57 protein-coding genes, 2 tRNA genes and 1 pseudogene (1 of these 60 cut by a window edge) are annotated in these 55921 nt (G+C 60.4%); 38 read left to right on the top strand and 22 right to left on the bottom strand.

Translation table 11 applies throughout. The features are described 5' to 3' along the window. The 11 genes from FHS89_RS15485 to FHS89_RS15435 all read left to right on the top strand — a co-directional run. Nucleotides 1–1106: the 3' portion of a replication-associated recombination protein A gene (locus tag FHS89_RS15485; RefSeq protein WP_184013034.1), read on the top strand. It extends 199 nt beyond the left edge of the window; the window shows 1106 of its 1305 coding nt (coding positions 200–1305); its start codon lies off the left edge, out of view; its stop codon occupies nt 1104–1106. A 106-nt stretch (nt 1107–1212) separates the two neighbouring features. Then, nucleotides 1213–1683, top strand: coding sequence for a BLUF domain-containing protein (locus FHS89_RS15480; RefSeq protein WP_184013033.1), 471 nt, complete (start codon nt 1213–1215; stop codon nt 1681–1683). Nucleotides 1684–1735: 52 nt separating this feature from the next. Continuing rightward, a complete protein-coding gene (gene crcB, locus FHS89_RS15475; RefSeq protein WP_184013032.1) occupies nt 1736–2125 on the top strand; it encodes a fluoride efflux transporter CrcB in 390 nt (129 codons plus the stop codon). Then, nucleotides 2122–3162, top strand: a complete 1041-nt coding sequence (locus FHS89_RS15470) for an RluA family pseudouridine synthase (protein WP_184013031.1) — start codon at nt 2122–2124, stop codon at nt 3160–3162. The genes crcB and FHS89_RS15470 overlap by 4 nt, the downstream gene beginning before the upstream one ends. Further along, on the top strand, nt 3159–3848 hold the full coding sequence (locus FHS89_RS15465) for an HAD-IA family hydrolase (protein WP_184013030.1): 690 nt from the start codon (nt 3159–3161) through the stop codon (nt 3846–3848). Before FHS89_RS15470 ends, FHS89_RS15465 begins: the two co-directional genes overlap by 4 nt. Then, nucleotides 3845–4555, top strand: a complete 711-nt coding sequence (locus FHS89_RS15460) for an ATP12 family chaperone protein (RefSeq protein ID WP_184013029.1) — start codon at nt 3845–3847, stop codon at nt 4553–4555. Before FHS89_RS15465 ends, FHS89_RS15460 begins: the two co-directional genes overlap by 4 nt. Before the next feature lie 4 nt (nt 4556–4559). Beyond that, a complete protein-coding gene (locus FHS89_RS15455) occupies nt 4560–5048 on the top strand; it encodes a PaaI family thioesterase (RefSeq protein WP_184013028.1) in 489 nt (162 codons plus the stop codon). Between the two features lie 486 nt (nt 5049–5534). Beyond that, nucleotides 5535–6551, top strand: a complete 1017-nt coding sequence (locus FHS89_RS15450; RefSeq protein ID WP_184013027.1) for an amino acid ABC transporter substrate-binding protein — start codon at nt 5535–5537, stop codon at nt 6549–6551. Between the two features lie 164 nt (nt 6552–6715). Next, nucleotides 6716–7933 (top strand): amino acid ABC transporter permease, encoded by a 1218-nt coding sequence (locus FHS89_RS15445; RefSeq protein ID WP_184013026.1) that lies wholly within the window; start codon nt 6716–6718, stop codon nt 7931–7933. Nucleotide 7934: 1 nt separating this feature from the next. Next, nucleotides 7935–9236, top strand: coding sequence for an amino acid ABC transporter permease (locus FHS89_RS15440; RefSeq protein ID WP_184013025.1), 1302 nt, complete (start codon nt 7935–7937; stop codon nt 9234–9236). 12 nt (nt 9237–9248) lie between these two features. Next, nucleotides 9249–10028, top strand: a complete 780-nt coding sequence (locus FHS89_RS15435) for an amino acid ABC transporter ATP-binding protein (protein WP_281376711.1) — start codon at nt 9249–9251, stop codon at nt 10026–10028. 73 nt (nt 10029–10101) lie between these two features. Here the strand turns inward: FHS89_RS15435 and FHS89_RS15430 are convergent, their stop codons facing one another. The 10 genes from FHS89_RS15430 to rpmH form a co-directional block, all read right to left on the bottom strand. Further along, nucleotides 10102–10617 (bottom strand): SixA phosphatase family protein, encoded by a 516-nt coding sequence (locus FHS89_RS15430; RefSeq protein ID WP_184013024.1) that lies wholly within the window; start codon nt 10615–10617, stop codon nt 10102–10104. A 38-nt stretch (nt 10618–10655) separates the two neighbouring features. Then, nucleotides 10656–11282: a ferredoxin gene (locus FHS89_RS15425; RefSeq protein WP_184013023.1), complete on the bottom strand. Its 627-nt coding sequence runs from the start codon at nt 11280–11282 to the stop codon at nt 10656–10658. Then, nucleotides 11279–12163, bottom strand: coding sequence for an acetylglutamate kinase (gene argB, locus FHS89_RS15420; RefSeq protein ID WP_184013022.1), 885 nt, complete (start codon nt 12161–12163; stop codon nt 11279–11281). The genes FHS89_RS15425 and argB overlap by 4 nt, the downstream gene beginning before the upstream one ends. A 21-nt stretch (nt 12164–12184) precedes the next feature. Further along, nucleotides 12185–12838 carry a ribosome biogenesis GTP-binding protein YihA/YsxC gene (gene yihA / locus FHS89_RS15415; protein ID WP_184013021.1) on the bottom strand — a complete coding sequence of 218 codons (654 nt, stop codon included), beginning with the start codon at nt 12836–12838 and terminating at the stop codon, nt 12185–12187. Between the two features lie 66 nt (nt 12839–12904). After that, the gene (locus FHS89_RS15410; protein WP_184013020.1) at nt 12905–13645 is read right to left on the bottom strand and encodes an MOSC domain-containing protein; all 741 of its coding nucleotides are present in this window, start codon (nt 13643–13645) and stop codon (nt 12905–12907) included. Beyond that, nucleotides 13642–15459, bottom strand: a complete 1818-nt coding sequence (gene yidC, locus FHS89_RS15405; RefSeq protein WP_184013019.1) for a membrane protein insertase YidC — start codon at nt 15457–15459, stop codon at nt 13642–13644. Before yidC ends, FHS89_RS15410 begins: the two co-directional genes overlap by 4 nt. 170 nt (nt 15460–15629) lie before the next feature. Then, nucleotides 15630–17660, bottom strand: a complete 2031-nt coding sequence (locus tag FHS89_RS15400) for a putative bifunctional diguanylate cyclase/phosphodiesterase (RefSeq protein ID WP_184013018.1) — start codon at nt 17658–17660, stop codon at nt 15630–15632. Between the two features lie 83 nt (nt 17661–17743). Continuing rightward, nucleotides 17744–17965 (bottom strand): membrane protein insertion efficiency factor YidD, encoded by a 222-nt coding sequence (gene yidD, locus FHS89_RS15395; RefSeq protein WP_184013017.1) that lies wholly within the window; start codon nt 17963–17965, stop codon nt 17744–17746. Continuing rightward, nucleotides 17962–18387: a ribonuclease P protein component gene (gene rnpA / locus FHS89_RS15390; RefSeq protein WP_184013016.1), complete on the bottom strand. Its 426-nt coding sequence runs from the start codon at nt 18385–18387 to the stop codon at nt 17962–17964. The genes yidD and rnpA overlap by 4 nt, the downstream gene beginning before the upstream one ends. Before the next feature lie 20 nt (nt 18388–18407). Continuing rightward, nucleotides 18408–18542, bottom strand: a complete 135-nt coding sequence (gene rpmH / locus FHS89_RS15385; RefSeq protein WP_184013015.1) for a 50S ribosomal protein L34 — start codon at nt 18540–18542, stop codon at nt 18408–18410. A gap of 342 nt (nt 18543–18884) precedes the next feature. Between rpmH and FHS89_RS15380 the strand changes: the two genes are divergently transcribed. From FHS89_RS15380 to FHS89_RS15365, 4 genes are all read left to right on the top strand, one after another. Continuing rightward, nucleotides 18885–19628 (top strand): TVP38/TMEM64 family protein, encoded by a 744-nt coding sequence (locus FHS89_RS15380; protein WP_184013065.1) that lies wholly within the window; start codon nt 18885–18887, stop codon nt 19626–19628. Nucleotides 19629–19631: 3 nt separating this feature from the next. Further along, nucleotides 19632–21053 (top strand): dihydrolipoyl dehydrogenase family protein, encoded by a 1422-nt coding sequence (locus FHS89_RS15375; RefSeq protein ID WP_184013014.1) that lies wholly within the window; start codon nt 19632–19634, stop codon nt 21051–21053. Between the two features lie 307 nt (nt 21054–21360). Next, the gene (locus FHS89_RS15370; protein ID WP_184013013.1) at nt 21361–22788 is read left to right on the top strand and encodes a sensor histidine kinase; all 1428 of its coding nucleotides are present in this window, start codon (nt 21361–21363) and stop codon (nt 22786–22788) included. A 24-nt stretch (nt 22789–22812) separates the two neighbouring features. Next, a tRNA-Arg gene (locus tag FHS89_RS15365) sits at nt 22813–22889 on the top strand. Between the two features lie 54 nt (nt 22890–22943). Here the strand turns inward: FHS89_RS15365 and FHS89_RS15360 are convergent. The 4 genes and pseudogenes from FHS89_RS15360 to FHS89_RS15345 all read right to left on the bottom strand — a co-directional run. Continuing rightward, nucleotides 22944–23318, bottom strand: a pseudogene (locus tag FHS89_RS15360) (DUF2269 family protein); the annotation flags it as partial. Between the two features lie 147 nt (nt 23319–23465). Further along, on the bottom strand, nt 23466–25985 hold the full coding sequence (locus tag FHS89_RS15355) for a hybrid sensor histidine kinase/response regulator (protein ID WP_184013011.1): 2520 nt from the start codon (nt 25983–25985) through the stop codon (nt 23466–23468). 22 nt (nt 25986–26007) lie between these two features. Next, nucleotides 26008–26523, bottom strand: coding sequence for a putative pterin-binding protein (locus tag FHS89_RS15350; protein ID WP_184013010.1), 516 nt, complete (start codon nt 26521–26523; stop codon nt 26008–26010). Nucleotides 26524–26627: 104 nt separating this feature from the next. After that, entirely contained in the window at nt 26628–27518 is an 891-nt protein-coding gene (locus tag FHS89_RS15345) for a UTP--glucose-1-phosphate uridylyltransferase (protein ID WP_184013009.1), read from the bottom strand. Nucleotides 27519–27701: 183 nt separating this feature from the next. Between FHS89_RS15345 and FHS89_RS15340 the strand changes: the two genes are divergently transcribed. The 8 genes from FHS89_RS15340 to FHS89_RS15305 all read left to right on the top strand — a co-directional run bounded on the left by FHS89_RS15340 (nt 27702) and on the right by FHS89_RS15305 (nt 36570). Further along, a complete protein-coding gene (locus FHS89_RS15340) occupies nt 27702–28316 on the top strand; it encodes a response regulator transcription factor (RefSeq protein WP_184013008.1) in 615 nt (204 codons plus the stop codon). 157 nt (nt 28317–28473) lie between these two features. Beyond that, entirely contained in the window at nt 28474–29706 is a 1233-nt protein-coding gene (locus FHS89_RS15335; protein ID WP_343051522.1) for a PP2C family protein-serine/threonine phosphatase, read from the top strand. Next, nucleotides 29703–30047 (top strand): STAS domain-containing protein, encoded by a 345-nt coding sequence (locus FHS89_RS15330; RefSeq protein ID WP_184013007.1) that lies wholly within the window; start codon nt 29703–29705, stop codon nt 30045–30047. The genes FHS89_RS15335 and FHS89_RS15330 overlap by 4 nt, the downstream gene beginning before the upstream one ends. Beyond that, nucleotides 30044–30463: an ATP-binding protein gene (locus FHS89_RS15325; RefSeq protein ID WP_184013006.1), complete on the top strand. Its 420-nt coding sequence runs from the start codon at nt 30044–30046 to the stop codon at nt 30461–30463. The genes FHS89_RS15330 and FHS89_RS15325 overlap by 4 nt, the downstream gene beginning before the upstream one ends. Nucleotides 30464–30509: 46 nt before the next feature. Continuing rightward, entirely contained in the window at nt 30510–32240 is a 1731-nt protein-coding gene (locus FHS89_RS15320; RefSeq protein WP_246413972.1) for a DUF3131 domain-containing protein, read from the top strand. After that, the gene (locus FHS89_RS15315) at nt 32240–33394 is read left to right on the top strand and encodes an acyltransferase (protein WP_184013005.1); all 1155 of its coding nucleotides are present in this window, start codon (nt 32240–32242) and stop codon (nt 33392–33394) included. Before FHS89_RS15320 ends, FHS89_RS15315 begins: the two co-directional genes overlap by 1 nt. Nucleotides 33395–33397: 3 nt before the next feature. Next, nucleotides 33398–35224, top strand: coding sequence for a glycosyltransferase (locus FHS89_RS15310; RefSeq protein ID WP_184013004.1), 1827 nt, complete (start codon nt 33398–33400; stop codon nt 35222–35224). After that, entirely contained in the window at nt 35221–36570 is a 1350-nt protein-coding gene (locus FHS89_RS15305) for a DUF3131 domain-containing protein (RefSeq protein ID WP_184013003.1), read from the top strand. The genes FHS89_RS15310 and FHS89_RS15305 overlap by 4 nt, the downstream gene beginning before the upstream one ends. Before the next feature lie 198 nt (nt 36571–36768). Here FHS89_RS15305 and FHS89_RS15300 read toward each other — a convergent pair whose 3' ends face one another. From FHS89_RS15300 to FHS89_RS15285, 4 genes are read right to left on the bottom strand one after another with little or no spacing between them, the layout of a single operon-like run. After that, nucleotides 36769–37803, bottom strand: coding sequence for a MaoC family dehydratase (locus tag FHS89_RS15300; RefSeq protein WP_184013002.1), 1035 nt, complete (start codon nt 37801–37803; stop codon nt 36769–36771). A gap of 1 nt (nt 37804) precedes the next feature. Next, a complete protein-coding gene (locus FHS89_RS15295; RefSeq protein ID WP_184013001.1) occupies nt 37805–38008 on the bottom strand; it encodes a DUF1737 domain-containing protein in 204 nt (67 codons plus the stop codon). Between the two features lie 4 nt (nt 38009–38012). Then, nucleotides 38013–38558, bottom strand: coding sequence for an NnrU family protein (locus tag FHS89_RS15290; RefSeq protein ID WP_184013000.1), 546 nt, complete (start codon nt 38556–38558; stop codon nt 38013–38015). 45 nt (nt 38559–38603) lie between these two features. Beyond that, nucleotides 38604–39470, bottom strand: coding sequence for an HpcH/HpaI aldolase/citrate lyase family protein (locus FHS89_RS15285; RefSeq protein WP_184012999.1), 867 nt, complete (start codon nt 39468–39470; stop codon nt 38604–38606). A gap of 231 nt (nt 39471–39701) precedes the next feature. On the opposite strand from FHS89_RS15285, the gene FHS89_RS15280 reads away from it, so the two are divergent. Further along, entirely contained in the window at nt 39702–40019 is a 318-nt protein-coding gene (locus tag FHS89_RS15280) for a hypothetical protein (protein WP_184012998.1), read from the top strand. A gap of 50 nt (nt 40020–40069) precedes the next feature. On the opposite strand, the gene mntR is transcribed toward FHS89_RS15280, so the two are convergent. After that, nucleotides 40070–40501, bottom strand: coding sequence for a manganese-binding transcriptional regulator MntR (mntR, locus tag FHS89_RS15275; RefSeq protein WP_184012997.1), 432 nt, complete (start codon nt 40499–40501; stop codon nt 40070–40072). A gap of 141 nt (nt 40502–40642) precedes the next feature. Between mntR and FHS89_RS15270 the strand changes: the two genes are divergently transcribed. The 4 genes from FHS89_RS15270 to FHS89_RS15255 are packed head-to-tail and all read left to right on the top strand — an operon-like array spanning nt 40643 to nt 44471. Next, nucleotides 40643–41590: a metal ABC transporter solute-binding protein, Zn/Mn family gene (locus FHS89_RS15270; protein WP_184012996.1), complete on the top strand. Its 948-nt coding sequence runs from the start codon at nt 40643–40645 to the stop codon at nt 41588–41590. After that, on the top strand, nt 41587–42342 hold the full coding sequence (locus FHS89_RS15265; protein ID WP_184012995.1) for a metal ABC transporter ATP-binding protein: 756 nt from the start codon (nt 41587–41589) through the stop codon (nt 42340–42342). The genes FHS89_RS15270 and FHS89_RS15265 overlap by 4 nt, the downstream gene beginning before the upstream one ends. A 3-nt stretch (nt 42343–42345) precedes the next feature. Next, complete coding sequence (locus FHS89_RS15260; RefSeq protein ID WP_184012994.1) at nt 42346–43545, top strand: metal ABC transporter permease; 1200 nt, start codon at nt 42346–42348, stop codon at nt 43543–43545. Continuing rightward, the gene (locus FHS89_RS15255; RefSeq protein ID WP_184012993.1) at nt 43545–44471 is read left to right on the top strand and encodes a metal ABC transporter permease; all 927 of its coding nucleotides are present in this window, start codon (nt 43545–43547) and stop codon (nt 44469–44471) included. Before FHS89_RS15260 ends, FHS89_RS15255 begins: the two co-directional genes overlap by 1 nt. On the opposite strand, the gene FHS89_RS15250 is transcribed toward FHS89_RS15255, so the two are convergent. The 3 genes from FHS89_RS15250 to FHS89_RS15240 all read right to left on the bottom strand — a co-directional run bounded on the left by FHS89_RS15250 (nt 44472) and on the right by FHS89_RS15240 (nt 47705). Further along, entirely contained in the window at nt 44472–44777 is a 306-nt protein-coding gene (locus FHS89_RS15250; RefSeq protein WP_184012992.1) for an ArsR/SmtB family transcription factor, read from the bottom strand. A gap of 166 nt (nt 44778–44943) precedes the next feature. Further along, the gene (gene cueR, locus FHS89_RS15245; RefSeq protein ID WP_184012991.1) at nt 44944–45345 is read right to left on the bottom strand and encodes a Cu(I)-responsive transcriptional regulator; all 402 of its coding nucleotides are present in this window, start codon (nt 45343–45345) and stop codon (nt 44944–44946) included. After that, nucleotides 45342–47705 (bottom strand): heavy metal translocating P-type ATPase, encoded by a 2364-nt coding sequence (locus FHS89_RS15240; protein ID WP_184012990.1) that lies wholly within the window; start codon nt 47703–47705, stop codon nt 45342–45344. The genes cueR and FHS89_RS15240 overlap by 4 nt, the downstream gene beginning before the upstream one ends. A 154-nt stretch (nt 47706–47859) precedes the next feature. Here FHS89_RS15240 and FHS89_RS15235 point away from each other — a divergent pair, with 154 nt between their 5' ends. The 10 genes from FHS89_RS15235 to FHS89_RS15190 all read left to right on the top strand — a co-directional run. After that, complete coding sequence (locus FHS89_RS15235; protein WP_184012989.1) at nt 47860–48987, top strand: ABC transporter substrate-binding protein; 1128 nt, start codon at nt 47860–47862, stop codon at nt 48985–48987. Nucleotides 48988–49026: 39 nt separating this feature from the next. Next, entirely contained in the window at nt 49027–49953 is a 927-nt protein-coding gene (locus FHS89_RS15230; protein WP_184012988.1) for a branched-chain amino acid ABC transporter permease, read from the top strand. After that, nucleotides 49940–50911, top strand: coding sequence for a branched-chain amino acid ABC transporter permease (locus FHS89_RS15225; protein ID WP_184012987.1), 972 nt, complete (start codon nt 49940–49942; stop codon nt 50909–50911). The genes FHS89_RS15230 and FHS89_RS15225 overlap by 14 nt, the downstream gene beginning before the upstream one ends. Continuing rightward, nucleotides 50904–51647 (top strand): ABC transporter ATP-binding protein, encoded by a 744-nt coding sequence (locus FHS89_RS15220; RefSeq protein WP_184012986.1) that lies wholly within the window; start codon nt 50904–50906, stop codon nt 51645–51647. The genes FHS89_RS15225 and FHS89_RS15220 overlap by 8 nt, the downstream gene beginning before the upstream one ends. Then, complete coding sequence (locus FHS89_RS15215; protein WP_184012985.1) at nt 51647–52327, top strand: ABC transporter ATP-binding protein; 681 nt, start codon at nt 51647–51649, stop codon at nt 52325–52327. Before FHS89_RS15220 ends, FHS89_RS15215 begins: the two co-directional genes overlap by 1 nt. A gap of 3 nt (nt 52328–52330) precedes the next feature. Then, entirely contained in the window at nt 52331–53521 is a 1191-nt protein-coding gene (gene kynU, locus FHS89_RS15210) for a kynureninase (RefSeq protein WP_184012984.1), read from the top strand. Between the two features lie 58 nt (nt 53522–53579). Then, nucleotides 53580–53816 (top strand): Lrp/AsnC ligand binding domain-containing protein, encoded by a 237-nt coding sequence (locus FHS89_RS15205; protein ID WP_184012983.1) that lies wholly within the window; start codon nt 53580–53582, stop codon nt 53814–53816. A 75-nt stretch (nt 53817–53891) separates the two neighbouring features. Further along, entirely contained in the window at nt 53892–55589 is a 1698-nt protein-coding gene (locus tag FHS89_RS15200; RefSeq protein ID WP_184012982.1) for a methyl-accepting chemotaxis protein, read from the top strand. Between the two features lie 45 nt (nt 55590–55634). Continuing rightward, nucleotides 55635–55708 (top strand) — tRNA-Gly (locus tag FHS89_RS15195). A gap of 125 nt (nt 55709–55833) precedes the next feature. After that, nucleotides 55834–55921, top strand: an 88-nt coding sequence (locus FHS89_RS15190; RefSeq protein ID WP_199260480.1) for a GTP-binding protein, incomplete at its 3' end; no start/stop codon positions are given.

Raw genomic sequence — 55921 nt, 5'->3', positions numbered from 1 at the left:
CCATCGCGCGGCTGCTGGCACAGGAAACCGATCTTGTGTTTGTCCAGATCAGCGCGATTTTCACCGGTGTCCCTGACCTGCGCAAAGTGTTTGACGCGGCGAAGATCCGGCGCGCGAACGGGCGCGGCACGCTTCTGTTCGTGGATGAAATCCATCGCTTCAACAAGGCGCAGCAGGACGGATTTTTGCCCCATATGGAGGATGGCACGATCATCCTTGTGGGCGCGACCACCGAGAACCCGTCATTTGAGCTAAACGCGGCGGTCCTGTCGCGCGCGCAAGTCTGCGTGCTCAAGCGGCTTGATGCGGATGCGATGGAGCAGATGTTGAAGCGGGTGGAGCAATCGGAAGCGGACCTGCCGCTGACCCCAGACGCCCGGCGACAGATCATCGACATGGCCGATGGCGACGGGCGGGCGCTCCTCAATCTGGCGGAGCAGGTCTTGTCATGGGGCGCGAAGGAGCCGATTGATCCCGTGACCCTGTCAAAGCGGCTCTCGCAGCGGGCGGCGAAATACGACAAGACGGGGGAGGAGCATTACAACCTCATCTCTGCTTTGCACAAATCGGTGCGCGGGTCGGACCCGGATGCGGCCCTCTACTGGTTTGCGCGGATGCTGACCGGGGGTGAGGATCCGCGTTACCTCGCCCGCCGGATCACCCGCATGGCGGTGGAGGATATCGGGTTGGCGGACCCGCAGGCGCACCGCATCTGCCTTGACGCGTGGGAAACCTATGAGCGCCTTGGCAGCCCGGAGGGCGAATTGGCGCTGGCCGAGGCGCTGCTTTACCTCGCGCTCGCCCCGAAATCGAACGCGGCCTATGTCGCCTATAAAGCTGCGATGAAGGCCGCGAAACAGCACGGGTCAGAGCCGCCCCCGGCCCATATCCTCAACGCGCCTACGCGAATGATGAAGGATTTGGGATACGGCGCGGGCTATGAATATGACCATGATGCCGAGGACGGGTTTTCCGGCCAGAACTATTTTCCCGACACGATGGACCGCAGCGTTTACTACGTTCCGGTCGAGCGCGGCCATGAGCGAGATCTGAAAAAGCGGGTTGAGTATTTCGCCAAACTGCGCGCGCAAAAAGGGCGCGGCTGAGCTTCCTTGCGTAGTAATACAAAACTTACTATAGTGAATTGGAAAGCGGGCCTGACACGACGGGCGACGCTTTGAGCTTTATGCGCTTAACTTCAGGAATCATCTGGTGGCAGGTTCGCTCTACAGTCTGATCTACCGCAGTTATGCGCGGCCGCCATGGATTGGCGACAAAAGCCTGCGCGATATCGTGCAAGAGGCGCACGCCTTTAACTCTCAGAATGACGTGACCGGGGTTCTGATTTTCAGCGATGGCGTGTTCGTTCAGGTTTTGGAGGGTGGCACGGCGACGATCCTGCAATTGACGGCCCGGATCGCGGCGGACCGCCGGAATGAGCGGTTGCGTGTGTTGTGGCACGGGCTGGTCCCCGAGCGGCAGTTTCCTGACTGGACCATGGGCTGTTTTGACATGACTGATGTGCAGCCAAGCGACAATCCCGTCCCGCAAGCCGTGATGCGCCGTGGCGGCGAAGGGCCGGTCTGGACCGATCAGATGACCCAGAAACTGATCGCGTTCTACAGTGAAAACCGCGTCTCGGGGCTGGAGCCGATGTTCCAGCAGATGCGCCGCTTGAGCTGACGCGGCGGCGCGGCGGGTTGACAAGCTGCGCCTAAGGGCAGATTTCACGCCCATGACCACAGGATTATTCTCCGCAACAGCCTTTATGCAGGTCGCCCTCGGTGGGGCGATCGGTGCCGTGCTGCGTTATGCCAGCGTTGTGTTTGCCATGCGTTTAATCGGCACCGGATTTCCATTTGGCACGCTGTTTGTGAATGTCGTCGGCTCTTTCCTCATGGGGATCGCGGCGGTGTGGGTTTTGTCGCGCCCCGGAATGGCACCATTTGTCATGGCGGGCGTGCTGGGGGGATTCACCACGTTTTCGGCCTTTTCGCTCGACGCGCTGCGCCTGATCGAGGCAGAGCGGATCGGGGCGGCCCTGCTTTATGTATCGGGCAGTGTGGGCCTGTGCCTTATCGCGGTTTTCGCAGGCATTATGATTGGACGGGGGGCCATGGCATGAGTGGCGTGCAAACACTCATTCTGGATGCGGAGGCCGAGGGCCAACGGCTCGACCGCTGGTTTCGCAAGGCGTTCCCGCATATCACCCAAGGCCGCATCGAAAAAATGTGCCGCAAGGGGGAAATCCGCGTCGACGGCGGGCGGGTGAAATCCGCAACCCGGCTTGCCGAAGGGCAGGAAATCCGCATTCCACCCCTGCCGGAGCCAGAAGAAGTGACCAGCGCGCCGGTTGTGCGCGCGATCTCTGACGCGGATGCGCAGATGATCCAATCGGCGGTGCTCTACCGCGATGTGGATATGATCGTGCTGAACAAGCCCGCTGGCCTTCCGGTGCAGGGCGGGTCGGGGCAGGGCAATCGTCATGTGGACGGATTGGCCCCCGCGCTTGCCTTTGATGGGGAGCCGCCAAAGCTGATCCATCGGTTGGATAAGGACACGTCGGGCCTGCTTGTTCTGGCGCGCACCGGGCGCGCGGCGGCGGCCCTTTCTGCGGCGTTCCGCTCCCGTGTCACGCGCAAGATTTACTGGGCCGCAGTCGCGGGTGTGCCCAGCCCGCGCATGGGCACGATCCGGTATGGATTGGTGAAACAGGGCGGTTTTGGCGTCGAAAAGATGTCTTGCATCCACCCTGATGCCGTGAACCGGACAGATGGCGCAAAGCGGGCCGTCAGCGACTATGCGGTGATCGAGACGGCAGCGACCCGCACCGCATGGGTCGGGCTGATCCCGGTCACGGGCCGCACCCACCAATTGCGCGCCCATATGGCCGAGATCGGGCATCCCATCATCGGGGACGGCAAATACGGCACCAATTCGCAGGTCAATGACGGCGACGGCTGGGGTGCGCAGCTTGGCGGCGATGTGAGCCGGAAGCTGCATCTTCATGCGCGCAGCCTCGTCATTCCGCACCCGACCACGGATCGGGAGATGACCTTCACCGCGCCGCTGCCTGACCACATGATCCGAACATGGGGCCTGTTTGGCTGGTCGGAAAAGGACGCGCCCTTTGATCCCTTCGTCGAGGAAGATCAGTTTTGAGCACGGCGCTGAAACTCGTCGTATTTGATATGGACGGCACGCTGATCGACAGTCAGGCGCTGATCCTGTTTGCGATGCGCGCGGCTTTCGTCTCCCATGACCTTGAGCCACCGAGCGATGCCGAAACCCTGTCGATTGTTGGCCTGTCCTTGCCCCGCGCGATTGAGGAATTGCGCCCGGGTCTCAGCCAAGCGGCCAATGCCGCCCTCGTGGACGGGTACAAAACCGCCTTTGTCGCCCAGCGTGCGGCCAGCGGCGGAGAGGCCAGCGTGCCGCTTTACCCCGGCATCCGCGCGCTGCTGGATCGTTTGGCGCAGGATGAGACGATGCTTTTGGGTGTCGCAACCGGCAAGGCGCGGCGCGGGCTCGATCACGTTTACGCAGCTCATGACCTTGAGCGGTATTTCGTGACCTCGCAAACGGCGGATTTTCACCCGTCGAAACCGCATCCCGCCATGCTGGAGCACTGCCTTGCCGAGACCGGCGTTGACCCGCGTGATGCGGTCATGATCGGGGACACAAGTTTTGATATGGAGATGGGGCGCGCGGCGGGCTTTGGCACGGTTGGGGTGTCATGGGGCTATCATCCGGTTCGCCGGTTGGAGGACGCGGGCGCGCATCACGTCGTCCACCGGGCGGAGGAGATTGACGCGGCCATTTCAAAACTGCTGGAGGGCGTGACATGAGCGCATGGAAAGCGAAACGTTTCTGGAAACAGGCGAGCGTGGCAGAGGCTGAGGCGGGCTACACCATCACCCTTGATGGGCGCCCGGTTCATACCCCGATGAAAACCGTGCTCGTGGTGCCAACGCGGGCGCTCGCCCTTGCCATCGCGGAGGAATGGGAGGCGCAGGAGGATGCGATCAATCCCGAGACGATGCCGCTGACCCGTGCCGCGAACTCCGCGCAGGAAAAGGTCGCGCCGCACCTGGATGCGGTGCGTGATATGCTGGCGGAATATGGCGATACGGACCTGATCTGCTATCGCGCCGAGGGGCCGGAGGCGCTGATCGCGCGCCAGTCTGAGGCATGGGATCCGCTGCTGGCTTGGGCGGCGGAGGCTTACGGCGCGCGGCTTATTCCGGTGACCGGGGTGATGTATCATGCGCAACTGCCCGAAGCGCGCGCGAAACTGCGTGCGGCGCTGGACGGTATGGACCCGTTCCGCCTGACCGGGGTGCATGACCTGATCACGATTTCCGGCTCACTGATTCTGGGTCTGGCCGTGGCGGATCGGCATCTGCGCGCAGCAGACGCGTGGTCGCTCGCCCGGATCGACGAGGCTTGGCAGGAGGAGCAGTGGGGCGAAGACAGCGAAGCGCAAGACGCCGCCACCCGCAAACGCGCCGATTTCCTGCGGGCCGAGCGCCTGCTTGACCTCCTGGAAGGGTAGGCCGATGACGTCCCCCCGATATGCGCAAAGCATGGCCGAGCTTCTGACGCCTGCGGAGTTGAGGGAACTCGACGGACTTGAATTCATTCAAGGCATCCGCGACGGGCGCCTGCCCGCGCCGCCCATTGGCCAAACCCTGAACTACCGTATGGTGGAGGCCGAGCATGGCCGCGTGGTGTTTCGCGGCACTCCCAATTTTGCGGTGATGAACCCAATCGGAACGGTCCATGGCGGCTGGTTCGGGACGCTTTTGGATAGCTGCATGGCCTGTGCCGTGCAGACCACGCTGCCAAAGGGGCAGGGCTACACAACGCTGGAATACAAGATCAACATCATCCGCCCGCTGTTTGCAGACAGTCAGGATGTGCTGGCGATTGGCGATGTGCAGCATGGCGGGCGGCGGACCGGCATTGCCGAGGGCAAGGTCATTGGGGCGGATGACGGAAAACTCTACGCCACAGGCTCGACCACCTGCCTCATTTTTGGGCTTTGACTGAAAATTCCGACCGCGGGTCAATTTTTTTGCAGGGAAACTGTGCAGGTTCCGCATACCAGTGCGTACCGAATCTCTTTCTGATCTGCATCGGCGCCCCAAGTAGGTAAGCGCCCGCGACCTATTTCATTTTTTCCATTGCTTAGAAACGCCGCGTACACAACTTAAGCGTGTGATCCGCTCATCCAACAGGCGACAGCCCGCAATTTTGAAGCACGAAACGGGCGTCAAACCCCTGTATTGGTTCAAGAATGTTTCGCACCTGCGAAATACCGGACAAATTCTGGAAAATTCAGCATTCATAGCGGTTTGGGGCGGAAAAAATTGCGTCAGCGGTGCTGTCTTACCGCTTTGCCGCAAAGATGGTCTTGACGATCCAAAAGCGACATGCCCAAACTCCATCACGGCCCTTGAACGGGCTGATAACGCTGGCCGATGGGTTATCCCCCACCAGGCTGGTATTCGTACATCAGGGAAGAGGACAACATGAAAAAATCAGTCTTTATCGGCGCACTGGCATTTGCCGGCCTCGCAGCCGGCGCAGCGGCGGCACAGTCCACGCTGGAAGAAGTGACCAATCGCGGCGAACTGCGTTGCGGTGTTTCCACCGGTCTCGTGGGTTTCGCAGCGCCGAACTCCGCAGGTGAGTGGGAAGGCTTTGACGTCGCCGTATGTCGCGCAGTTGCAGCAGCCGTTCTCGGCGACCCGTCTGCAGTTGAGTTCATCCCGACCACCGGTAAGACGCGCTTCACCTCGCTCAACTCCGGCGAAATCGACATGCTCGCGCGGAACACCACGTGGACCTTCTCCCGTGACGTGGACCTGAACTTCGAGTTCACCGGCGTGAACTACTACGATGGTCAGGGCTTCATGGTTCCGGCGAGCCTTGGCGTTTCCTCCGCAACCGAGCTTGACGGCGCGACCGTCTGCATCCAGACCGGCACCACGACCGAGCTGAACCTCGCAGACTTCTTCCGCTCCAACGGCATGTCCTACGAGCCGGTTCCGATCGAAACCAATGCTGAAGCGCAGCAGCAGTTCCTTGCAGGCACTTGCGACGTCTACACCACGGACGCATCCGGCCTTGCAGCGACCCGCGCAGCGTTCCCGAACCCGGGCGATTACGTGCTGCTGCCGGAAATCGTATCGAAAGAGCCGCTTGGCCCGCTCGTACGTCACGGCGACAACCAGTGGGGCGACATCGTGCGCTGGACGCTCAACGCACTCATCACTGCTGAAGAGCTCGGCGTGACCGGTGCAGACGCGGCCAACCCGGTCGAGTCCAACAACCCGGAAGTCAACCGTCTGCTCGGCACCGCCGGTACGCTCGGTGAAATGCTGGGTCTCGACAACGCATGGGCAGCACGCGCCATCGCGGCAAGCGGCAACTACGGTGAGATCTTTGAGGCGAACATCGGTGAATCCACCGCAATCGGCCTTGCACGCGGTCTCAACGCACAGTGGACCGATGGCGGCCTGCTGTACTCCCCGCCGTTCCGTTAATCGGATCTGAAGATTGGACGCGCCCCTCACAGGGCGCGTCCTTTTGCTTTGAGTTACGTTTTCTTTGAAAACTTAAGCCGTAAGTGCGACCGTGGTGGTGCAGGGACTGCGCCTGTTTTCGAGATCGACACAGCGGGTAAACCAACAGACGAGGGGTGCGGGACATGACCGCCATACCGGACAGGGGCAATGAGTCTTTCCGGCTCAGTCAGCTCATTTACGATACAAGATACCGGGCGCTGACATTTCAGTTTATTGCCCTTGTGGCACTGATTACCTTCATCGCATGGCTGATGAGCAACTTGTTCAGCAACCTTGCCGATCAGGGTCAAGATATCTCTTTTGCGTTCCTTGCTTCACCCGCAGGGTACGACATCAACCAGCAGCTTATTCCCTATGACAGCCAAGACACGCATTTGCGTGCTGCCATGCTCGGGATTTTGAATACGCTTTTGGTTGCTTTCCTAGCCTGTGCGACGGCGACGGTGATCGGCGTGATCGCGGGTGTTTTGCGCCTGTCGAAAAACTGGCTGATCTCGCGGCTCATGGCCGTTTATGTCGAAGCGTTCCGCAACGTGCCGGTTCTGATCTGGATCCTGATCATTTTCGGGGTGAACAACATTATCTTCCCCCAGCCGCGTGCATTCCGGGGTGCTGATCCTGATGCTTCAATGGTGCTGTGGGACTCGATCGCGTTCACCAACCGTGGCGTTTATATCCCGAAACCGATCTGGGAAAGCGGCTCTGCGATTGTGGTGGCAGTGTTCCTGCTCTCCATCATCGGGATTTTCGTGTTCCGCCGCTATGCGCGTAACCTGCTTTATAGCACGGGTAAGCTGCTGCCGACCGGGCGGATCTCCCTCGCGATCTTTTTCGTACCGACGCTGCTGGCCTATTTCGTTCTGGGCATGCCCATCGGATTGGAAAAGCCGGAGCTTGCCGGGTTTAACTTCCAGGGTGGCATTCAGCTGCGCGGGTCGTTGATCGCGCTGTGGTTCGCGCTTGCGATCTATACGGGTGCCTTCATTGCGGAAAACGTGCGGGCCGGTATTCAGGCTGTCTCCAAAGGACAGACCGAAGCCGCTGGCGCGCTGGGCTTGCGCCCGAACCGGATCATGAACCTCGTGGTTCTGCCGCAGGCGCTGCGTATCATCATTCCGCCGCTGATTTCCCAGTATCTCAACATCACCAAGAACTCGTCATTGGCCATCGCTGTGGGCTACATGGATGTCACGGGCACGCTGGGGGGCATCACGCTCAACCAGACCGGGCGCGCGATGGAATGTATCCTGCTTTTGATGCTGTTCTATCTGACGATTTCCTTGAGCATCTCGGCGATCATGAACGTCTACAACAACTCCGTTAAGCTGAAGGAACGCTAAGATGAGTGACACACATTCTCATTCCGCCGCGTTCGTGCGGCATGACCAAATCCCGCCATCGCCCCCACCTGCGGGCGAAACGGGGCCGGTCAAGTGGATCCGGGAGAACCTCGCGTCTTCTGTCTCCAATGCCATCATGACGGTGATTGGCCTTGTCGCGATCTTCTATCTCGCGATTTGGGCACTGCCTTGGTTCACCAATTCTGTCTGGAACGCGGCAGACATTCGTGAATGCCGGGAGATCATGGGCGATGCGCGCGGTGCGTGTTTCGCGGTGATCGAGGAGCGGTGGCTTCAGCTGCTGTTCGGGTTCTATCCGCCCGAATCCTACTGGCGCCTGATCATCAGCTTCTTTGGGCTGTTCCTTGCCCTTGCTCCGATCCTGTTCAGCAATCTGCCGCGGGTGCTGATGGTGTGGACGGGTCTGTTCCCGTTCGTGTCTGTCTGGCTCATCTGGGGTGGCTCGTTCTGGGGTCCGGCGATGGTGCTGGCGGGGTTTGTCGTCGGTTATTTCATCTTCCGCTTCGCTTCGACGATCAATTTTGTCGCCGGACTTGCGGCTGGCATTGTCGGCGCGATCATCTGGTGGTCTTTCCTGCTGGGGCCGATTGCAGGTGTGCTGTCGTCGATCATTCCGATTGAGTTGGCGAAGGTCGAAAGCCGGGAAATCGGTGGCTTCACGATCAACTTCATCCTCGGGATTTCGTCGATTTCGCTGTCCTTGCCGTTGGGCATTCTGCTGGCGCTTGGCCGTCAGTCGAACCTGTTCTTCATCAAGGGCGTCTGTGTCGTATTTATCGAGTTCATCCGCGGTGTGCCGCTGATCACGCTGCTGTTCGTGGCGAACGTGATCCTCGCGTTCTTCCTGCCGCCGGGCTCCAATTTCGACCTGATGTTGCGGGTGATTATCATGATCACGCTGTTCGCGTCGGCCTATATCGCCGAGGTGATCCGTGGGGGGCTTGCTGCCCTGCCGACCGGTCAGTACGAGGCGGCCGATGCGCTTGGCCTCGATTACTGGCAGGCGATCCGCTTCATCATTCTGCCGCAGGCGTTGAAAATCTCCATTCCGGGGATCGTCAATATCTTCATCGGGTTGTTCAAAGACACGACACTCGTGTCCGTGATTTCGATGTTCGACCTTGTTGGGATGATCCGTGGTCCGATCCTGTCCTCCACGGACTGGAGCGGGATTTACTGGGAACTGTGGTTCTTTGCATCCGCGCTGTTCTTCGTTTTCTGCTACGGCATCTCGAAATACTCAATGTATCTGGAGGATAAACTCCGGACTGATCACCGATAAGGAGGGGCTATCATGCAAGATGCAGCTCAAAACACATCCAAGATGGCCGTTTCTGACGAGGTGGCAATCACGATCAACGGCATGAACAAGTGGTATGGTGACTTCCACGTTCTGCGCGACATCGACCTGACCGTTCAGCGCGGGGAGCGGATCGTGATCTGCGGCCCGTCCGGTTCGGGCAAGTCCACGCTCATCCGGTGCATCAACGCACTGGAGGAGCACCAGAAAGGCTCCATCACGGTGGACGGCACGGTGCTGTCCAACGATCTCAAGAATATCGACAAGATCCGGTCCGAGGTTGGGATGGTGTTCCAGCACTTCAACCTCTTCCCGCATCTGACAATTCTTGAGAACTGCACGCTGGCGCCGATCTGGGTCCGCAAGATGCCCAAGAAAGAGGCTGAGGATATTGCGATGCACTTCCTCACCAAGGTGAAGATCCCCGAGCAGGCCAACAAGTATCCCGGCCAGCTTTCCGGTGGTCAGCAGCAGCGTGTGGCGATTGCCCGCTCGCTGTGCATGCGGCCCAAGATCATGCTGTTCGATGAGCCGACCTCGGCGCTCGATCCGGAAATGATCAAGGAAGTGCTCGATACCATGATCGACCTCGCGGAAGAGGGCATGACCATGCTCTGCGTCACGCACGAGATGGGCTTTGCCCGTCAGGTGGCGAACCGCGTGATTTTCATGGATGCGGGGCAGATCGTGGAGCAGAACGAGCCAGAGGAATTCTTCCTCAATCCGAAATCGGACCGGACCAAACTGTTCCTCAGCCAGATCCTCGGCCACTAACGGCCCATGTGAGACAAACAGAAACGGCGCCGGATCATCCGGCGCCGTTTTGTGTTTCTCGTGTCAGATCGTGTTAAACGAGGTCTTTGGGTGCTGCGAAATGCTTGAAATGGTTTTTGCCGAACTCGACCTCGGCCCATTCCCCAGCGTCGCACTCAAAAATCGCCGTGCCCGCAGTTGGGTATTTGGTGAACGCGCGGCGCTGGCTTTCCCCGACCTTTGACGTCGAAAGTTTGCGCGCGAGGCTGCCGATCCCCGGTTGATGCCCGATCAGGAACAGCGTTTCCGCCGCCGTGGGCGTGGTGCCAATCACCGCCAGCGCGGTTTTCGGATCGGCCATATAGAGCGCCTTTTCCGTTTGCGGCTCTGGCACTTCGGCAAAAAGCGGCTTCATCGCGGCCCATGTTTCCATGCTGCGTTTCGCAGGCGAAATCCAGATGTGATCGGGGATGAGGTTATGTTCCCTGAGCCAAGCGGCCATCAACGGAGCACAAAGCCGACCGCGCTGGTTCAGGGGGCGATCCACGTCTGCAATGTCCGGGTCGGACCATGAAGACTTGGCATGGCGGATGAGAACGATTCTTTTCATAGGGGGATTCCGCTAGAAACTGCTGTCACAATCAAGTGTTAAGCATCCTTGAACGCTGTCATATGCAGCGCGACCTGAGGACGCGGCGGGGCGAAGGCCTGCCCGACGGGGCAGGCGCGGCGCGCGCGACAGCCCTGATCCATACAATCGGCCCCTTCGGGTTGGCGCAAATGCGCGCGGCAGGCGGCCACATCATACTGCCCCCCGGCAAAGGCATCGACGGGGCAGGCAGTGGCGCAGGGTTGCGCGCAGCTGTCACAGGGGCGCGCGGCGTCCCTTTGTGGCGCGAGTGGCTCGGGCAGCAAGAGCGCGCCGCGAAAGGAGACCCAAAGCCCCGTTTGCGTCCCCACAAACGGCCCGATTGGGGAGGGCCAGATCACCCCGCTGGCCTCGGCCCAACGCAGGAATGGTGGCCATGGCGGCCCGTCAAACGGAAAGACGGGCACGGCGCCGACCGCGCCTGCCACGCCTTGCAGCACCCGCCGCGACCACCGGTCAAGCGGATGGGATGCGCCATCGCGGTATTCGGGTGACGTGCTGAAAAGGGGCCAAAACACCCGATTGTCCGGCCCGATCAAAACAGCGGAGCCGCCGTCATGCGGGGCCACGCCCATGACCCGAAGGCCATGGGGTGCCAGATGCGTCGTCAGGTCGTCCCAAGTCATCGCTTGATGATCGACCCTGCACCCTGCTCGGTAAACAGTTCCAGAAGGCAGGCATGGGGTGCCCGCCCGTCAAGGATCACGACAGCGCCCACGCCGCCCTCAATCGCGGCAAGGGCGGTTTCCGTCTTTGGGATCATCCCGCCGGAAATGATGCCCTTCTCTGTCAGATCGCGGACATTCTCTGCCGTCAGATCAGTGATGACATCGCCATCGGCGTCCTTCACCCCGGCGACATCGGTGAGCAAAAGCAGGCGGTCGGCCTTCATCGCGGCGGCAATGGCCCCGGCGGCTGTGTCACCGTTCACGTTGAACGTCTCTCCCTTGGTGCCCATCCCGACGGGGGCGACGACGGGGATGAAATCGCTGGCGACAAAGGTGTTCAGGATGCCGGGGTTCACCTTGACCGGGTGCCCCACAAATCCAAGGTCGAGCACTTTTTCGATGGCGCTGTCCGGGTCTTTCACCGTTTTGGTCGCCTTTTCGCAGATCATCAGGCTTGCATCCTTGCCCGACAGGCCGACAGCGCGGCCGCCCTGCGCATTGATCGCCTGCACGATCCCTTTGTTGATCCGGCCTGACAGAACCATCTCCACCACTTCGACGGTGGCCGCATCGGTGACGCGCTTACCATCAACAAATTCGGAGGTGATCGACAGGCGCTTGAGCATCTCGTTGATCTGCGGCCCGCCGCCATGGATCACGACAGGGTGCACGTTGCACTGTTTCATCAGCACGATGTCGCGGGCGAAACGCTCCATCGCTTCATCATCGCTCATGGCGTGGCCGCCGAATTTAACGACGACCGTGGCCCCGTCATAGCGTTGCAGGAAGGGCAGCGCCTCAGACAGGGTGCGGGCGGTGGCGATCCAATCTCGTTTCATGGCGGTCGATTTCTCCATGTCTCACTCCATTCCGGCGATGACGGCGCGCAGCGTTTCGATCCCGGTTTTCTTTTCCGATGAGGTCACGATCAATTCGGGGAAGGCGGCGGGGTGCTGGCGCAGCACGGTGCGGGTCCGCTCAATCGCCTTTTCAAGATCATCGCCGCGCGGCTTGTCCGCCTTGGTCAGGACAACCTGAAAGGTCACGGCGGAGGCATCGAGCAGGCTCATGATCTCCTCATCCACCTTTTTCGCGCCATGTCGCCCGTCGATCAACAGGAACACGCGGCGTAGCGTGGCGCGGCCCGCGAGATAGGCTTTCAACAGTTGTTGCCATTGATCCACCTTGGCCTTGGGCGCCTCGGCAAAGCCGTAACCGGGCAGATCGACGAGGTAGCGGTCCTCCCCCAGCGTGAAAAAGTTGATTTCTTGCGTGCGGCCGGGGGTGTTGGACGCGCGGGCGAGCGCCTTGCGCCCTGTCACCGCGTTGATCAGGGAGGATTTGCCGACATTGGAGCGCCCGGCAAAGCACACCTCGATCCGGTCATCCGGGGGCATCCCATCCATCGCGACGACCCCCTTGAGGAAATCGCAGGCGCCAGCGAACAGTTTGCGCCCGCGTTCGGCGCTGATCGCGTCCGGCTCTTCGGCGATGGGAAAGGGGATTTGGGTCATGTCTGGATCAGTCCGGCAGGTTTCGGGGTCAGGTGTACCCCGCATCGGCGCGCAAGGGTAGGGGCGTTAAGCGATCACGTCACCGCATCGGATATCGCCGCCTGTCACGACCTCGGCATAGACGCCGAAATCCTGATGGCCCCAGCCATCCTCCAAGAGCGACAGCACATCGGTATCCGCGCGGCCGGTATCGGGGTTGCCATGGGTGGCGCGGCAGCGGGTGATCCGCTCGCGCACGATCAGTTCGGCATCCCCAATGCGCAGGGTGCGGCCCACAAGGTCAAACTCCTCCCATGGCGCAGTGCCTTCGAGCCAGAGATTGCCGCGAAACCGGCGCGGATCAAGCGCGCGACCCGCCTTTTGCGACAGCGCGCGCAGCGACGATAGGCCAAGGATCGCGACGGACGGAAAATCGCTATCCGTCATGCCGCGCCCCAGTGCGGCCACGACCCGCGCCGGGGCTGGGCGGTTTTCGGGATAGAGCGGGCGCAGCCAGTCGATCAACGCGGCGGCGTCCCTTTCCGGATGCACCACGATCTCTGTCAGGTCGGGGTGGTTCAGTGTGACGATCTCGCCATTCATCCGCGCGGTGATTGCCATTAGCGTCTGCGCCTTGGCCCCCCGCACGAAATTCATGCAAGGCACCCAAACCGGCGCATCCGGATCCATCCGTGCCCCGTCCTGCGCAATCGCCCAGTGCCGGTCATATGGCAGGCATTTGCCTTGGCTAAGGGTGACATGCTCCAGCGGTTCTGCGCCGACACCCTTGATCGGGTGCCGCCAGATTTGCGCCAGAGTCGCCGTCATTTCGCGGGTTTCTTCCGCTTGATGCTCGACTTGATGTTGCCCAACAGGTCCACATCGACACCCTGCGCGCGCATGATGAAATACTGCTGTGCGAACGTGATGAGGTTGTTCGCCACCCAGTAGATCACAAGCCCGGAGGCAAAGCTGCCAAGCATGAACATGAACACCCATGGCATCCATGCGAAGATCATCGCCTGTGTCTGATCCTGGGGGGCTGGGTTCAGCTTCTGCTGGAGCCACATGGAGATACCCAGCAGGATCGGCCAGACACCGATGGAAATGATCACCGGCATCCAAGACACGTCATAGGGCAGAAGGCCAAACGCGTTCCAAACGCTCGTCGGATCGGGTGCGGCAAGATCCTGAATCCAGCCAAAGAAGGGCGCGTGCCGGATTTCAATCGCGACAAACAGCACCTTATAGAGCGAGAAAAAGATCGGGATCTGCACAAGGATCGGCAAACAGCCAGAGGCCGGGTTTACCTTTTCCTTCTTGTAGAGCGCCATCATCTCCTGCTGGAGTTTCTGGCGATCATCGCCCGCGCGTTCCTTGATCTTTTCCATCTCGGGCTGGAGCGCCTTCATCTTGCCCATGGAGGAGTAGGATTTCCACGCGAGCGGCAGCAAGAGCGCCTTGATGATCAGCGTCAGCATGATGATCGCGACGCCCATATTGCCCACAAGATCGTTGATCTCAACCAGCGCCCAGTGCATCGGCTTGGTGAAGAAATAGAACCAGCCCCAGTCAATCGAATCGACGAACCGCTCGATATTGCGGGTGTCCTCGTAATACTGGATCGTCCGCTCTTCTTTGGCGCCGGCAAAAAGGCTCGTGGTCGTCTCTGCAGTGGTGCCTGCGGGGACGGACAGGACCGGCATCCGAATATCGGTCTGATAGGTGTCGCGCCCGGCGGTGTATTTCACGACTGACTGGAACGGCTGGCCCGGCGTCGGGATCAGCGTCGTCATCCAGTATTTGTCGGTGAAGCCGATCCAGCCGTTTTCCGCGACATCAATGATTTCGACGGCGGCCCCTTCGCGGGCGCTGAACTCAAGGTCGGGAATGTCAGAATAGTCGATCTCGTTGATTTCACCGTCCTGCGCGCGGACGACGCCCTCATGCAGGATGTAGAAGCCGATTGTGTCCGGCTCCCCATGGCGGGCAATGATGCCGTAAGGGGCCAGCCGCAGATCGTCGCCGGTGGTGTTCTCGATCGATTGGGTGATGTCGAACATGTAGTTGTCATCAATCGAGATTGTCTTGCGGAAGATCAGGCCCGCACCATTGTCCCAGCGCAGCGTCACGGGGGTGGTTTCGGTCAGCGTATCGCCACTTTCCAGCGCCCACGGGGTGCTTGCATTCGGCAGCAGGTCATAGGAGAGGCCGCCCGCGGGGATCCAGCCATGCACGGCGTAATAGGCATTCGGCGCGCCTGCGGGGGAGAGCAGGGTGACCGTCTCCTCCTGCGCGAGCGTCTCAAAATAATCGGTCAGGTGCAGATCGTCGATCCGCCCGCCGGTGAGGGAGATGGAGCCATCCAGACGGTCGGTGCGGATCGCGATCCGGTCGGAGCGGCTGAGTGCATCGGCGCGCGACTCGGCAAGCGAGAAATCGACAGAGGCCGTGCCGCTCGAGCCATCTGTGGCAGCAGGCGGGGCAGTGACGACGCCATCCGTCGAGGCGGCCTCAAAATTGCTTTGTGGCGTGTCCAACTCGCCAACCGGCTCCGCCGGCGGGAAAAGCAAAAACCAAACCAAAATCACAAGGAAACTCAGCGCGGTCGCGAGAATGAGATTCTTGCTTTCGTCCTTCATCGGGTCCGTCCCCACAGCCATTTTTTGCGTGTGGAAGGGTTCAACAGGGGCACCGGGCAAAGGTCAAGCAGTTTTGCCCCTGACGTGGCACTATCACGCTGCTTTTTGCCCGGTTTGGGCGAAAACCATAGGCAATGGTCGGCGCGGGACGTGCGGCGTCAGAAAAGCGGTCACGCGCGCGCCTTTTGCTGGCTGCGGAGGAACAGGCGATATTGATTCAGCCATGTGAAGGTATCATGGATCGCCATGGGCCGCCCGATCCCGTAGCCCTGCAAATGGGTGCAGCCCATCTGGGTGAGCACGGCACGCTCGCCGGGTGTTTCCACCCCTTCCGCAAGGCAATCAATGCCAAGCCCCTGGGCCATGCGCACCATGGCAAGGGTCATTTTGCGCAGGTTCTCATCCGAGTCGATGCCGCTGACAAAACTGCGATCAATCTTGACCCGGTCCACGTCAAACCGCCGGATGTTAGAGATGGACGCATGCCCGGTGCCGAAATCATCAAGGTCGATGGAAAAGCCATTTTCCTTGAGCCGCTTGATGTTGCGCACCACATCATTGTCGTCATTCTCGATCATGATGGTCTCAAGCACTTCGATGCTGATCCGTTCGGGGGCCACGCTATAGGCGTCCGCCTCCCGGCGGATGCGATCAACGATGCCATTGTCGGCTAACTGGTCCGAGGAGAAATTGACCCCCACCTCCGGCACGAAAAAGCCTGCTGCCTCCCATTTGATCAACGCGTCGAGGGATTTTGACAGCACAATCTCCCCAATCGTTTCGCCAAATCCTTCCTTCTCCGCGAGGTCGAGGAAATGGAACGGCGAAAGCACCCCGCGTTTGGGGTGATTCCAGCGCACGAGGGCTTCAAACCCGGTCACGGCGCCGGTTTTCGCGTCAATCTGCGGCTGGAAGAACGGTTTGATTTCGTTGCTTTCGATCCCACGAGACAGGTCGCGCAGCAGGCTGTCGCGCTCCTCCAGTTCGGCGCGCATCGCCGGGGCATAGAGGCGGACGGTGTCATCCCCCACAGATTGCGCGTCGCGCAGGGCGATATCGGCGTTGACCATCAGGCGCTCATAATCGGTATCGCGCGCCTCCGCGCTGGCCACGCCCACCGCGCACCCGACCCGCACTGTGCGGTTCTGGATCACCATCGGTTCGGCCAGTGTCGCGCGCAGCCTGTTGGTGATCTCGATCAACTCGTTCTCGTCGCTGATATCGGGCACGATGACGGCGAAATCATCGCCACCGATCCGTGCCACGAAATCACTGCTGCGCACCACGCCCGCGAGGCGCTTTGCCGTGACCCGCAGCACCTCATCCCCGGCTTCATGGCCGAGCACGTCATTGATCATCTTGAAATCATCAAGGTCGAGATGGATGGCCGCGATTTTCGTCTTTTGCTTTCGCATCGCCTTGGCCGCGAAAAAGGCATGGGCGGCGTGGCGATTCGGCAGACCCGTGATCTGGTCGTGATCAGTGGAATATTCCAGCGCCTCTTCCGCCTTGAGCACGGCAAGGGTCCGCTCCAGCGCGCGGCGCACGACCGGCTTGAACAGGAAGCGACCGATCAACAGCAGCGACAGAACCGTCGCGATAAAAGCACCAAGTGTGATCTGGCTAAGCTGTTCAATCCCGCCCTGCGCCCGCGCGCGATACTCCGTCGTGATCACATCAAGGGCCGCGGGCAATTCGCCACGGGACAGGCTGACGATTTGATAGACGATATCGGTGTTGATCGCGTCATTGCGCGACATCAGCATCAGATCAAGCAGATTGACGAAGCGGCGCAGCGCAAAATCCACGTTATGGGGATCATCGAAATAGATGGATTGAAGCAGCGGATCGGTCAGTGGCGGCAGCGATTGCGCAGGATCGCCCAAAAGCAGTGCCTCATGCTGCCGCAGTAGGACGTTGCGAGCAGTGATCAATTCCGCCCGCCAGATCGCCTGTTCCTCCGGCTCGTCGATGGAGGCATAGCGCGCGGCGATCAGCCCCAGTTCCTGAACGAGGTGGATTTGCTCATGCGCGACCGACAGCAGGGTCCGATGCGCGCGTTCGTTGGACAGGGCGAACCACGATGCGCCAAAACTGGCCGCCGACAGGCTTGCAAGCAGGATGAGACCAAAAACATACCCGCGCCGCGCCTGCCGTGCGATGCGAAATGCCTCTTCCCGCCGTTGATTATGTGTTGCCATCCGAAGCGCCGCCATTTGATCCCCAAGCACTGACCTGAGATCGCAATAGCGGCCAAAAACGAATGAAGTCTTAACCCAGCGGGTCAGTCAGGCACGTTATCTATCCCGGACCCGCCCAAGGGATGGCACCGCAGCAGGCGGCGCACGGTCAGATAGCCGCCCTTGAGCGCGCCATGCTTTTCCAGCGCCTCCAGCGCATAGGCGGAGCAGGTCGGCTGATAGCGGCAATTCATCCCGACCGTGGGGGAGAATGTCGCGCGGTAGAGCTTCACCGGCAAGGACAAGAGCCATGCGCCGGGGGTCATGGGCGTGGCTTTCGGGGGGTGTGGATGCGGCCAAGCGCGGTTTCGACGTCTGCAACCAGATCGTCAAAAGAGCGGGCCACAGTCACATCCCGGCGCCCGATCAGCACATAATCCCAACCGGCCTTCCCAAAGGATGGCAGCGCGATCATGGCCGCCGCGCGCAGGCGGCGGCGGGCGCGGTTGCGCAGGACGGCATTGCCAACCTTCTTGGAACAGGTCAGGCCAAGCCGGATTGCGCTGCTGCTTGGCTCATCTGCCCCGCGGCGGCGTGCCTGAAGCACCAGTCCGGGCATCGCCTGTTTGCGCGCCCGTGCAGCGGCCAGAAAATCCCGCCGGTTTGGCAAGGGCGAAACATCTGCGCGGGACAACGGCAAAAGAGACCCTGCCGCGCTCGGGTCATCGGGCTCGGGGGTCTCGTTCATCTTTGTCCCGGAAAAGGGGATTATGCGGAGAGCGACTTGCGCCCGCGTGCGCGGCGCGCGTTCAGGATCTTGCGCCCTGCTTTGGTGGCCATGCGTGCACGGAACCCGTGGCGGCGGCTGCGAACAAGGTTGCTCGGCTGGAAAGTGCGTTTCATACCAAATCTCCTGACGTTCCGGGGCGGCGTATCCTGCCTGCATCCCGTGGGCCGCGTCTTTCTCACAACCCGATCTATCTCGAAGCCCGTTCTCTAAACGCGCGCAGGGGGGCTGTCAATTCGGATTGCGGCGCGATCTGCGCAAAGCGGAGGACTTTTCCGCAGGGTCCGGGGCGGGGTTCGGGGCTGCTGCCTGAAACCTGAACCGCAGGCATGGCATCATTTCTGAAACATTCGCACACAGGGCATCAAGCGCGCGTGAGGCCCCTTTTCACAGGCCCCTCCCCGATGACAGATGCCTATCACACGCAGCCCGACAGCCAGAACGGAGCCAAACCAGATATGACCCAGCCCGCCCCCAAAGAGCGCATCTCGCTCAAAAAGATGCTCCCGATCCTCGTGATCGTGGCTGTCGCCATCGCGGGATTTTTCCTGCTGGGCGACAAACTGAATTTCCAGACCCTCGCGGATAATCGCGATGCGCTGATCGCGTGGCGCGATTCGAATTACGCGCTGGCCGCGATCGTCTATATCGCGATCTATGTCGCCGTGGTGGCGTTCAGCCTGCCGGGGGGCAGCATCATGACGCTGACGGGCGGGTTCCTGTTTGGCCTAGTCGCGGGTGCTACCTTTACCGTCACGGCGGCGACCATCGGTGCAACGGCGATTTTCGTTGCCGCGAAAACCGGGCTGGGCGATGCGCTTAAGGCGCGGCTCGATGGTTCGGGCGGCACATTGGCCAAGATGCGCAAAGGCGTGGAGGAAAACGCGGTGTCCTTCCTTCTGCTGATGCGGCTGGTGCCAGCGATGCCGTTCTGGCTCGCCAATCTGGCGCCTGCCTTCCTCGGTGTGCCGCTGATCACCTATGTCTGGACCACCTTTGTCGGCATTATCCCCGGTACGGTCGTCTACACTTGGGTCGGCTCTGGCCTGGGCGATGTGTTCGCGCGCGGTGAAACGCCGGACCTCGGCATCATTTTCACCCCATCCATCCTTGGCCCGATCCTTGGCCTGTCGGCACTGGCCGCACTCCCCCTCGTCATCAAGGCCGTCAAAGGCCGCAAAGCACTCCCGCTGGAGGAATAAGAAATGAACACGATCAAAGCAGACCTTTGCATCATCGGCGCAGGCTCGGGCGGGCTTTCGATTGCGGCGGGGGCCGCGCAGATGGGCGCCTCTGTCGTGCTGTTGGAAGCGGACAAGATGGGCGGCGATTGCCTCAATTATGGCTGCGTACCCTCCAAGGCGCTGCTCGCGGCGGGAAAAGCCGCCCATGCGATGACCCAAGGGGCAAAGTTCGGGATCACCCCGGTCGTGCCCGAGATCGACTTTGCCGCCGCAAAGGATCACGTCGCCAAGGTGATCGAAACGATTGCCCCCGTGGACAGTCAGGAGCGGTTTGAAGGCTTCGGCGTCAACGTGATCCGCGAATATGGCACATTCGTGGATGAAAACACGGTCGAGGCGGGCGACACGCGCATCACCGCGCGCCGGTTCGTGATCGCCACGGGCTCCACCGCGTTCGTGCCGCCGATCCCGGGGCTGGATCAGACGACCTATTTCACGAACGAGAACATCTTTGATCTGCGCGACAAGCCGGACCATCTGATCGTCATCGGCGGTGGCCCGATCGGGCTGGAGATGGCGCAGGCGCATCGTCGACTGGGCTGCAAGGTTACCGTGCTCGAAGGGATGCGGGCGCTGGGCAAGGATGACCCGGAGATCGCGGAGGTCGCGCTCAAAAACATCCGTGCCGGAGGGGTGGAGATCGTCGAAGGCGCGCAGATCGAGAGTGTGTCCCAATCGGGGGCCGAGATCACCGTGACGGACAAGATGGACCGCACCTGGACCGGCTCCCACCTTCTGGTCGCGGTGGGCCGCCGTGCCAATATCGGCAATCTCAACCTAGAGGCTGCCGGGATCGAGACGACCCGCGCGGGCATCAAGGTGGACGCGAGCCTGAAATCCACCAATCGCAAGGTCTATGCGGTGGGTGATGCGGCGGGCGGCCTGCAATTTACGCACAAGGCGGGCTATGACGCAGGCATCGTGATCCGCAGCGCACTGTTTGGCCTGCCCGCGAAGGGCACGGATCGGCATATCCCCTGGGCCACTTACACGGACCCCGAAATCGCGCAAGTCGGCCTGACCGAAGAACAGGCAAAGAAAGAGCACGGCGCCCACGCCGTCGAGGTGCTGCGGTTCCATTTCAACGAAAATGACCGTGCCATTGCCGAAGGTAAGACCGATGGTCTGGTTAAGGTCATGGTGGTGAAGGGTAAGGTCCTGGGCGCTTCCATCGTTGGCCCGCAGGCGGGGGAGCTGATCCAGCTTTGGGCCTTGGTCATCGCCAACAAACAGAAAATCAGCGCGGTCGCGAATATGGTCGCCCCTTATCCCACCTTGGGCGAGGTCAACAAACGCGCAGCGGGCCAATACTACATCCCCCGCTTGTTCGAGAGCGACAGGGTCAAGACGATTGTCGGGCTGGTGCAGAAATACCTGCCCTGACGCATGTGGAAGCGGAGTGTGCCTCCGGCGGGAGGTATTTAAGGAAAAAAGAAATCATGTGGCGCGAGCCCAGCATATTCATCTTTCCAGAAATACCTCCCGCCGGAGGCCGGCCTGCCCTCTCCATTCGCGGTCCGCTGGATCGGTTCAAGGCGGTCGCGACAAGCCGAAATCCGCTCAGGATTTCGGCCATGCCCAAAGGGTGCAGGGGCCGCAAGGCCCCGAAACCGTGCGGGAGCGCTGCCGCTCCTTGTGTGGAGGGCAGGGGATGACTAGTCTCTGTCAACCTGAGAACGCGGACCCGTAGATGCGCTTTAACTCCCTGTCTGGCCGATTGCTGCTTTTGACGGTCATTTTCGTGATGATCGCTGAAGTGCTGATCTTCGTGCCGTCGATCGCGCGTTTTCGGGCGGATTATCTGCAGGAACGTCTGGAGCGGGCGCAGATTGCCTCGTTGGCCCTGCTGGCCACGCCCAACGATATGGTCGCCCCCCAGCTTGAGGCGGAATTGCTCGACAATGCGGATGTGATGAACATCGTGCTGCGGCGCAATGCCGTGCGCGAGCTGGTGTTGGCCGCGCCGATGCCGCGCCCGGTGGATGCGACCTATGATCTGCGCACGGCGACACCATTTGAGCTGATCATGGATGCGATGGACACGCTCCTGCGCACCGAGGAGCGGGAAATCCGGGTGATCGGGCAGCCCGTGCGGGGCGGCGGGATCGATATCGAAATCACCCTGCGCGAATGGCCGTTGCGCATGGCTTTGATCGACTATGGTCTACGCATCCTCTATCTGTCGCTGTTTATCTCTGCGGTCACGGCGACGCTGTTGTTCATCGCCGTGCGGCGCTTCATCACCAAGCCGATTGACCGCGTCGTCGTGCACATGACCGGGTTTCGCGACAATCCTGAGGACGCGCGCCACCTGATCGAGCCGCAATCGAGCGTGGTCGAATTGCAGGAGGCCGAAACCGCCCTGAGGGTGATGCAGGAACGCATCCTTGCCGCCCTGCGGGAGAAAGAGCGGCTGGCGGCCCTAGGCTCCGCCGTGGCCAAGATCAGCCATGACCTGCGCAACATGCTCACCACCGCACAACTTGTCGCTGATCGGTTGGAGCGGTCCGAGGATCCCGCTGTCAAACGCTCCGCACCCAAGCTCGTCGGGGCGATTTCGCGCGCGGTGAACTTGTGTGAAGCGACACTCGCCTATGGCCGCTCCGAAGAGCCAGAGCCAGAAAAGCGGCGCGTCACACTCTTTACCGTCGCAGCAGAGGTGATGGATGCCGAAGGGCTCGCCGATGATGTCGGCATCGCCTTCGAGAACAAGGTGGACCCGGCGGTACTGATCGACGCCGACCCGGAACAACTCCACCGCATCCTGCAAAACCTCATTCGCAACGCGCGTCAGGCGTTCAAAGCGGGCCATGCCGATGCGCGTATCAGCGTAGCCTGTGAGCAGACAGCCGAGACCACAGCGGTAATCGTTTCCGATACCGGCCCCGGTATTCCCAACAAGGCGCTGGAGCATCTGTTCACGCCCTTTCAGGGCTCGCAGCGGCGGGGGGGCACCGGGCTTGGCCTTGCGATTGCGGCGGAATTGGTGCGCGGTCATGGCGGCGCGCTTGAGCTTGTGGGCAGCACATCCGCCGGGACAACCTTCCGGATCAGCTTTCCCCGCTGTGATGATTTAATTGCGCCATCGGGTGAAATTTCGCCCTTGCAAACCGGATAGGTGGGCGGTATCCCCACGCTCGACGGACCGATAGCTCAGCTGGATAGAGTACCTGACTACGAATCAGGGGGTCGGGGGTTCGAATCCTCCTCGGTCCGCCATTAAGCCCGACAATCAGACGCGTTCAGGCACAGGTATCTCCTGTATGCGATGGATTAGAGGCTCGGTTTCGCGATCATCAGCCAGAACACCACGATGAGCGCAGGAAACGCCAGCGCGCCCAGCACCACCCATTGATTAAAGAGGCGCCAATAGGCGACGGGGAGTTGCGACAGGTGCGTTGCGTCCTGCGCCAGGCGTCGCATCCTTATCTGTATCCACATAACCGGCAGCCAACACAGGCCTGCAAATCCAAACAGCACCAGCGCGACCCACAGCCAAGGGGTGTCGAGCGTCCATCCCGCTTCGATGATGAGCAGAGTGCCGCTCACGATCTGCACCACGCCTGCCGGCGTCGTGAAAATGAGATCCCCCCGAACCACCAAACGTGTCGCAGTCTGGATCGCAGCAAGGTCGCGCATCCGATGGGCTGCGACATAGAAATACCCTCAAGATTCTTGGCGAAGATCAGTGTCTAAGTTGATCCTAATCTCCGCATTCGGCGTAGAATCGAAACATTCGATTCGAATAATTGTTGTTTCAAAAAATCTGAAATTATATAAAAATTTTGATCTGCATTATTTTTGCATTAGAGGTTTCGTCTTCAACCAAACTATATTCACTCTTTTTGAAAGGTCTGCGATTTCAGATTTATCTCCCGTCTTGGCCGCGTTCTCTAGCTGTTTCAGTGTCTCTCGGAGTTGCACGGCCCCAAAAATACCCGCACTTCCCGCAACGGCGTGGGCTTTGCTCGCGATCTCTAAAAGGTCTTTCGGCTTGTCATCGTTTAGCCAGTCGATCAGCAGTTCAACCTCACTGACAAACCGGGCAGTGAGTTTTGCAAACGCGTCCTGACCAAGGGTGTCGCGGGCTTCTTGGCTATGCTGCGCGTTTATGTAGGCAAGATCATCTTCGTCCGTGTCCGCTTTCGAGTGCAAAAGCGCCTTCAGTGCTTCCCTTGAAACTGGTTTGGTCAAAATTCCGTCCATCCCATCTTTGAGGAACTCCGCTTGTTCGTCGGCCATCGCATTCGCCGTTACTGCGATAATAGGTGCAGACGCAGATGCGCCACCTTCGTTTCGGATGCGGCGGGTCGCGGCCCGACCGTCCATCACCGGCATACTGATATCCATCAAGATCAGGTCAAATCTGTAGAGCTTCGCCAAATCAGCACCTTGCTTGCCATCATAGGCTTCGGTGACAGAATGGCCCTCCTGTTGCAGCATTTCGCGTGCCACGATCCGGTTGATTTCGTTATCCTCGACCAGAAGAATATTCAGGGCACGCTGCATGTCGGGCTGGGTCTGTGCTGTGGCTTCCTCTGGCGCGGGGGTCGCCTCTATGAGGGGGAGTTCGATCCAGAAAGTGCATCCTTTTCCCAGATCGCTCTCTACGCCAATCTGCCCGCCGAGCGCAGTGATGAAGCGTTTTGCAATACTCAGGCCAAGGCCGGTGCCGCCGACATCCCTGTCATAGGATGTGTTTCCAGTGACAAAATCATCAAAGATCCGTATGCGCATATCGTCGGATATGCCCGGTCCGTCATCCTCAATTTCAATACGCAATCTGGGGTCTGCGGCCGCCTCCAAGGCCTCAAGCCGGACAGCGACATGTCCACGCCGGGTGAATTTCACCGCGTTTCCGATGATGTTCATCATCACATGTTGGAGCCTGTCATGATCGGATAGGATCCAATCATATCGTGGTCCCCGCCACCGCCATTCCAAGCTGGTCTCATGCTGGAACGCGGCGCCGGTTTGGTTATCGACGATATCTTGCACAAGAGCGGAAATGTTCACGGGTTCAGAGCGCGTGTTCAACTTGCCCGCGTCATATCGGGTGATGTCCAGCACATCTGAAATGTGGCTCATCAGAAGCCGACCAGATGTTTCCATATGACCTAGATATTTGGCTTGTTCGGGGTTGAGTGCCGTGTCGCGCAGCAGGGACATATTTCCCAAAAGGCCATTGAGCGGTGTTCGGATCTCATGGCTCATGGTGGATAGGAAATCAGTTTTGAGCTTTTCGTTGGCAAGGGCGCGATCGCGGGCAGACACCAGTTCAGCCTCTGCTGCGACTTGGGCTGTGATGTCTCTCAGGAAGGCGATGAATATCTCACCCTGATGGGTCGTGGCGGACTGAATGGCGAGTTCAACCGGAAAAATCGTTCCGTCTTTGCGTTTCGCTTCCAGCTTAACGCGACCTTTCCCGACGACACGTTTCTCACCATGCCTGCGTATCCGTTCCATACCAGCATCATGGGCGTCGCGCATATGATCGGGCACGATGACGGCGCCGATATCTTTGCCCAGAACATCCCCTGCACGATGCCCGAAAATTTGCTCGGCTGCGGGGTTGAATTGAGTGATCCGCCCTTCAGCATCGCTGACGATCACCCCATCAAGCGACGTCCCCATGACAGTTTCCATCCGCTTGGCGGTCTGGTTGCGCTCCCGCTCCCTGCGGTAGATGCGGCGGTTGAGCAGGTTCAACTGGAGAATGGCCCAAGCGAGCACAGCAACCAGAGCGGTCGTGGCCGCCGCAAGTTTCGTCATCGTGTTCGCAACCCGGCTCCGCTGCGCATCCGCGGCCAGCGCAAAAACTTTCAACCCTGAATTGGCAAGCGCGCGGACCTCTGGCCGGAGCTGATCACTGAGCGCCACCAAGGCAGGAAGCCGCCGCTGCAATTCATCATCACTTGAATCGATAATCGGCACACTTGCGTCGAGAAGGGTGAAAATCGTGACAAGGCGCGCGCTTGCTTCGGGAGTGTTGCGCAAGCCCTCAAAGACCGATGCACGCCGCACCGTATTCATCCGGCTGTAGAACACATCAAATTTCTGGCGCAGTTCGGTGATATCCGGCTCGGGGTGTTCCACGCGAAGCTTGTATTCAAGAAACTCGACATTCGTTTGGGAAAGTGTCCATTGGACATTGTCCGAGTGTGCAGAACCAAGCTGGTTGATGTCCCGCGCCACACTTACCGCAAGGTAGGCAATTGCCCCCAACGCAAAAAGACCGGCCACGACAATGAATGCCCGGCCGATCCTGGTGCGGAATTTAGAGGGAGCAGGCAAAGGCAGACCCTTCTGGTTCATCAACCCAACCTTTCGGGAAAGGTTATTGCACGAATTCCAACCTGTCGAGTTGCCAGATGCTCCGGGCATATGTCACTTCGGACCGATAGTCGGAGCTGCTGTCATAGGGGTAGATTACCCAAAGCGGACCCTTGTCCCGAATGGACATGGTTTGACCGTCCATCAGGTACGCGATGATAGGGCCACCCTCGACCGCGTCCGTCACCGGAATTTCGACGGTGTAGTCATTAATGGCCGTTGCCCGGATCGTACCACTTTCCACGTTCAGAAACGCCACCAATGCATGTAGCGAGACCCCCTCAAACTGTTGCACCCCTTCGGTCCAGATCGTGCTGGTCTGAAGTGTGGTTGCATCAATCGCGGCCAGCATCTCCCGGTCCAGCACAAGGCTGTCATCCATATTGGTCGTGCCAATGTCACCGGTGATCGTCAGGATTGGCGCGCCAGAAGGTGCCTCCATGGTGTTGGCCTGCGCGAGTGTGGAGAAGCCCACGAGAGCGGCTATAACCGCCGTGATATGCCAAAGACGATTGATCATGTCTAAAACCCCTTTTGGTTGTATGAGGTGTATGGCACGCCCGAAAAAGGCGTGCATGTGGGCATTAGGGTTAATGACCTATCCTTTCGGATAGGTATTGCCCCTTACGCGGCCATTGTGTTCCGCGGATCAATGCGGCGATGCAGGAAGGTTGCGAAGTCCTCGCTCAAGTCGCTTCGATCCAATGCAAAGGCCGCCGTTGCCTGCACAAACCCTTGGATCGATCCGCAATCAAACCGCTCCCCTTCAAACTGATAGCCTGACACGCCGACGGTGTTGACATCGGCGTTGAGGGCATCGGTCAGTTGCAACTCACCGCCGGCGCCCGTGCGAATGGTGTCGAGCCGGTCAAAAATTGCGGAATCGAGGATATAGCGGCCGATGACAGCCCGCGTGGACGGGGCCGTATCCGCGCGAGGTTTTTCGACCAACCCGCGAGCGATCGCCAGCTTGTCCTTTTGCCTTGCGATGTCGAGCACGCCGTATTTGCTCGTTGCAACTCGCGGGACTTCCATCGTCGCAACCATATGGCCACCCGTGATGTTATGCGCCTCAACCATCTGGGCAAGCGCGCCGGGCTTTCCCTTGATCACATCGTCCGGGAGCAGCACCGCAAAGGGTTCATTGCCGATCAAGCGTTTTGCCTGCCGTACAGCGTGGCCAAGGCCAAGCGGCTGGGCCTGCCGCAGAATGGTCAGCGCGCCTTCGGGCATCCGTGTTGGTTCAAGCGCGGCAAGAGCCTCCGTCTTGCCATTTGCGGCAAGGCGACCTTCAAGGGCTGCAGCAGTATCGAAATAGTCTTCGAGCGCGCCCTTGCCGGCGGCTGAGACAAAAATGAATTCCTCAATCCCGGCCTCGCGCGCTTCGTCAATGGCGTATTGGATCAAGGGGCGATCCACCAGCGTAAGCATTTCCTTTGGCACGGATTTCGTCGCTGGGAGAAAGCGTGTGCCCATGCCAGCGACAGGAAAAACTGCCTTGCGAATATGTGTCATGTCGTCATTCCTTGGGTCGTGTTTGATTGTGCCCTTGATCGAACATGACCAACGCTTCATCAATATAACCGGCGGGTAGGATCGGGGCGCGTTTGGGCGTTAACCCTATCCAGACGGGTAGGAATCCCTTACCCTCATCATTGATCGACAGGGATCTTCGTCTGATCCGGCAGAGGACTAGGAATGAGAATATTGATCGCGGACGATCACGACTTGCTGCGAGACACCCTAGTGCTGTTTCTGGAAAATGAGGGCAGTATGAGCGCGGTCGCGGTGGGGTCTTATCAGGAAGCAGTACGTCATATCGAGACGGATGATCCCTACGATCTTGTCCTGTTGGATCTCAACATGCCGGGAATGAACGGCCTGAACGGATTGAAAAACGCTCTGACATTGGGTGGTGGACAGCGTGTGGCTCTCATGTCCGGTGAAGCCACCCGGCAAATTGCTGAACAAGCGCTTGAAGCGGGAGCTGCCGGGTTTGTTCCCAAATCCCTATCCGCGAAATCGCTGGTCAGCGCGGTTAAGTTCATGGCGATGGGAGAGCAATACGCACCGATTGATTTTATGACGGCTGCGGATGAGGACGCCCCCAATCCCCTGTCAGAAAAACTGACAGACCGGGAATTGCAGGTTCTCAAGGGTTTGACCGAAGGCAAATCCAACAAGGAGATCGCGCGCGATCTGGACCTACAGGAACCAACGGTGAAGCTTCATATCAAGACGCTGTTTCGCAAGATTGACGTGACCAACCGGACACAGGCAGCGCTGGTTGCGCGCGAAGCCGGACTTTTCTGACCTATCCTTTCGGATTGGAACTTATCCCAATTCGCCTCTGATCTAGCCGTCTGCGCGCGTGAGTTGTGTGAAAGCGCCCGCTACACCCTGACTGAACAGTGCACTGGCCGCCGCTCTTTTGGCGCCAGTCACCTCCAGATCAGAAAGCGGCAAGACTGTGCAACTTGAACTTCAGACACCAAACACCTCCGGCGGGTTTCCGGTGGAAACGGCGCGCCTCAAGGTCGTTGTTGCGGAAGATAGCGGTTTTCAGCGCCTTTATCTGTGCAGCATGGTCGAGGCGTTGGGATATGAAGCGATCCCGGCGGGTGATGGGCGTGAAGCACTCGACCTGATCCTCAAGACAGGCGCGCAGATCGTGATCAGCGATATTCAGATGCCTGACCTTGACGGCATTGCGATGACGCGGACGGTCCGCAGCATGGATATGCCGCATTACGTCCATATCATCGTGGTGACCGGCAGTGACGAGACCGAAATCCGGGCAGAGGCGCTGGACGCTGGTGCAGATGATTTCCTGATAAAAGGCGGAAGCACGTCCATGCTTGAAGCGCGGTTGCGTACCGCGTCCCGCCTTGTTCAGCATGCAAGCGAACTCGCACGGCGGGCTCAGGAGCTTCAGGAGTACAAAGACCGCATTCAGGAAGACCTCCATGCAGCAGCGAGCGCGCAAAAGGATCTGCTGCCGCAACATCATGAAGATTTCTACGGGTTCAGCATCGCCTCGGCCTTCGTGCCCTCCGCGATTGTGTCGGGCGATATGTTCGGATGCTTTCCGATCAGCAAGCATGAGTTGGGGTTCTATGCCGTTGATGTCTCTGGTCATGGCGTACATGCCTCGCTGCTTTCGGTCGCGATTGGTCACTTGATCACGCCGGCATACTTCCGCACGCGTGTGATCGACAGCACCGGAATTGCAGACCCCGCAGCACTTGTCGCCAGCCTGAATGCGCGGTTCAGCGCCTCCGAGAAGGACGACTATTTCACCATGTTCTGTGGCGTTATCGACCGGACAACGGGGCAGTTGGATTTCTGTCAGGCTGGATATCCATCCCCCTTCTACATCTGCCCGCGTGGTGAAGTGTCCTCTATCGGTGACGGCGGCTTGCCAGTTGGGATGTTCCACGAAGCCGAGTTTGAAAACAATGTCGCGCAGATCGGTGAGGGCGGTGCTCTCGTGATCTGTTCGGACGCCGCGATCGAAGCGGCCACCGCATCCGGTCAGCCATTCGGCGATGCGCGGCTTCGCGACCTGCTTGGTCAGATGCCCGACATTGGCCCACGCGCCATGCCCAATCACATTGTCACTGCCCTGAACGCTTGGCGCGGCGGTGCGCCCCTCGAAGACGATCTGACGGTCGTCACACTCGGAAGAAAGGTTAACCAATGATCAAGATTACGCAGATGGAAAACGGGATCACGACCGTTCGTCCCGGTGTGGAGCGTCTCGTGGCTTCAAACGCCAAAACGTTCAAGGACGAGTTGATTGAGCTGGTGGGCAGCGGGTCCGCGTTGATCGTGCTAGATTTTGATGGCGTATCCTTCGTGGATTCCTCCGGCCTTGGTGCGCTTGTCGGTGTGCTCAAGCGGATTGGCAACCGTGGTGAATTGGTCGTCTCCGGGCTGAACGCCGACGTGGCGCAGCTTTTCCGGATTTGCCGGATGGATCGTGTGTTCAAATCCTATTCGAGCGCGGACGCTGCTGTGCAGGCAATGGGTGATCGGCTGTGACCCACGCCCTTTTCCATATGCCCAATGACATCGAACATGTCAGCGACATGGTCGGTGAGATCATGGCGTATTTGGCTGATCGGCTCCCTGATTTGCAGGTGTTCAAGGCCGAAGTGGCCCTTGTCGAGGCTTTAAGCAATGTCGTCGAACATGCCGAGACAACACGCCCAGCAGAGCCGATTGAAATTGCGGTTCGGACCGATGACGACGTGTTTGCCATCGACATTTTTGATCCGGTAGGCGCCCAACCATTCGATCTGCGCGAGCATGCCAGTGATCTTGGCACGGTCGATATATGGGCAGAACGCGGGCGCGGCATAGGGCTGATCCTGCTTTGCACCGACGAGGTTGCCTACGGTCCTTTGGACGGGCGCAACCGCCTTTCCCTCAAGTTCAAACTAGAGACAGCCGAGTAGGGTGTTGCGCCCCATGACTGATCGCGAATTTCAAGGACAGAACGTTATGAAAACAGCACAGAAACTGACAGTAGCGGTTGCCGGGGCGTTTATGCTTGCCGCCATCCCGGTGAGCGCGCAACTCGAAGCACCGCAGAACGCGGCATCCATTGAAGCTGGCACGCCCGTCATATTGCAAAGCGTTATCCTCGACGGTGCTGCGCCGCATGAAGTGACAATCCAGTCGGAGACCGCGCTGACGATCCAGGCCGGATCAATGGAAATGCCCACTTGCGATCGCGGCTTGCTCCGTCAGGCGCGCTCGCATTTCGGGCGAAATGGTGCTCTGACAGCCCGTGAATACGAAATGGCGGAAACCGCCTGGACCTATTTCGAGCGGTTCTACCAAGAAGAGACCGGCATGGTGAATGCTGTTGGCTCTTATCCTTCGACAACCATGTGGGACACCGCATCCTATATCAGCGCGTTGGTCGCCGCATTTGAACTGTGCATCATCGACAAGCGCACCTTTGATGCCCGCGCGATGAAGCTGATGAACACCCTGCGAAACCTCAGCCTGTTTCAGGGTGAGGCACCGAACAAGGTGTATAACACTAGCACCGGTGAAAAAGTGAACTATGCCAACCAGCCGGGTGAAGTGGGTATCTCCGCCCTTGATCTTGGCCGCTTGTTGGTCTGGCTGCGCATTCTCAAGGAGCGGTATCCGCATCTCGCAAACAGCGTCGATAACGTGCCGATGCGGTGGAATTTCTGCAATCTGATCGGCGATGACGGGCGGATGTTTGGCGCGCTGCGCCGGGATGACGGCACCCGCTATGTCCAGGAAGGGCGCTTGGGTTATGAGGAATACGCTGCCAAGGGTTTTGCCCTCTGGGGGTTTAATGTTGAGCGTGCGATGCGGCCTCAACCGCTTGAATATCGCACCATCTATGATGTGAAAGTGCCCTATGACGGTCGTGATCCGCGGGTGTTCAAGAACCAGAACTATGTCCTGACAGAGGGCTATATCCTCGATGGGCTTGAGCTTGGCTGGGATATGCCGACCGATCAAGATGGCGACAACATGGTGGCTAGCAATGGCTGGCGCGCAGAATTTGCCAACCGGATCTATCATGTACAGCAACGCCGGTTTGAGCAGACAGGGATCGTAACCGCACGATCCGAGCATCAAGTCGAAGGCAGCCCGTATTTCGTTTATGACAGCATCTTTGCTGACGGATATGACTGGAACACGCTCGACCCAAAGGGAGAGTATCAGCCAGATCGTGCCGCAATCGCATCCAAGGCTGCCGTCGGCATGTGGGCGCTGTGGGAAACCGACTACACTGACCTTCTGTTTGAGACGGTTGCCGATCTTTCCGACCCGGAGCGCGGTTTCTATGAAGGGCTGTATGAAAACGGAAATGGCTACATTCCGCTCCAGACGGCCAATAACAATGGCATCATCCTTGCAGCCCTTCTCTACAAGGTGCAGGGCCCGATCCTTCAGCACCTGAACAACAACATGCAGGTGTGGGAGACGGCATTCGCGGGAACCGACATTCGCGACAACAAATGCCATCCGAACGCAATGGTTGAGATTGTCTCCTGTTCGGCCTGTCAGAACGCGGTTGATATCGCCCCCGTCATCCCGGTGGAGGAGTTCCGCTATTGTCGCCCGGTCATGATCAACGGTGAGATTGCGGCGACAGATTGCCAAACCGAACAGCATGTCCTTGCCGCGCCTGAGCCGCGCAAGGTGCTTCAATCCGCATGTGTCGCGCCGGAGGTGAACTGATGGCCAATTCTCAAAAACCCCGCCTCGTCTGGTTCGATGCGAACCGTGTCTTTGCCGCCTTTGGTGTGGTCCTGATCCACTCGACCACGGATTTCAGTGGTCAGGCTTTCGCCAACGCCGACGCAGCAGGAGAACGGCTTTTGCCTGTGTTTCTGCGCTCCATCGGGGAGTTTTCAGGCTCTGAAATGTTCTTCATGTTTTCGCTGTTCCTGATGGCTATGCGTGTCGACAAGAAAGTGCCAAGCTATGGCAGCGCAATTGCCACACAGGCGCAGCGTTTGCTTGTTCCGTTCGTCTTTTGGGCGGTGTTCTACGCCTTTTTCCGGCTGATCAAGGCAGAGACGTTCAATTATGGTCCCTACATCTGGGATCAGCTTGGTGAGGTCCAAAACTGGGTGGGGTATTTCGTGCTCGGCTCATCGCAGTACCATATGCACTTTCTACCGACCCTGTTTGCGCTGTTTCTGTTCTACCCGCTGATGCGGACGGCGACACGGTATCCTTTGCTGGGTCTGACCATCGTTTTCACGCTGGGTGTGATGAACAACACGCAGGCTTTCGTATGGGGGCTGGACCTTGATCCGATGCTGCGCAGCTATGCGATCCGGGCGCTCAAAATCCTGGGATATGTGGGCTATGGCATGGCGGCGTTTGCGATCTATGGGCTGTGGAAAGACGGTATTCCGCGGGGCGAGTCGCGCCTCGTCCGTCGCTGCGGCTTTTACTTTGCTGCCATTGCATATGTCGCGACGCTGCCGTTCTATTATGTCGCTTTCGATACCGGCTCTTGGGGGATCCGTGGGGGGTGGGATTTCTACGGACATTTCCTGATGCCGATCTTCGTGTTCTTCATCTTCATGGGCGGGCAGTATCGTCAGTGGTCTCCAAAGTGGTCGCAATTGGCGCGCTACACGTTTGGGATTTATCTGGTGCATCCGCTGGTGATCGACCTGTTTGATGTGTCGATCTACAGCCTTGGCCTTGCGGAAATGATGTCCCCGTCCGTGATCGTTGTCAGCCGATTTGCCTTTGCCCTTCCGATGTCGTTCGCTGTCGCTGTCGCGCTTTCTCGGATCGGGGTACTTGCATGGACGATTGGTCTGGGGCCCAATCCTTGGCAGATGTTCAGGGCTGCTAAAGGTGTGAAAGCATAAGCAATGGATGATTACTTCCTGAAATACGAGGACCGGTTGCCGCCCGCGCCGCTGGCCTATTCCGCGACGCGCGAGTTGGTTTGGCAGTTTCTGGCCACGCTCGCGCTGGTCGTCGGCGGCTGGTACATTTGGTGGCGCTGGACCGGGTCACTGAACCATGACGCGTTGTGGTTTGCGATCCCCTTGGTGCTGGCGGAAAGTTTCGCCTATTTCGGGATGATCCTGTTTGTCTTTAACCTGTGGAAAGACGAGCCGATCCAGATCGAGACACCGCCTGTGACACTGGCGGACACATCGCCCGATCACCCGGAAGGCGACCGCCCCATTGCCGTTGATGTGATGTTTGCCACCTATGATGAGGAGCCGGAATTGGTCCGGCTTGGGATCATCGACGCAAAGAAGATGACCTATCCCCATCCAATCGACATTCGTATCCACGTCCTTGATGACGGGCGGCGTGACGCGATGCGCGCCGTTACGGAAGAGGAAGGTGTCAATTACATCACCCGCACCACGAATGAGGGGTTCAAGGCCGGCAACCTGCGCAATGCGATGGAGCAGACTTCGGGCGATTTTCTTGTGATCTGCGATGCGGATACGCGGCCGTTTCCCACATTCCTTGAGCATACGCTCGGGTATTTTCGTGATCCCAAAATGGCCTGGGTGCAGACCCCGCAATGGTTCTATGACTTGCCGGAGGGGGAGCGCCTGAATGCTGTGCTCGAGCGCCGTGTTGGTGCTATCGGCGGTGCCTTTGGTCGCGGGGTAGAGCGGATTGTCGGGCCGATCCGTATTGGGGAAGATCCGTTCGTTAATGATCCTCAGATGTTTTATGACATCATCCAGCGGCGCAGGAACTGGGCCAACGCCTCCTTTTGTTGTGGTGCAGGCTCGATCCACCGGCGCGACGCGGTGATGGAAGCCGCGCTCCGCAATTTTGGCCGCAAGATTGAGCAACGCACCTTCGACGCGGAAGAGGCCATCACGGTGTCCAGCAAGGAGCGCGATATTTCTCCGGAGTTGATGGATGCTATCCGCAGCGAAGCCGTCACCAGCGAGATTTTGACGCCATACCGTTTCCATGTCTCTGAGGATATCTACACATCCATCGTGCTGCATTCCGACCATGAACGCGGTTGGAAATCCAAGATGCATCCGATCGTGGAAAGCAAAATGCTGTCACCGCAGGATTTGCTGACTTGGACGGTGCAGCGGTACAAATACGCCGGTGGCAGCCTTGATATCCTGTTTCGAGACAATCCACTGTTTCGACCCGGCCTGACGTTAGCGCAGCGCGGGATGTATGCCACAACGTTCTATTCCTATCTCGCACCGATCTGGAACGTTGTGTTTCTGGCCGCCCCGATCATTTATCTTCTGTCTGGTATTTCCCCGGTTGCCGCATACTCCAACGAGTTCTTTTTCCGTCTGATCCCGTTCCTCGTCACCTTGGAACTGGCCATCATGGTTGGAACATGGGGTGTTGCCGGATATGCGGCCAAGGCAAGTTACCTTTCGTTCTTTCCCCTCGGATTGCGGGCCATCTATACCGTGATGAAGGGCGAGAAAATCTCTTTCCCGGTGACGCCAAAGGTGCGGCAAACCGGAAATTTCCTGACCCTCGTGAAACCGCAAATCGCCTTTGTCATCCTGACACTTCTGTCCGCGATCTGGGCTGTTTTCGCGCTGAATTCAGGTTGGACGGATCACTCCGCATCGGGCGTGATTGCCAACATTCTATGGGGTTTGAACAACTGTATCGCGCTTGGTGGGATCATCGCCGCCGCTCTGTGGCAGCCCACAGAGGCAAATGAAGGATCAAAGAAATGAGCTTTGTTGAGAATCTGATCAAAGCCCGCAGTCATATCGTGTTTCTGGCCGCGCTGGGGTGTGGCCTTGCTTTGGTGATGTATGTGGATCGCCAGATCGAAACCCCGCAAGCGGGCATGGTGGACCCATCCGTCAATGCACTGGAGGAGGTTTCGCCGATGGAGCAAATGGAGAAGGTAGAGCCGCTCCCCCTCGCGATCACGGGTGTGTCTGGCCCGCAGGATATCGAATACGCGCGGATTGCGTGGCGCTATTTTCAGAACAACACAGACCCGACAACCGGGCTGGTCAATTCCACGGATAAATATCCCTCCACCACGATGTGGGAGACAGGCTCTTATTTCGTGGCAACCATTGCTGCCAATAGGCTTGGCCTGATTGATGAAGCGGAAGCCGTGGATCGGATCGGTCTGGCACTTGATACCCTGAGTGGCATCCGTCTGTTCGACGATATGTTGCCGAACAAGGCTTATAACGTGCGCACGGGAGAGTTGGTGAACTATGCCAACCAGCCTGTAGAACGCGGCCTTGGTTGGTCAGCGCTTGATATCGCGCGGCTGATTGCGGCCCTCGGCCATGTTGATGCGAACTACCCCGTGCTCGCGCCAAAAACGACGCGTTTGATCGAGCGGTGGGATCTGTCTCAGATGGTGCGCGATGGTGCGCTTGTCGGTGGCAACATGGTGGATGGGACGCTGCGCTACGATCAGGAGGGCCGAGTCGGATATGAGCAATATGCGGCCAAGGCCATGATGCTGTTCGGGTTTGATGCGTTCCGCGCCTACGACGCAGAAACCAATCTGATGGTGAAAGAGGTCAATGGCCAACCCATTCCGGTGGATACCCGCTTGCACCGAAACCGGACACCGGCCTTCACGGTCAGTGAGCCCTATCTGTTTGACGGGCTGGAGTTTGGGTTTGATGCCCGTTCACGCCGGTTTGCGACCGCGATCTACCGTGCACAGGAAGCGCGGTATCAGGAAACCGGTATCCTGACGGCAGTCAGCGAGTCTCACATCAACGTGGCTCCCTATTTCGTTTATTCGTCGATCTGGGGTGGTGGCGCGCCATGGGCCGTTATGTCTTTCTCGGGGGAGCGTCTGGACAGCCGCCGGACCACAACCACCAAGGTTGCATTCGCGTGGGATGCGCTTTTTGGGACAGAATACACCCGTGAATTGGTCGCCAATATCGCTCCTTTGGGCGATCCAGAGCGCGGATGGCCAGAAGGTATCTATGAGATTGACGGCACGACCAATACGTCCGTCACGGTCAACACCAACGCGGTTGTTCTTGCAGCTCTCGCTTTTCGTGCAACTGGGCCGCTGATCCGATCGCCGGAGTGAGCGGCAGATGCGGCGACAATCACGCAAGCGGAACGCCTGTCGTCGTCGCGCTCGAGCCTTCTCGGAGGGAGGGCTCGCCCTGCCGCCTCGGCGCAAAGAGTTGGGCTATTTCGGTGCCGCCTTGCGACGAATATTCCAAAGCGGGCCTCTCTTTGCGAGTGAGGCCCGCTCGACTAGGGTCATGGCTCCTGAGCCAACCTAAACCGGCATCAAGGCCCAGTAATCAAGGTCAAGCAGCACCTCGGGCGCGTATTTCCCATCCGCGCCTTTGAGCGTAAAGGCCGCTGGATCCCCCTTTGTTGCGACAAGCCGCAGGCGAATAGCACCGACACCAGGATGGCCCGTTTCGGTTTTGTCGAGCACTTCGGACCACGCGCGCACCGTGTCCCCGGCAAAGCAGGGATTGGCATGCGCGCCCGCATTGATCGCCACGATCATCTGCGCATTGGCAAGGCCGTTAAAGCTGAGTGCGCGCGCCAGCGACATCACATGCCCGCCATAGATCAGGCGTTTACCATCCTCGCGCTGGGTCGCGTCGAAATGCACCTTCGCCGTGTTCTGCCAGAGCCGGGTGGCCATCATGTGCTCGGCTTCTTCGATGGTGATGCCGTCCACATGGTTGATCTTTTCGCCGATCTGGTAATCGGCCAGCCGGTGCGGCTCTCCGGCGAGGGCGAAGTTGTAATCGCTGAAATCCAGCCCTTGCGGAAGGTGCAGATCGGCGGGGTTCACCGCCTCTTTCAGCTTTGGCACAACCGTTTCTGGCCCTGCTGCGTTCGGGTCGCGTTTGCGCACCATCACCCAGCGCACATAGTCGAGCATCTCGCGCCCATGTTGGTTGCGCCCGGTTGAGCGGACCCAGACGATGCCGCTTTTGCCGTTGGAATTTTCCTTCAGCCCGATCACCTCGCTCGTGGTGGTCAGCGTGTCACCCGCAAACACCCGGCCCGTGAACAGCCCTTCGGCATAGCCCAGATTGGCCACTGCGTTGAGCGACACGTCCGGCACGGTCTTGCCGAACACAGTATGAAACACCGCAAGGTCTTCCAGCGGGGCGCGCATCAGCCCGCAGGACCGAGCGAATTCGTCGGAGGAATAGATCGCGAACCGTGTGGGATAGAGCGACGTATACATCGCCCGCTCCCCATTGGTCAGCGTGCGCGGCACCGCATGGGTGATCGTTTGCCCAATGCGGTAATCCTCGAAAAAGCGGCCAGCGGTGGTTTTGGTCATGTTACAGCGATCCCAGTTTCACGTCGGGGGAATAGGTGGCATCGACCTCTTTCGTCACCGCCTGACCACAGCGCATTTTGCCGGTGGTGTGGTCGAACGCATAGGTCGGATCGCCGTAAAGCTGCCAGCCATCGGCCAGCGCCTTGGTCACCTTATGGCAAAAGGCGGACGTGTCGTCCTCGGTCAGTAAACGATAGGCGAGCATGGTCTTATCCAAACGGTGAAGGGCCGATCCAGCCGTGGATCAGCGCGATGATGACATAGAGCACGAGGGAGATAACAACGAGTTTCACATCACCCTTGGCCGGGCCGGGCTCCGGTGCTGTCCAATTCGGCTCCGCCCGGTTTATGAGGCGGATTTCCAGCACGGCCCAGATCAGGATACCGCCGAACAGGATGATGGAGGCCACATCGCCATTCACGATGAGATGGGAAATCGCCCAAAGTGCGGTGCCCATCAGCATCGGATGGCGAAACCAGCTCCGCATCCGCCCCTTGGACCCGCCCATGCCAAAGAGCATGATGACAAACAGCATCAAGAGATTGTTCAGATGCACCGTCCAGCCGGGTGGAAACCACACATTCTCAAACGGGGCCGCCCGGTATCCCAGCACCATCAGCACCAACCCGGCAAGCACGCCAACCGCCACGATCCCCTTGCCCGCAGTGCCGAGTTTTGCGCGCGGGCCGGGGGCGAGGCGTTTGAACAGATGTGCGGCGTACCACAGGAACAGGCCGAGAAAGAGGAGGGTCATGGATGCGCTCGATGCGTGATGTTTCAGATAGCCGCGACCCTAGGCTCAGGCTGCTTCGGCTTCAAGCGCGGCGATGGCCTCTGCCTGCGCGAGAAGCCTCCGGGCGTTGGCGACATGGAGGTTCTCCACGATCTTGCCATTGACCACGGCAACCCCTTCGCCAGCGGCTTCGGCTGCTTCAAACGCGGCGACATAGGCGCGCGCCTGCTCAAGATCGGTCTCAGAGGGGGCGAAAACCTCGTTCGCGATGGCAAGCTGCGCTGGGTGGATCAGCGTTTTGCCGTCAAATCCCATGTCGCGGCCCTGAAGGCAGGCCGCGCGCAGCCCGTCCTCATCCTTGAACGCGTTATAGACCCCGTCGATACAGGCAATGCCCTCGGCCCGCGCGGCCAAGAGGCACCATGACAGCGCGGTCAGGATCGGCATGCGATCGGGCGTATGGGCGGCGTGCAGGTCGTTCACCAGATCATTCGTGCCAAGGATGAAGCAGGCAAGCCGTGGGGCCGCAGCAATCTCTGCCGCGTTCAGGATGCCGCGCGGGGTTTCCATCATCGCCCAGAGGGCAGTGCCCTCGGGTGCCTGTTCGGCGGGACGTTTGAGATCCGCGGCGCTGTTGACCTTGGGGATCAGGATCGCATCGGGGTGCGCGGCACAAGCTGCCGTCAGATCGTCCATACCCCATGGGGTGTCCAGCCCGTTGATGCGGATCACCACCTCGCGCTGGCCAAACCCACCGGCGCGCACCGCGTCACAGACGAGCGCCCGCGCGATCTCTTTCTCCGACGGGGCAACCGCATCCTCCAGATCAAGGATCAGCGCATCGGCAGGCAGAGTCTGCGCCTTCTCCAATGCGCGGGATTTCGAGCCGGGCATATACAGGACAGAGCGGCGGGGGCGGGCAGGGGCGGTCATTGGTAGGCTCCATGGTCAGATATTGCGCCGCAGCATAACCATGCGCACCAGAAGGGCAAGGGGTGCGCGCACGAAAATTACGAATTTTGCCCATGATGCGGAATAATAAACCTTACACGCTGTTGTTAACTTCAATTTCACGTTCCTCCCCGATGCTCGGTCTCAGCGGCGCACCAGACATGCGCCGCCCCGGAAACTGAGCGCCGGGACAACCCCGGCGGATTGGGGGTTATGATGAAGACGGAATGGCTTGGACTGTCCTTTGGCTGCGCGGTGGCATTGGCCGCCACCCATGCGGCACAGGCGGAAGGAATGCGCTGTATGCCGCGCGCGGATGCGCTGGCCTATCTTGGCGCGGAATATCAGGAAGAGCGGCAGGTGATGGGCCTCGACCGGCGTGGCGTGATGGAGGTGTTCGCCTCAGCGGCCTCCGGCACTTGGACCGTTACGATCACCACGCCCGAGGGGATGACCTGCCTTGTTGCCGCTGGTCAGTTCTATGACGAAGCACCTGCGGGCATCACGGGTGCGGGAACCTCGGGCGCCTGAGGCGCCGACAATCGAGCGTAAGACCCCCGGCCCCGCATCCCAGCGTGGCCTTATTTCGTGGCGATAAAGTTGCGAAACGCGTCGAGTGTTTCGGCACTCACATGATGTTCGATCCCTTCGGCATCCGCTTCGGCCACATCCGCAGACACCCCGAGCGCAAGCAGGAATTGCGTGACGATCTGGTGGCGCTCCCGGCAATCCTCGGCCAAGGCGCGACCCTTATCCGTCAGAAAGATCGAACGATAGGGGCGGCTTGTGACATACCCGTCCCGTTCCAGTCGCTTGACGGTGTTGTTCACCGTTGCGGGCGTGACGCCGAACCGATTAGCCAGCGCCACGGCCCGCGCCTCCCCCTCCGAATCAATCAGATCGGCGATCAGTTCGACATAATCCTCCGTCACCTCACTGGCATGTGCTTCGCGCAAACGGGTGAAGGTGCGCGCCTGATCGGCTTCATCGGGGAGGGGGGCAGTGTCAGTCATCGGTCGTCCGCATGATATGATTTCAGCCCTATCTAATCAGAGTTTGCTGCAATTGCAAAGTTAGTCTTGACTAATAATAGGTGCCGCACCACATTCCCTCACATCTTGCTAACTTTACCATTGCAGAAAGGATGCCCCGAGATGTTCCGCCGCCTGATTGCGACGATGCTGCTGAGTTTCACGTTGACCGCGCCCGCATGGGCGGCTGGCCTGACGGTGGTTGCCACCACGGGCATGATTGGCGACACCGCGCGCCAGATCGCGGGCGACCGGGCCGAGGTTCAGGTGCTGATGGGGCCGGGCGTTGACCCCCATGCCTACCGCCAGACCCGCACGGACATTGTAGCCATGACCCGCGCTGATCTGGTGCTGTGGAACGGGCATTATCTGGAAGCCCAGCTTGAGGAATTCCTGCTGGAGCTTGCCACGCGCAAACCCGTGGTCGCCGTCGCAGAAGCGGTGGAGGCAGAGCGCCTTTTGTCCCATGAGGATTACGAGGGCCGGTTTGATCCACATGTCTGGATGGTGCCCGAATTGTGGGAGCAGGTCGCCATCGCGATCCGCGACGCTCTGATCGCCGCCGACCCGAACGGTGCCGCGACCTACACCGCCAACGCGGCCGCGTTTGAGCAGGAATTGGACCGCATCGGCACCTATGCGAAAGAGGTGCTGATGACCGTGCCAGAGCCCGCGCGCGTGTTGATTTCCGCACATGATGCGTTCGGCTATTTCGGGGCGGAGTACGGGTTCGAGGTGTTGGGCATTCAGGGCATCTCGACCGAGAGTGAGGCGGGTCTGCGCCGGATCGAAGAGCTTGTCGATCTGCTGGTCACCCGCGAAATCGGCGCGGTGTTCGTTGAAAGCTCGGTCTCTGACCGGAACGTGCGCGCCCTGATCGAAGGCGCCGCGGCGCAGGGGCATACCGTTACCATCGGGGGCGAGTTGTTCTCCGACGCGATGGGAGAGACCGGCACCTATGAGGGGACCTATATCGGCATGATCGACCATAACGCGACCGTCATCACCCGCGCGCTGGGCGGGCAGGCCCCGGCGATGGGCCTTAACACGCAACTGGGAGGGTCGAGTTGAGCATCCCGGCCCTCACGCTCAAGGGCGTTACCGTCTCTTATGGCGGGCGCCCGGCGGTGTTTTCCGTTGATGTGACATTCCCCATCGGCTCGATGACGGCGATCATCGGGCCGAATGGCGCGGGTAAATCGACCCTGCTCAAAGGGGCGCTTGGGATCGTGCCGCTTCTGGCCGGGGAGGCGCGGTTTTTCGGCCTGTCCTATCAGGACGCGCGGCGCCGCGTCGCTTATGTGCCGCAGCGGGCCAGCGTTGACTGGGATTTCCCGGCGCGGGTCATTGATGTCGTGATGATGGGCCTTTACGCCGAAACCGGCTTTTTGCGCCTGTTTCGGCAACGCCACAGGGACCGCGCGATGGAATGCCTGTCCCGCGTGGGGATGGACGCGTTCGCAGAGCGCCAGATCGGCGCGCTTTCGGGAGGGCAGCAACAGCGCGTGTTCCTTGCCCGGGCGCTGGCGGAAGCCGGCGAGCTATACATCCTTGATGAACCCTTCGCCGGGGTTGATGCCGCGACAGAACGCGCGATCATCGCGGTGCTGAAAGATCTCAAGGCCGAAGGGCGCACCATCATCGCCGTGCATCACGATCTGTCCACCGTTCCGGATTATTTCGACCGCGTGGTGTTGCTCAATCGTGAGCGGATCGCGGATGGCCCGCTGGAGGAGGCCTTCACCCAGACCCATCTGCAAAGTGCTTATGGCGGGCGGCTGGCCGCCGGGCAGGTTGCTGATCTGGCCGCGAGGGTGGGCTGACCCATGCTTGCCGCGCTGTCTGGCCTTGCTGGATATAACACGCTCCTCGTGACCCTTGGCGCGACCCTGCTGGGGTTGGCGGCCGGTGGGGCCGGGGCGTTCGTGTTTTTGCGCAAGCGCGCGCTCGTGTCGGATGCGGTCAGTCACGCCACACTGCCCGGCATTGGCCTTGCCTTTATCGTCATGGTGATGCTGGGCGGGGATGGGCGCTGGCTGCCGGGCCTGATCCTTGGCTCTGCGATCAGTGCGGGCATTGGCCTGTTATGCGTGGAATGGATCACCCGGCGCACGCGTCTGAGCGAAGATGCCGCGATCGGGGCTGTCCTGTCGGTGTTCTTCGGGCTTGGCATCGTGCTGTTGACGGTCATTCAGGGCATGTCGAGCGGCCGGCAGGCGGGGCTTGAGGGCTTTTTGCTTGGCTCCACCGCCGGGATGCTCGCCTCGGAAGCATGGACGATTGCCATCGCCGGGGCAGTGACGGCAGCGAGCGTCGTGGCCTTGCGCCGCCCAATGACGCTCGTGGCCTTCGACCCGGAATATGCACGGTCTCAAGGGGTGAACGTGCGCTGGACGGACCTGTCCATCATGGCGCTTGTGCTCCTCGTCACAGTGATCGGGCTGAAAGTGGTGGGGTTGATCCTGATCGTGGCCCTTCTGGTGATCCCGCCCGTGATTGCGCGGTTCTGGACGGACCGGGTGGATGTGATGCTGATTGTGTCGGCCCTGTCGGGGGGCATTGCGGGTGGGGTTGGCACGGTGGTGTCGACGCTTGCCCCCGGATTGCCCACGGGGCCTGTGATCGTGTTGACGGCTTTTGCTCTCTTCGCGCTGTCGCTGCTGGCAGCCCCCCGGCGTGGCATTTTTGCCGCCGCGCTGCGCCATGTCAGCACCCAACGCAGGGTGCATCTGCGGCAAGGGCTGTTGTCGCTTTACCGGGGGGAGCCGATCCTTGACGCGCAAACGCTCGCCGCGCTGCGCCGCGCCGGGTTTATCCGCGCGGATGGCGTCGCGACCAAGGCCGGGCGCGCAGCCGCGCAGGCTCGCGCGGTGGATGCCGCGCGCTGGGCCACATTGCGCAGTCTGCGGGGCGATGATCCCGCACTTGAGGCCCATGACGGGATGACCGACATGACGGAAGTGCTGACCCCCGATCAGATCGCCGATATCGACAGGGTGCGCGGACAGTTGCGGGGTGTGGCGTGATGCTGGGTGCGGAGTTCGTACAGCTTTCCCTCACGCCGATGCTGATTGGCATCCTGTCAGCCGTGGCCTGCGCGCTGCCGGGGAATTTCCTTTTGTTGCGGCGGCAGGCGCTGATTGGCGACGCGATTTCCCATGTGGTGCTGCCGGGGATCGTGGTCGCGTTCGTTATCACCGGGACGATCACCGCATGGCCGATGATGATCGGCGCGGGCGTGGCGGCGCTGGTCGCTGTCGGCCTGATCGAAGTGATCAAGCGTTTGGGCCGGGTTGAACCGGGTGCCGCGATGGGACTTGTCTTTACCACGCTGTTTGCTGCGGGTGTCCTGCTTTTGGAGCGTACTGACACATCTGCGGTGCATATCGACGTGGATCATGCGCTGATGGGCAGCCTTGAGAGCCTCATCTGGTTTGACGCCACGGGCTGGGGCAGCCTGCTGGACCCGGTCGCCTTGGCCGGGCTGCCGCCGCAACTGGGCCGGTTGTTGATCGTGACGGTGGCGATGGTGCTGTTTTTGCGGGTGATGTGGCGTGGATTGGTGATCACCACCTTTGATCCCGGCTATGCCCGCGCGATTGGCCTGCCGGTCAACTGGATCGGGTTCGCACTGGTGGTGATGACGGCCATCGCGGCAGTCGCGGCGTTTGATGCGGTAGGCTCGATCATCGTGATCGCGATGTTTGTCTGCCCGCCCGCCGCCGCGCGGCTGATGACCAATCGGCTGGTGCATCAGATCTGGTGGAGCGTCGGATTTGCGGTCCTGTCGGCCATTCTGGGCTATATCCTTGCTGGATACGGGCCGGGTTGGATCGGAGCGGCCGCATCGGTCAGTGCCGCAGGCATGATCGCGACCGTATCGGGCGTGATCCTGGCGCTTGCCTGCCTGTTCGCACCTGAACGCCGCCGCGCGCAACAGGCCACGGCGTAGCTATTCAGCGTCGCCGCGCTCGGCAAGCCCCTGCAACAGGTCAATCATCTCGCGCAGGCGCGGATCGCTGATCCGGTAGATCACGGCCTTCCCCGCACGCTCGAAATCCACCAGATCATCTTTGCGCAACCGCGCAAGTTGCTGTGACACGACGGTTTGCCGCTGCCGCGTGGCCTGCTCCAACTGAGAGACGGACAAGTCCCGCTTGTGCAATTCCAGCACAATAGCAAGCCGCCCTTCATGGCTGATCGCCTTAAATACCCGCGTGTAATATTCGGTGTTTAGCGCATTCGTTTGGCTGCGCATGATGTCAAGTTCGCCCATACTCAATATTGATCTGCCGTAAATTGCCTATTGTCCAGACAATATCATTCAGATTTCATATTTCCAGATGTATCGGCGTAAAATATATGCCTTTGATTTTGCATATGTTGAAAATGTAATCTATTTCGCGGGGAAATCGGCGATTTACTCAATCTTTAGTTGTTTTTGGCTGACCGAGGGAGCTGAGAATAGGGCAATTCGGGCGTTTATCCCCGGCGCAAGCAGACACGAGGGATTGTAGCGTGGCCTGCATTTCGGCAAGGCCGCGCATCTTTTCCGATATGTCATCAAGGTGGCGCTGGGCGATCTGCTTCACATCGCTGCTGGACCGGTCCTCATCGGCATAGAGGGACAAAAGCGCCCGGCAATCCTCAATCGAAAAACCGAGCGACCGGGCCCGCCCCAGAAAGGTGAGCCGGTGCACGTCTTCGGGGCTGTAGTCGCGATACCCGTTTGCCCCCCGTCCGGGTGTGATCAGCCCGATATCCTCATAATAGCGTAAGGTTTTCGCGGGCAGGCCTGCCGCGTTCGCCGCGTCGGAGATATTCATGCCCGCGCCCTCCACCGCTTCAACAACAGCGCGTTGCTCACAACCGACAATGACGAGAGCGCCATCGCCGCCCCGGCAAGGGCTGGGCTCAGCAGCCCAAGCGCCGCGATCGGCAAACAGATCACGTTATAGACAAAGGCAAAGCCGAGGTTTTGCTTGATCTTGCGGCCCGTTGCTTCCGCGATGCTGAGTGCGTCTGCCACAAGGGCAGGGTTGATCCGCAAGAGTGTCACGCCCGCAACCTCCATCGCCGCGTCGGTGCCACTGCCCATCGCGATACCGAGCGATGCTGCCGCCAGCGCGGGCGTGTCGTTGATCCCGTCCCCGACCATGGCGACACGCTGGCCGTCCCGCTCCAGCCCGGCGATGATGTCGGCCTTGTCGCCGGGATGCAGATCGGCGCGGATATCGTCAATCCCGAGGGTTAGGGCGATGGCCGAAGCCGTTGCCGCATTGTCTCCTGTGAGCAACAGGGTTTTGACCCCGCGGGCATGAAGCGCCTCAATCGCGGCTTTTGCCTCCGCGCGCGGTTGGTCGGCCAGCGCAATCAGGCCCATCGCCGCGCCGTCCTGCCCGATCCAGACGACGGTTTGCCCGGCTGCGGCCAGTTTTTGCGCCGCGTCGTGCTGTTCTGTTGATGCGTCGGGTGCTGCGTAATCCGCGCGCCCGACGCGCAGGACATGCCCGTCGCTGGCCGCTTCGATCCCGACGCCGATGGTGGCTTTCGCCTCGGCAATCGCGGGTAGGGACAGGCCCGCCTCCCGCGCATGGGTCAGGATCGCGCGGCCCAGCGGGTGCTCCGATCCCTGCTGCGCGGTGGCCGCGAGCCGCAAGATGTCCTCTTCTGCGCCGTCAAATGCGGTGATTGCCGTCACAACCGGGCGGCCTTCGGTCAATGTGCCGGTCTTGTCAAATGCCACAACGCGGATGCCGCGCGCCCGCTCCAGCGTCGCAATATCGCGGATCACGATGCCCGCTTGCGCCGCCGCCCCGGTTCCCGCAACCAACGCCGTGGGGGTGGCGAGGCCAAGCGCGCAAGGACACGCGATCACCAGCACAGAGACAGAGGCCGTCAGCGCCTGCTCCACATTGCCTGAGACCAGCATCCACAGACCGAAGACGACGAGCGAAAACACCAGAACCGCAGGCACGAACACGGCACTGATCCGGTCCACGAGCCGCTGGATCGGGGCCTTGCCGACCTGCGCCTGTTCCACCATACGCGCGATCCGGGCAAGGGTCGTGTCCGCCCCGATCCGCTCTGCCCGCAGACGCAGAAGGCCACTGCCGTTGATCGCGCCCGCAACCACCGGATCTCCCTTGGTGCGGGTCACAGGCATCGATTCACCGGTGACGAGGCTTTCATCCAGTTCCGACGTGCCGCGCGTGATCGTGCCGTCCACCGGCGCGCGCTCCCCGGGGCGCAGGATCAGGATATCCCCGCGCATGACCTGCCCGATAAGCAGTGTCACCTCTTCGCCCGCGCGCAGCACGGTGGCGTGATCCGGGCGCAGGGTCATCAGGCTGCGCAGCGCGGCAGAGGCCGACCGCTTCGCGCGGGCCTCGATCACCTTGCCCAACAGAACAAGCGTGATAACCACCGCCGCCCCCTCGAAGTAAAGGTGTCCGGCGGCGGCATTGCCAAGCGTCAACACTTGCCACAGGCTGAAGAAATACGCGGCACTCGTGCCGGTCACGACAAGCTGATCCATATTGCCCGAGCGCGCCTTGAGCGCCCGCCACGCGGCAAGGTAGAAGCGCCGCCCGATCCAGAATTGTACGGGCGTGGCGAGGGCCACCTCCGCCCAGACGGGCAGGTGCAGCCCGGTTCCGGCCATCATGAACCCCATTTGCAAAACAAGCGGGGCTGTCAACACGGTCGCGGCGATGAGTTCGATCCGGTCCCGGCGCGCGGCGCGGGCCTCCTCCTGATCGGCGGTGCTGGGGCCGGTCGCCTCTGGCAAATGGGCAGTGTAGCCCGCCTCTCCGATCACCTCGGCAAGTGTTTCCGGCGCGGTCATTTCAGGGGCAAAGCTGACATGGGCGGTGTCGGTCGCGATGTTGACCTCGGCATGAACCACACCGGGTGCCGCGCGCAACGCTTTCTCCACCCGGCCTGCGCAATTGGCGCAGGTCATCCCCGTGATCTTGAACGTCGCCTCACCAAGACGCACGCCAAACCCGGCGCGGCGGATCGCGTCGCCCACGGTTGCGGCATCCACACCGCCCACATCAAGCCGTTCCAGCGCGAGGTTCACCACAGGCTCCTGCGCGCCCGGCAGGGCACCCACCGCGCGGGTAACAGACCCGGCGCATCCCGCGCAGGTCATCCCGGTGACAGTCAAGGTCGTCGTGCTCATAACAGCATCCCATATCTGATTTGGGATGTAGGTAGTCCTTCCAGTCACTGGAAGGTCAAGGGGCGATTTCAGCCTTTTTGCCGCCTTGCCCCTTGCGCCCCGGCGCAAGCCTGCTTTGAATGGCGCAAAACCAATCGGACAGGGAGTTACCGGAATGAAAAGACTGGCAATCGCGGCCACCGCGGCACTTGCACTCGCGACAGCCGCGCAGGCGGACACGAAAATCGGGATGATCACCACGCTTTCCGGTGGCGGCTCTCACCTTGGTATTGATGTGCGCGACGGGTTCATGCTCGCCATCGCGCAATCGGGGCGCACCGATATCGAAGTGATGATCGAGGATGACGCGCGCAAGCCCGATGTGGCCAAGACGATCTCCGACAAATTCGTGCAGCGGGACAATGTGGATATCCTGACGGGCATCATCTGGTCGAACCTCGCCATGGCCGTGGTGCCAAGCGTGACCCGTGGCGGCACCTTCTATATCAGCCCCAATGCTGGCCCAAGCCCCCTTGCCGGCGCGATGTGCAATGAAAACTATTTCAACGTCGCATGGCAGAACAATGATCTCCATGCCGCGATGGGCGCGTATATGAAGGATGCGGGCGTCGAAAAGCCGTTCATCCTTGCGCCGAACTATCCGGCGGGCACCGACGCGCTGACCGGGTTCAAAAGCACATTCGGGGAGCCGGAAAGGGAGATTTTCACCCAGCTTGGTCAGACCGATTATGCCGCTGAGATCGCGCAGATTCGCGCCTCCGGTGCCGATAGCGTGTTCTTCTTCCTGCCCGGCGGGATGGGCATTTCGTTCATGAAGCAATACGCGGCATCGGGTGTGGACCTGCCGGTCTATGGCCCGGCATTCAGCTTTGACGAAGTGATCCTTGGGGCCGTGGGGGACGCGGCACTGGGCGTGTTCAACACCTCCCAATGGGCCTATGACCTCGATAACCCGACGAATGCGGCCTTTGTGGAAAGCTTCCGCGCGGAATATGGCCGGACGCCCACGCTTTATGCCTCCCAAGGGTTCGACACCGCAAACCTGATCCTCTCGGCTCTTGAGGTGGCGGAGCCGTCTGACGCGGATGCGTTCCGCGCCGCCCTTGAGGCCGCGAATTTCGACAGTGTACGCGGCGATTTTGCCTTTAACTCCAACCACCATCCTGTGCAGGACATCCTTGTCCGTCAGGTCGTGGCGGGTGACGGCAAACCGACGAACCAGCTTGTCGGCGTCGCGGTTGAGGATCACCGGGACGCATACGCCGCTGAATGCAACATGTAATCAAAGGCGCGCCCCTCTGACCGGGGGGCGCGTGACCTGATGCCCCTTTCCCTCATCATCGAACAGGCTCTCAATGGCCTGCAACTTGGCGTGACGCTGTTTTTGATGGCGTCGGGCCTCACGTTGGTGTTCGGGGTGATGGGGCTGATCAATCTCGCCCATGGCTCGCTTTATATGGTGGGGGCGTTTGTCACCGCGTGGGTGAGTGCGAGTGTCGGCAGTTTCTGGATCGGGCTGGGGGCCGGGATCATGGCCGCGGCTGCCGTGGGCGCGCTGGTGGAGGTCGCCGTGATCCGGCGGCTTTACGCGCGGGACCATCTGGATCAGGTGCTGGCGACTTTCGCGCTGATCCTGATCTTTTCGGAAGGGACGCGCTGGCTCTTTGGCTCGCAACCCTTGTGGCTGGATGTGCCGGATTTGCTGTCGGGGGCCGTGACCCTGCCGGGCGGCTCACCCTATCCGGTGTTCCGGCTGGCGATTATTGCCATGGGGGCGCTGGTCGCCCTTGGCCTTTATCTGATGATTTCGCGCACGCGGCTGGGGATGCGCATCCGCGCGGGTGAGGCGGACCGGGAGATGATCGGCGCGCTGGGCGTGGACATCGCCACGCTCTACACGCTCGTTTTTGCGCTGGGCGCTGCCCTTGCCGGATTGGCGGGCGCTATGGTCGGCGCGCTACAATCGGTGCAGGTCGGCATGGGGGAGCCGGTGCTGATCCTTGCCTTTGTGGTGATCGTGATCGGCGGTATCGGATCGGTGAAAGGCGCGCTGATCGGGGCCATTCTGGTGGGCGTAACGGATACGATGGGCCGCATCCTGCTGCCAAGCGCGTTTGGTCTGTTCATGGATGCCTCAAGTGCCACCGCCGTTGGCTCGGCGCTCGCGTCGATGCTCATTTATCTGTTGATGGCGCTGGTTTTGGCGCTGAAACCCCAAGGATTGTTCCCGGTCCATGCGCGGGCGTGAGGGCTGGATAAATGGTGCGCTTGCAGCCGCGCTCCTCATCGTGCCGCTCGCGCTGCATCTGGCGGGGGAGGTGTATTACGTCAATCTCGCCTCTCGCGTTGTGATCGTGGCGCTGGCAGCCGTCGGGCTGAACCTCGCGCTGGGCTATGGCGGGATGGTCAGCTTTGGCCATGCCGCGTTTTTCGGGATCGGGGGGTATGTGGCGGGTATCTCCGCGCATCACGCGATCCTCGGCACGTCCTTTCTGGGGCTGAGTACGACCACCGAGATGCCGCTGATCTGGCTCATATCGGTGCTGCTGGCGGGTGTCGTGGCGCTGGCGATCGGAGCGATCAGCCTGCGCACCAAGGGCGTCTATTTCATCATGATCACGCTCGCCTTTGCGCAGATGCTTTATTATTTCGCGATCTCTTTCCCGGCCTATGGCGGGGAGGACGGGTTGCCGATTTATGTGCGCAACACATTTCCCGGCCTCAACACATTTGATCCGATCACCTTTTACGGGATTTGCGTTGTCGCCCTTTTTGCCTGCCTGTTCCTGACCGCGCGGATCATGGGCAGCCGGTTTGGCGCGGCACTTGATATGGCGCATCTGAGCGAGACGCGGCTGGCCACGGCTGGCATCGCGCCCTTCAACATCCGCCTCACCGCTTTTGTCATTTCCGCGATGATGACTGCCCTTGCAGGCGCGTTGTTTGCGGATCTCAACGGGTTTGTGTCGCCCAGCATGATGAGTTGGCACCGCTCGGGAGAGATTATGGTGATCGTGATCCTTGGCGGGGTTGGGCGGCTCTGGGGGCCGGTTGCGGGCGCGATTGCGTTCGTGCTTCTGGAGACGTTCCTCGGTGGGTTGACGGAGCGGTGGGGGCTGTTTTTGGGCCTGATCCTGCTGGGCACGGTCCTGTTCGCGCGGGGCGGTATCATGGGGCTGATCGCCGGAAAGGCGCGCCATGACTGAGGTGTTGCGGATCACGGGGCTTGCCAAATCCTTCGGCGCGTTAAAGGCGACGGATGACGTCTCCCTCACGCTCAATGCAGGCGAAATTCATGCGCTGATCGGGCCGAATGGGGCGGGAAAGTCCACGCTGATCGGGCAAATCGCGGGCTGGATTGTGCCGGATGCTGGGACGATCACGCTTGAGGGCGCGGACATCACCGGCCTGAGCGTCGCGGCGCGTGCCAAGGCGGGGCTCGGCCGCACCTTTCAGGTTTCCACCCTCGCTATGGACCGGACCGCGCGGCAAAATGTGCGGATTGCGGCACAGGCGCGGGCCGGGTCGAGCTTTCGCTTCTGGGGGCAGGTGGCGCAGGATCAGGGTCTGCGCGATGCCGTCGATCAGGTGCTCGGCGATGTGCAGATGCTGGATCAGGCGGACACGCCGATTGCTGAACTCAGCCATGGCGCGCGACGGCGGGTCGAGGTGGCCTGCGCCTTGGCACTAGAGCCGAAACTTCTGTTGCTGGATGAGCCGATGGCTGGGCTTGGGCAGGACGGCACGCAAGAGATGACAGCACTCCTTGCGCGGCTGAAATCCCGCATCCCGATCCTGCTGGTGGAGCATGACATGGACGCCGTTTTCGCCCTCGCGGGCCGGATCAGCGTGCTGGTGAACGGGGCCGTGATCGCCAGCGGTCCGCCTGATGTGATCCGCACCGACCCAGCCGTGCGCACCGCCTATCTGGGGGAGGACTGATGCTGAGCGTGCAGGGGATCGAGGCGTCCTATGGCGCGGCGCAGGCGCTGTTTGGCGTGGACCTCACGATTGAGGCAGGGCAGGCGCACGCGCTGATGGGGCGCAATGGGATGGGCAAGACGACGACCATCCGCGCAATCTGCGGCCTGACCCCGGCGCAAAAGGGCGACATCACCTTTCAGGGCCGCAAAATCGCGCATCTCCCGTCGCACAAGATCGCCCGCGCGGGGATCGGGCTGGTGCCAGAGGGGCGGCGCTGTTTTGCCACCCTGACTGTGCGTGAAAACCTGATCGCAACCGCGCGCCCCGGTGCGTGGGATGTGGCGACCGTCTCGAAACTCTTTCCACGATTGGAGGAACGCGCCGGGCAAATGGCGGCAACCCTTTCGGGTGGTGAGCAGCAGATGCTCGCCATTGGCCGCGCGTTGATGACAAATCCCGCGCTCCTGATCCTCGATGAAGCGACCGAAGGGCTCGCCCCCACCATCCGCGCGGAGATTTGGGCCGCCCTGCGGGCGCTCAAGGCGGATGGCCAATCGCTCCTGATCGTGGACAAGACATTGAAAGAGATTTTGCCGGTGGCCGATGCCTGCACCATTCTGGAGCGGGGGCGGTCGGTGTGGTCCGGCCCGCCCGACGCGCTGACGGACGATCTGACCACCCGCTATATTGGAGTGTGAGCGATGGATTTCGCCAAGACGAAAGAGCTGTTTCATCTGCCCGAGGGGGTGATCTACCTCGATGGAAACTCGCTTGGCCCCCTGCCAAAGGCTGCTGCCGGGCGTGTCGCCCAAACCCTTGAGGCGGAATGGGGGGAGATGCTGATCAAGGGCTGGAACGACGCGGGCTGGATGGCGCTGCCGGGCCGGATCGGGGATCGGATCGGGCGGCTCATCGGGGCGGAATCGGGCCATGTGATGACCGGCGACACCCTGTCGATCAAGGTCTGGCAGGCGCTCGCCGCTGCCCTCGCCCTTAATCCCGGTCGGAAAGTGATCCTCAGCGACACGGGTAACTTCCCCAGCGATATCTATATGGCCGAAGGGTTAACGACGCTTCTGGGGCAAGGTTATGAGGTGCGCACCGTCGCGCCGGAGGATGTGGCCGGGGCACTGTCAGGCGACATTGCGGTGCTGATGCTGACGGAGGTCGATTACCGCACCGGGCGGATGCACGACATGGCGGCGCTGACCAAAGCCGCCCACGCCCATGGTATCGTTACCGTCTGGGATTTGGCGCATTCCGCAGGCGCGATTGAGGTGGATTTGGCGGGCGCTGGCGCGGATTTCGCGGTGGGCTGTACCTATAAATACCTCAATGGTGGCCCCGGCGCGCCTGCCTTCATCTATGTCGCCCCACGCCACGCTGAGGCCGCGAAGCCTGCACTGTCGGGATGGCTCGGGCATGAGGCCCCGTTTGCCTTTGATCTCGACTATCGCCCGGCCCCCGGTGTCGCGCGGATGCGTGTCGGTACGCCGCCCATCGTGCAGCTTGCCGCACTTGAGGCCGCGATGGATGCATGGGATGGGGTGGAGATGGCGGATGTGCGCGCGGCCTCCATGCGGCTGACGGACCTGTTCATCGCTGAGGTGGAGGCATCCTGCCCCACCCTCACGCTGGCCTCCCCACGCGACGCGACCCGGCGCGGCAGTCAGGTCAGCTTTCACCATCCCCATGGTTATGCCGTGATGCAGGCCCTGATTGCGCGCGGTGTGATCGGGGATTTCCGCGCGCCTGACATCCTGCGATTTGGCTTTACCCCGCTCTATATCGGGGAGCAGGAGGTGCGCGCCGCCGCTGCGATCCTTGCCGATATTCTGGCCACTGGCGCATGGGACGCGCCGCAATTTCACGCACGAAAGGCTGTGACGTGACCTTGCCCTTATCCGTTGCCCGCGCCATCATCCCCTTCGCCGACAGGAGGACGCAAGAATGAGTGCCGTTTTCGTACAATTGCGCTGCAAACCCGGAACGACCTACGCCGTTGCCGATGAGCTTTACGAGCGGGAGATCGTGTCAGAGCTTTATTCGACCTCCGGGGAGTGGGATCTGCTGGCCAAAATCTACGTCCCGAAGGGCGAAGATATCGGCAAATGGATCAATGAAAACATCAGCAATATCGCGTCTATTGAGCGGACGTTAACCACCCTGACATTCAAGGCATTCTGAACCCGGCTTGCGTTTACGCTTCCTTAGCAGATGATTTGTTAGATCGCCCGCATCTGACATCGGCAGGAGCAAGCAATGTGGAAGCGTAAGGATCGGGGGGCGGTCAACCGTCAGGAACGTCGCGGGCTGATGGATGCGCTGGATGGCACATCGCCGCTGTTCTGGGTCCGGCCCGATGGGACGTTCCGGGACGCAAACAAACTGGCCTGCGATCTGTTGGGATTCGATCTTTCTGGGCTGCAAAAGCGCAAGTTTCTCGATCTGCTTGAGGCGAGCGATCATGTGACCGCATCTCAGATCCGCGATCACTGGACCACCGCGAAATCCGGGCAGGCAAGCTGGCTGTCGATTCGGATGCGCGGGGCGGGGCGGATGGCCCATGTCCGCCTGCTGCTGCTCCCCATCCGTAATCCCGATGGTTCGCTGCGTGAGATTATGGTGACCGGTCAGGATTTCACGGCGGAGTTTCTGGAAGCGCGCCGCAAATTGGATGAAGTCCGCTCCGTGCATGAAACCCATGCGATCATCGAATTTGACCTTGATGGCACGATCCGCAGCGCCAATCCGGGTTTCCTTAACGCCATGGGCTGGCAACTGAACCAGATCGTCGGCCAGCATCACAAGATGTTCGTGTTCGAGGAGGAGGCAGCGACCCCGGAATATGCCCAGTTCTGGACCAATCTGCGCGCAGGGATAAGCCAGCCAGGGCTCGTCCGGCGCAAACGCGCCGATGGTACTGAAATCTGGCTGGAGGCGATTTATTCGCCGCTTTTTAACCCAGCGGGGGAGCCGATTGGCGTTATCAAATATGCGTCGGAAGTGACGACACGGATCGTGGCCATTCAGGATGTGGCCAGCGCGCTCAGTCATCTTGCGGATGGTGATCTGAGCGTGCGGCTGCATTCCGAGATGCCGGCAGAGCTTGAACCATTGCGAAAGGCGTATAACGGCACCTTGGATCGGCTGTCCCATCTGGTGGGCGACATTCGCGGTGTTACGGATCGGGTAGAGAGCATGGTCGCGGACGCGCGGGGGCAAGCGGGCGATCTGGCCAACCGTGTGGAAAGTCAGGCGGCGGCGGTCCAGCAATCTTCCACCATGATGGAGAGCCTGTCAGGGTTGGTCCAGCAAAACGCGGCAGAGGCGGAAGCCGCCTCCAAGACCACAGTGGCCATGTCGGACCGCGCGCGCTCTGGCGCGGATGTGTCCAAACAGGCCGCCGAAGCGATGCAGCAGATCGAGGCAAGCTCGAAAGACATCTCTGAGATCATCTCCATCATCGATTCCATTGCGTTCCAGACCAACCTTCTGGCGCTGAACGCGGCGGTCGAGGCCGCCCGTGCCGGGGAGGCGGGCCGCGGCTTTTCCGTCGTCGCGGCAGAGGTGCGGGTGCTGGCGCAACGGTCCGCGGATGCCGCGAAGGATGTGGCCGAACTGATCCGATCCTCCACCGGCCATGTGCAAAACGGCGTAACCTTGGTGGAGCGGACAGGCACCGAACTCTCCGATATCGGGGAGCAGATCACGGCCATCGCGGAGGCCGTGTCGCGGATCGCAACCTCCAGCCGGGAACAGGCCACGGGACTGTCAGAAGTCGCACTTGGCGTCTCTCAGATTGATGGCACGACCTCACAAACCGCGCAGATTGCGGATAAAACCCTCTCCACCGCTGGCACGCTCCAATCCGAAGCGATGGAACTGAAACGGCTCGTCGATGCCTTCCGTGAGGCGGACCCGCACGCAACCGCAACGGTCCATCGCCTGGCCTCCTGATCTGCTCTTGCAAGGGTTGGCCGGGGCGCGTATGTACGGGCCCGCGCGGGCGTGATGTAGTGGTAGCCTGTCAGCCTTCCAAGCTGAACGTGCGGGTTCGATTCCCGCCGCCCGCTCCACTCCCAATTTGACGCCCTATCGTGGCGTGTTAAGTGTTGCGCCGCGCGCGGGTTCATCCTATTCAGCGCGCGGATGAATCGGGATCACCGCCGGCGCGGGATCCGCACCTTTGGAGGCCCTAGATATGGCGAAGGCAAAGTTTGAGCGTACGAAGCCGCACGTAAACATTGGCACGATTGGTCACGTTGACCATGGCAAGACGACGCTGACGG

Origin of the sequence: Rubricella aquisinus, assembly GCF_014199445.1 — a bacterium.
GTDB lineage: Bacteria > Pseudomonadota > Alphaproteobacteria > Rhodobacterales > Rhodobacteraceae > Rubricella > Rubricella aquisinus.
The sequence above is the reverse complement of the archived record's forward strand: the minus strand, read 5'-3'. Positions and strand labels throughout refer to the sequence as shown.

Coding starts and splice junctions, on each gene's coding strand:
- FHS89_RS15380 (WP_184013065.1), top strand. CDS start 18,885: ATGACCCAGCCCGCCCCCAAAGAGCGCATCTCGCTCAAAAAGATGCTC.
- FHS89_RS15250 (WP_184012992.1), bottom strand. CDS start 44,777: ATGCGCAGCCAAACGAATGCGCTAAACACCGAATATTACACGCGGGTA.
- yihA (WP_184013021.1), bottom strand. CDS start 12,838: ATGACCCAAATCCCCTTTCCCATCGCCGAAGAGCCGGACGCGATCAGC.
- FHS89_RS15370 (WP_184013013.1), top strand. CDS start 21,361: ATGCGCTTTAACTCCCTGTCTGGCCGATTGCTGCTTTTGACGGTCATT.
- FHS89_RS15215 (WP_184012985.1), top strand. CDS start 51,647: ATGCTGAGCGTGCAGGGGATCGAGGCGTCCTATGGCGCGGCGCAGGCG.
- FHS89_RS15340 (WP_184013008.1), top strand. CDS start 27,702: ATGAGAATATTGATCGCGGACGATCACGACTTGCTGCGAGACACCCTA.
- FHS89_RS15355 (WP_184013011.1), bottom strand. CDS start 25,985: ATGAACCAGAAGGGTCTGCCTTTGCCTGCTCCCTCTAAATTCCGCACC.
- FHS89_RS15235 (WP_184012989.1), top strand. CDS start 47,860: ATGAAAAGACTGGCAATCGCGGCCACCGCGGCACTTGCACTCGCGACA.
- FHS89_RS15440 (WP_184013025.1), top strand. CDS start 7,935: ATGAGTGACACACATTCTCATTCCGCCGCGTTCGTGCGGCATGACCAA.
- FHS89_RS15295 (WP_184013001.1), bottom strand. CDS start 38,008: ATGCTCGCCTATCGTTTACTGACCGAGGACGACACGTCCGCCTTTTGC.
- FHS89_RS15470 (WP_184013031.1), top strand. CDS start 2,122: ATGAGTGGCGTGCAAACACTCATTCTGGATGCGGAGGCCGAGGGCCAA.
- FHS89_RS15445 (WP_184013026.1), top strand. CDS start 6,716: ATGACCGCCATACCGGACAGGGGCAATGAGTCTTTCCGGCTCAGTCAG.
- FHS89_RS15290 (WP_184013000.1), bottom strand. CDS start 38,558: ATGACCCTCCTCTTTCTCGGCCTGTTCCTGTGGTACGCCGCACATCTG.
- FHS89_RS15225 (WP_184012987.1), top strand. CDS start 49,940: ATGCGCGGGCGTGAGGGCTGGATAAATGGTGCGCTTGCAGCCGCGCTC.
- FHS89_RS15350 (WP_184013010.1), bottom strand. CDS start 26,523: ATGATCAATCGTCTTTGGCATATCACGGCGGTTATAGCCGCTCTCGTG.
- FHS89_RS15320 (WP_246413972.1), top strand. CDS start 30,510: ATGAAAACAGCACAGAAACTGACAGTAGCGGTTGCCGGGGCGTTTATG.
- FHS89_RS15400 (WP_184013018.1), bottom strand. CDS start 17,660: ATGGCAACACATAATCAACGGCGGGAAGAGGCATTTCGCATCGCACGG.
- FHS89_RS15240 (WP_184012990.1), bottom strand. CDS start 47,705: ATGAGCACGACGACCTTGACTGTCACCGGGATGACCTGCGCGGGATGC.
- kynU (WP_184012984.1), top strand. CDS start 52,331: ATGGATTTCGCCAAGACGAAAGAGCTGTTTCATCTGCCCGAGGGGGTG.
- FHS89_RS15205 (WP_184012983.1), top strand. CDS start 53,580: ATGAGTGCCGTTTTCGTACAATTGCGCTGCAAACCCGGAACGACCTAC.
- FHS89_RS15270 (WP_184012996.1), top strand. CDS start 40,643: ATGTTCCGCCGCCTGATTGCGACGATGCTGCTGAGTTTCACGTTGACC.
- FHS89_RS15220 (WP_184012986.1), top strand. CDS start 50,904: ATGACTGAGGTGTTGCGGATCACGGGGCTTGCCAAATCCTTCGGCGCG.
- FHS89_RS15230 (WP_184012988.1), top strand. CDS start 49,027: ATGCCCCTTTCCCTCATCATCGAACAGGCTCTCAATGGCCTGCAACTT.
- FHS89_RS15455 (WP_184013028.1), top strand. CDS start 4,560: ATGACGTCCCCCCGATATGCGCAAAGCATGGCCGAGCTTCTGACGCCT.
- FHS89_RS15410 (WP_184013020.1), bottom strand. CDS start 13,645: ATGACGGCGACTCTGGCGCAAATCTGGCGGCACCCGATCAAGGGTGTC.
- FHS89_RS15305 (WP_184013003.1), top strand. CDS start 35,221: ATGAGCTTTGTTGAGAATCTGATCAAAGCCCGCAGTCATATCGTGTTT.
- FHS89_RS15450 (WP_184013027.1), top strand. CDS start 5,535: ATGAAAAAATCAGTCTTTATCGGCGCACTGGCATTTGCCGGCCTCGCA.
- argB (WP_184013022.1), bottom strand. CDS start 12,163: ATGAAACGAGATTGGATCGCCACCGCCCGCACCCTGTCTGAGGCGCTG.
- FHS89_RS15280 (WP_184012998.1), top strand. CDS start 39,702: ATGATGAAGACGGAATGGCTTGGACTGTCCTTTGGCTGCGCGGTGGCA.
- FHS89_RS15285 (WP_184012999.1), bottom strand. CDS start 39,470: ATGACCGCCCCTGCCCGCCCCCGCCGCTCTGTCCTGTATATGCCCGGC.
- FHS89_RS15345 (WP_184013009.1), bottom strand. CDS start 27,518: ATGACACATATTCGCAAGGCAGTTTTTCCTGTCGCTGGCATGGGCACA.
- yidD (WP_184013017.1), bottom strand. CDS start 17,965: ATGACCCCCGGCGCATGGCTCTTGTCCTTGCCGGTGAAGCTCTACCGC.
- FHS89_RS15315 (WP_184013005.1), top strand. CDS start 32,240: ATGGCCAATTCTCAAAAACCCCGCCTCGTCTGGTTCGATGCGAACCGT.
- rnpA (WP_184013016.1), bottom strand. CDS start 18,387: ATGAACGAGACCCCCGAGCCCGATGACCCGAGCGCGGCAGGGTCTCTT.
- FHS89_RS15435 (WP_281376711.1), top strand. CDS start 9,249: ATGCAAGATGCAGCTCAAAACACATCCAAGATGGCCGTTTCTGACGAG.
- FHS89_RS15310 (WP_184013004.1), top strand. CDS start 33,398: ATGGATGATTACTTCCTGAAATACGAGGACCGGTTGCCGCCCGCGCCG.
- mntR (WP_184012997.1), bottom strand. CDS start 40,501: ATGACTGACACTGCCCCCCTCCCCGATGAAGCCGATCAGGCGCGCACC.
- cueR (WP_184012991.1), bottom strand. CDS start 45,345: ATGAATATCTCCGACGCGGCGAACGCGGCAGGCCTGCCCGCGAAAACC.
- rpmH (WP_184013015.1), bottom strand. CDS start 18,542: ATGAAACGCACTTTCCAGCCGAGCAACCTTGTTCGCAGCCGCCGCCAC.
- FHS89_RS15375 (WP_184013014.1), top strand. CDS start 19,632: ATGAACACGATCAAAGCAGACCTTTGCATCATCGGCGCAGGCTCGGGC.
- yidC (WP_184013019.1), bottom strand. CDS start 15,459: ATGAAGGACGAAAGCAAGAATCTCATTCTCGCGACCGCGCTGAGTTTC.
- crcB (WP_184013032.1), top strand. CDS start 1,736: ATGACCACAGGATTATTCTCCGCAACAGCCTTTATGCAGGTCGCCCTC.
- FHS89_RS15300 (WP_184013002.1), bottom strand. CDS start 37,803: ATGACCAAAACCACCGCTGGCCGCTTTTTCGAGGATTACCGCATTGGG.
- FHS89_RS15460 (WP_184013029.1), top strand. CDS start 3,845: ATGAGCGCATGGAAAGCGAAACGTTTCTGGAAACAGGCGAGCGTGGCA.
- FHS89_RS15255 (WP_184012993.1), top strand. CDS start 43,545: ATGCTGGGTGCGGAGTTCGTACAGCTTTCCCTCACGCCGATGCTGATT.
- FHS89_RS15430 (WP_184013024.1), bottom strand. CDS start 10,617: ATGAAAAGAATCGTTCTCATCCGCCATGCCAAGTCTTCATGGTCCGAC.
- FHS89_RS15425 (WP_184013023.1), bottom strand. CDS start 11,282: ATGACTTGGGACGACCTGACGACGCATCTGGCACCCCATGGCCTTCGG.
- FHS89_RS15330 (WP_184013007.1), top strand. CDS start 29,703: ATGATCAAGATTACGCAGATGGAAAACGGGATCACGACCGTTCGTCCC.
- FHS89_RS15200 (WP_184012982.1), top strand. CDS start 53,892: ATGTGGAAGCGTAAGGATCGGGGGGCGGTCAACCGTCAGGAACGTCGC.
- FHS89_RS15260 (WP_184012994.1), top strand. CDS start 42,346: ATGCTTGCCGCGCTGTCTGGCCTTGCTGGATATAACACGCTCCTCGTG.